This is a genomic window from Microbulbifer variabilis (assembly GCF_023716485.1).
Classification (GTDB): domain Bacteria; phylum Pseudomonadota; class Gammaproteobacteria; order Pseudomonadales; family Cellvibrionaceae; genus Microbulbifer; species Microbulbifer variabilis_B.
Window position 1 is genome coordinate 4740343 of the sequence record NZ_CP092418.1, and the last position, 57671, is coordinate 4798013.

The 57671-nt window shown below is 53.7% G+C and carries 59 protein-coding genes (2 of these 59 only partly in view); 27 read left to right on the top strand and 32 right to left on the bottom strand.

The genetic code is table 11. The features are described 5' to 3' along the window. Positions 1-427: the beginning of an outer membrane beta-barrel protein gene (locus MJO52_RS20735; RefSeq protein ID WP_252083862.1), read on the bottom strand. The gene continues 470 nt to the left of window position 1, outside the view; 427 of the gene's 897 nt are visible here — the first part of the coding sequence; its start codon is at positions 425-427; the stop codon falls past the left edge of the window. A gap of 202 nt (positions 428-629) precedes the next feature. Here MJO52_RS20735 and MJO52_RS20740 point away from each other — a divergent pair, with 202 nt between their 5' ends. Further along, on the top strand, positions 630-1634 hold the full coding sequence (locus tag MJO52_RS20740) for a hypothetical protein (RefSeq protein ID WP_252083863.1): 1005 nt from the start codon (positions 630-632) through the stop codon (positions 1632-1634). A 90-nt stretch (positions 1635-1724) separates the two neighbouring features. On the opposite strand, the gene trmB is transcribed toward MJO52_RS20740, so the two are convergent. The 6 genes from trmB to ftsY all read right to left on the bottom strand — a co-directional run bounded on the left by trmB (position 1725) and on the right by ftsY (position 7019). Continuing rightward, the gene (gene trmB, locus MJO52_RS20745) at positions 1725-2516 is read right to left on the bottom strand and encodes a tRNA (guanosine(46)-N7)-methyltransferase TrmB (protein ID WP_252083864.1); all 792 of its coding nucleotides are present in this window, start codon (positions 2514-2516) and stop codon (positions 1725-1727) included. Positions 2517-2579: 63 nt separating this feature from the next. Beyond that, positions 2580-2957: a DUF423 domain-containing protein gene (locus MJO52_RS20750; protein WP_252083865.1), complete on the bottom strand. Its 378-nt coding sequence runs from the start codon at positions 2955-2957 to the stop codon at positions 2580-2582. A gap of 103 nt (positions 2958-3060) precedes the next feature. Continuing rightward, a complete protein-coding gene (rpoH, locus tag MJO52_RS20755; RefSeq protein ID WP_252083866.1) occupies positions 3061-3915 on the bottom strand; it encodes an RNA polymerase sigma factor RpoH in 855 nt (284 codons plus the stop codon). 237 nt (positions 3916-4152) lie between these two features. Then, a complete protein-coding gene (ftsX, locus tag MJO52_RS20760) occupies positions 4153-5169 on the bottom strand; it encodes a permease-like cell division protein FtsX (RefSeq protein WP_252083867.1) in 1017 nt (338 codons plus the stop codon). Further along, positions 5150-5836, bottom strand: a complete 687-nt coding sequence (ftsE, locus tag MJO52_RS20765) for a cell division ATP-binding protein FtsE (RefSeq protein ID WP_252083868.1) — start codon at positions 5834-5836, stop codon at positions 5150-5152. Before ftsE ends, ftsX begins: the two co-directional genes overlap by 20 nt. Before the next feature lie 40 nt (positions 5837-5876). Then, a complete protein-coding gene (ftsY, locus tag MJO52_RS20770; RefSeq protein WP_252086043.1) occupies positions 5877-7019 on the bottom strand; it encodes a signal recognition particle-docking protein FtsY in 1143 nt (380 codons plus the stop codon). A gap of 268 nt (positions 7020-7287) precedes the next feature. On the opposite strand from ftsY, the gene rsmD reads away from it, so the two are divergent. The 4 genes from rsmD (at position 7288) to MJO52_RS20790 (ending at position 12035) form a co-directional block, all read left to right on the top strand. Continuing rightward, on the top strand, positions 7288-7887 hold the full coding sequence (gene rsmD, locus MJO52_RS20775) for a 16S rRNA (guanine(966)-N(2))-methyltransferase RsmD (protein ID WP_252083869.1): 600 nt from the start codon (positions 7288-7290) through the stop codon (positions 7885-7887). Between the two features lie 96 nt (positions 7888-7983). Further along, positions 7984-8460, top strand: coding sequence for a pantetheine-phosphate adenylyltransferase (gene coaD, locus MJO52_RS20780; RefSeq protein ID WP_252083870.1), 477 nt, complete (start codon positions 7984-7986; stop codon positions 8458-8460). A 62-nt stretch (positions 8461-8522) separates the two neighbouring features. Then, the gene (ggt, locus tag MJO52_RS20785; RefSeq protein ID WP_252083871.1) at positions 8523-10241 is read left to right on the top strand and encodes a gamma-glutamyltransferase; all 1719 of its coding nucleotides are present in this window, start codon (positions 8523-8525) and stop codon (positions 10239-10241) included. A 156-nt stretch (positions 10242-10397) separates the two neighbouring features. Then, positions 10398-12035, top strand: a complete 1638-nt coding sequence (locus MJO52_RS20790) for an NAD-dependent malic enzyme (protein WP_252083872.1) — start codon at positions 10398-10400, stop codon at positions 12033-12035. A 22-nt stretch (positions 12036-12057) separates the two neighbouring features. On the opposite strand, the gene MJO52_RS20795 is transcribed toward MJO52_RS20790, so the two are convergent. The 7 genes from MJO52_RS20795 to radC all read right to left on the bottom strand — a co-directional run bounded on the left by MJO52_RS20795 (position 12058) and on the right by radC (position 16837). Next, complete coding sequence (locus MJO52_RS20795; RefSeq protein WP_252083873.1) at positions 12058-13737, bottom strand: amidohydrolase; 1680 nt, start codon at positions 13735-13737, stop codon at positions 12058-12060. 81 nt (positions 13738-13818) lie between these two features. After that, positions 13819-14358: a disulfide bond formation protein B gene (locus MJO52_RS20800; protein WP_252083874.1), complete on the bottom strand. Its 540-nt coding sequence runs from the start codon at positions 14356-14358 to the stop codon at positions 13819-13821. Positions 14359-14371: 13 nt separating this feature from the next. Continuing rightward, the gene (locus tag MJO52_RS20805; protein WP_252083875.1) at positions 14372-14530 is read right to left on the bottom strand and encodes a DUF5993 family protein; all 159 of its coding nucleotides are present in this window, start codon (positions 14528-14530) and stop codon (positions 14372-14374) included. Positions 14531-14603: 73 nt separating this feature from the next. After that, positions 14604-15419 carry a bifunctional DNA-formamidopyrimidine glycosylase/DNA-(apurinic or apyrimidinic site) lyase gene (gene mutM, locus MJO52_RS20810; protein ID WP_252083876.1) on the bottom strand — a complete coding sequence of 272 codons (816 nt, stop codon included), beginning with the start codon at positions 15417-15419 and terminating at the stop codon, positions 14604-14606. 87 nt (positions 15420-15506) lie between these two features. Further along, positions 15507-15662 carry a 50S ribosomal protein L33 gene (gene rpmG / locus MJO52_RS20815; RefSeq protein ID WP_020413983.1) on the bottom strand — a complete coding sequence of 52 codons (156 nt, stop codon included), beginning with the start codon at positions 15660-15662 and terminating at the stop codon, positions 15507-15509. Between the two features lie 36 nt (positions 15663-15698). After that, positions 15699-15935 carry a 50S ribosomal protein L28 gene (rpmB, locus tag MJO52_RS20820; protein ID WP_020413982.1) on the bottom strand — a complete coding sequence of 79 codons (237 nt, stop codon included), beginning with the start codon at positions 15933-15935 and terminating at the stop codon, positions 15699-15701. 227 nt (positions 15936-16162) lie between these two features. After that, positions 16163-16837, bottom strand: a complete 675-nt coding sequence (gene radC, locus MJO52_RS20825; protein WP_252083877.1) for a RadC family protein — start codon at positions 16835-16837, stop codon at positions 16163-16165. Between the two features lie 150 nt (positions 16838-16987). On the opposite strand from radC, the gene coaBC reads away from it, so the two are divergent. The 4 genes from coaBC (at position 16988) to slmA (ending at position 22404) form a co-directional block, all read left to right on the top strand. After that, positions 16988-18196 (top strand): bifunctional phosphopantothenoylcysteine decarboxylase/phosphopantothenate--cysteine ligase CoaBC, encoded by a 1209-nt coding sequence (gene coaBC, locus MJO52_RS20830; protein WP_252083878.1) that lies wholly within the window; start codon positions 16988-16990, stop codon positions 18194-18196. A gap of 22 nt (positions 18197-18218) precedes the next feature. After that, positions 18219-20612: a phosphomannomutase/phosphoglucomutase gene (locus MJO52_RS20835; RefSeq protein ID WP_252083879.1), complete on the top strand. Its 2394-nt coding sequence runs from the start codon at positions 18219-18221 to the stop codon at positions 20610-20612. Positions 20613-20765: 153 nt separating this feature from the next. Further along, the gene (gene argB, locus MJO52_RS20840; RefSeq protein ID WP_252083880.1) at positions 20766-21668 is read left to right on the top strand and encodes an acetylglutamate kinase; all 903 of its coding nucleotides are present in this window, start codon (positions 20766-20768) and stop codon (positions 21666-21668) included. Between the two features lie 127 nt (positions 21669-21795). Further along, positions 21796-22404 carry a nucleoid occlusion factor SlmA gene (slmA, locus tag MJO52_RS20845; RefSeq protein ID WP_252083881.1) on the top strand — a complete coding sequence of 203 codons (609 nt, stop codon included), beginning with the start codon at positions 21796-21798 and terminating at the stop codon, positions 22402-22404. Positions 22405-22488: 84 nt separating this feature from the next. Here slmA and MJO52_RS20850 read toward each other — a convergent pair whose 3' ends face one another. Next, positions 22489-23088 (bottom strand): hypothetical protein, encoded by a 600-nt coding sequence (locus MJO52_RS20850; protein WP_252083882.1) that lies wholly within the window; start codon positions 23086-23088, stop codon positions 22489-22491. 51 nt (positions 23089-23139) lie between these two features. Further along, entirely contained in the window at positions 23140-23790 is a 651-nt protein-coding gene (gene pyrE, locus MJO52_RS20855; RefSeq protein WP_252083883.1) for an orotate phosphoribosyltransferase, read from the bottom strand. Between the two features lie 117 nt (positions 23791-23907). Between pyrE and MJO52_RS20860 the strand changes: the two genes are divergently transcribed. Next, positions 23908-24675: an exodeoxyribonuclease III gene (locus MJO52_RS20860; protein WP_252083884.1), complete on the top strand. Its 768-nt coding sequence runs from the start codon at positions 23908-23910 to the stop codon at positions 24673-24675. Positions 24676-24783: 108 nt separating this feature from the next. On the opposite strand, the gene rph is transcribed toward MJO52_RS20860, so the two are convergent. Beyond that, positions 24784-25503, bottom strand: coding sequence for a ribonuclease PH (rph, locus tag MJO52_RS20865; protein WP_252083885.1), 720 nt, complete (start codon positions 25501-25503; stop codon positions 24784-24786). Positions 25504-25612: 109 nt separating this feature from the next. Between rph and MJO52_RS20870 the strand changes: the two genes are divergently transcribed. The 4 genes from MJO52_RS20870 (at position 25613) to MJO52_RS20885 (ending at position 31334) form a co-directional block, all read left to right on the top strand. Then, positions 25613-26500 (top strand): YicC/YloC family endoribonuclease, encoded by an 888-nt coding sequence (locus tag MJO52_RS20870; protein ID WP_252083886.1) that lies wholly within the window; start codon positions 25613-25615, stop codon positions 26498-26500. A gap of 103 nt (positions 26501-26603) precedes the next feature. Continuing rightward, a complete protein-coding gene (locus MJO52_RS20875; RefSeq protein ID WP_252083887.1) occupies positions 26604-27179 on the top strand; it encodes a rhomboid family intramembrane serine protease in 576 nt (191 codons plus the stop codon). 649 nt (positions 27180-27828) lie between these two features. After that, a complete protein-coding gene (locus MJO52_RS20880) occupies positions 27829-29574 on the top strand; it encodes a S8 family peptidase (RefSeq protein ID WP_252083888.1) in 1746 nt (581 codons plus the stop codon). Between the two features lie 365 nt (positions 29575-29939). Then, positions 29940-31334, top strand: a complete 1395-nt coding sequence (locus MJO52_RS20885) for a S8 family peptidase (protein ID WP_252083889.1) — start codon at positions 29940-29942, stop codon at positions 31332-31334. Between the two features lie 84 nt (positions 31335-31418). Here the strand turns inward: MJO52_RS20885 and MJO52_RS20890 are convergent, their stop codons facing one another. Next, positions 31419-31961 carry a carboxymuconolactone decarboxylase family protein gene (locus MJO52_RS20890; RefSeq protein WP_252083890.1) on the bottom strand — a complete coding sequence of 181 codons (543 nt, stop codon included), beginning with the start codon at positions 31959-31961 and terminating at the stop codon, positions 31419-31421. Between the two features lie 156 nt (positions 31962-32117). Between MJO52_RS20890 and MJO52_RS20895 the strand changes: the two genes are divergently transcribed. The 6 genes from MJO52_RS20895 (at position 32118) to MJO52_RS20920 (ending at position 38038) form a co-directional block, all read left to right on the top strand. Beyond that, on the top strand, positions 32118-32714 hold the full coding sequence (locus MJO52_RS20895) for a TetR/AcrR family transcriptional regulator (protein WP_252083891.1): 597 nt from the start codon (positions 32118-32120) through the stop codon (positions 32712-32714). 138 nt (positions 32715-32852) lie between these two features. Next, complete coding sequence (locus MJO52_RS20900; protein ID WP_252083892.1) at positions 32853-34097, top strand: sterol desaturase family protein; 1245 nt, start codon at positions 32853-32855, stop codon at positions 34095-34097. A gap of 244 nt (positions 34098-34341) precedes the next feature. Beyond that, positions 34342-34962, top strand: a complete 621-nt coding sequence (gene gmk, locus MJO52_RS20905) for a guanylate kinase (protein ID WP_252083893.1) — start codon at positions 34342-34344, stop codon at positions 34960-34962. A gap of 100 nt (positions 34963-35062) precedes the next feature. Next, positions 35063-35326 carry a DNA-directed RNA polymerase subunit omega gene (rpoZ, locus tag MJO52_RS20910; RefSeq protein WP_252086044.1) on the top strand — a complete coding sequence of 88 codons (264 nt, stop codon included), beginning with the start codon at positions 35063-35065 and terminating at the stop codon, positions 35324-35326. 54 nt (positions 35327-35380) lie between these two features. After that, positions 35381-37498, top strand: coding sequence for a bifunctional GTP diphosphokinase/guanosine-3',5'-bis pyrophosphate 3'-pyrophosphohydrolase (spoT, locus tag MJO52_RS20915; protein ID WP_252083894.1), 2118 nt, complete (start codon positions 35381-35383; stop codon positions 37496-37498). 156 nt (positions 37499-37654) lie between these two features. Next, positions 37655-38038, top strand: coding sequence for a Rid family detoxifying hydrolase (locus tag MJO52_RS20920; RefSeq protein ID WP_252083895.1), 384 nt, complete (start codon positions 37655-37657; stop codon positions 38036-38038). Between the two features lie 81 nt (positions 38039-38119). On the opposite strand, the gene MJO52_RS20925 is transcribed toward MJO52_RS20920, so the two are convergent. Both MJO52_RS20925 and MJO52_RS20930 read right to left on the bottom strand, forming a co-directional pair. Further along, positions 38120-39004: an NAD-dependent epimerase/dehydratase family protein gene (locus tag MJO52_RS20925; RefSeq protein WP_252083896.1), complete on the bottom strand. Its 885-nt coding sequence runs from the start codon at positions 39002-39004 to the stop codon at positions 38120-38122. Positions 39005-39233: 229 nt separating this feature from the next. Continuing rightward, on the bottom strand, positions 39234-39494 hold the full coding sequence (locus MJO52_RS20930) for a GlsB/YeaQ/YmgE family stress response membrane protein (RefSeq protein ID WP_252083897.1): 261 nt from the start codon (positions 39492-39494) through the stop codon (positions 39234-39236). Positions 39495-39683: 189 nt separating this feature from the next. On the opposite strand from MJO52_RS20930, the gene MJO52_RS20935 reads away from it, so the two are divergent. Together MJO52_RS20935 and recG are read left to right on the top strand one after the other, a co-directional pair. Then, complete coding sequence (locus MJO52_RS20935; RefSeq protein WP_252083898.1) at positions 39684-40607, top strand: hydrogen peroxide-inducible genes activator; 924 nt, start codon at positions 39684-39686, stop codon at positions 40605-40607. After that, entirely contained in the window at positions 40586-42688 is a 2103-nt protein-coding gene (gene recG / locus MJO52_RS20940) for an ATP-dependent DNA helicase RecG (RefSeq protein WP_252083899.1), read from the top strand. The genes MJO52_RS20935 and recG overlap by 22 nt, the downstream gene beginning before the upstream one ends. 10 nt (positions 42689-42698) lie before the next feature. Here the strand turns inward: recG and MJO52_RS20945 are convergent, their stop codons facing one another. Further along, on the bottom strand, positions 42699-44015 hold the full coding sequence (locus MJO52_RS20945; protein ID WP_252083900.1) for a dicarboxylate/amino acid:cation symporter: 1317 nt from the start codon (positions 44013-44015) through the stop codon (positions 42699-42701). 115 nt (positions 44016-44130) lie between these two features. Between MJO52_RS20945 and MJO52_RS20950 the strand changes: the two genes are divergently transcribed. The 4 genes from MJO52_RS20950 (at position 44131) to phoR (ending at position 47928) form a co-directional block, all read left to right on the top strand. Beyond that, on the top strand, positions 44131-44742 hold the full coding sequence (locus MJO52_RS20950) for a chorismate--pyruvate lyase family protein (RefSeq protein ID WP_252083901.1): 612 nt from the start codon (positions 44131-44133) through the stop codon (positions 44740-44742). Positions 44743-44805: 63 nt separating this feature from the next. Continuing rightward, entirely contained in the window at positions 44806-45648 is an 843-nt protein-coding gene (gene ubiA / locus MJO52_RS20955; protein ID WP_252086045.1) for a 4-hydroxybenzoate octaprenyltransferase, read from the top strand. A 109-nt stretch (positions 45649-45757) separates the two neighbouring features. Then, a complete protein-coding gene (gene phoB / locus MJO52_RS20960; RefSeq protein WP_252083902.1) occupies positions 45758-46462 on the top strand; it encodes a phosphate regulon transcriptional regulator PhoB in 705 nt (234 codons plus the stop codon). Between the two features lie 134 nt (positions 46463-46596). Beyond that, positions 46597-47928, top strand: a complete 1332-nt coding sequence (gene phoR / locus MJO52_RS20965; RefSeq protein WP_252083903.1) for a phosphate regulon sensor histidine kinase PhoR — start codon at positions 46597-46599, stop codon at positions 47926-47928. A 21-nt stretch (positions 47929-47949) separates the two neighbouring features. On the opposite strand, the gene MJO52_RS20970 is transcribed toward phoR, so the two are convergent. The 4 genes from MJO52_RS20970 to MJO52_RS20985 form a co-directional block, all read right to left on the bottom strand. Beyond that, complete coding sequence (locus tag MJO52_RS20970; RefSeq protein ID WP_252083904.1) at positions 47950-48309, bottom strand: hypothetical protein; 360 nt, start codon at positions 48307-48309, stop codon at positions 47950-47952. Between the two features lie 2 nt (positions 48310-48311). Next, entirely contained in the window at positions 48312-48923 is a 612-nt protein-coding gene (locus MJO52_RS20975; protein ID WP_252083905.1) for a DUF938 domain-containing protein, read from the bottom strand. Next, on the bottom strand, positions 48920-49696 hold the full coding sequence (gene yaaA, locus MJO52_RS20980) for a peroxide stress protein YaaA (RefSeq protein ID WP_252083906.1): 777 nt from the start codon (positions 49694-49696) through the stop codon (positions 48920-48922). The genes MJO52_RS20975 and yaaA overlap by 4 nt, the downstream gene beginning before the upstream one ends. Before the next feature lie 65 nt (positions 49697-49761). Beyond that, positions 49762-50241, bottom strand: coding sequence for a DUF4265 domain-containing protein (locus tag MJO52_RS20985; protein ID WP_252083907.1), 480 nt, complete (start codon positions 50239-50241; stop codon positions 49762-49764). Positions 50242-50310: 69 nt separating this feature from the next. On the opposite strand from MJO52_RS20985, the gene MJO52_RS20990 reads away from it, so the two are divergent. Beyond that, positions 50311-51597, top strand: coding sequence for a M48 family metalloprotease (locus tag MJO52_RS20990; protein ID WP_252083908.1), 1287 nt, complete (start codon positions 50311-50313; stop codon positions 51595-51597). Between the two features lie 70 nt (positions 51598-51667). On the opposite strand, the gene MJO52_RS20995 is transcribed toward MJO52_RS20990, so the two are convergent. From MJO52_RS20995 to pstC, 7 genes are all read right to left on the bottom strand, one after another. Then, positions 51668-52633 (bottom strand): putative porin, encoded by a 966-nt coding sequence (locus MJO52_RS20995; protein WP_252083909.1) that lies wholly within the window; start codon positions 52631-52633, stop codon positions 51668-51670. A gap of 160 nt (positions 52634-52793) precedes the next feature. Then, entirely contained in the window at positions 52794-53588 is a 795-nt protein-coding gene (locus MJO52_RS21000) for a putative porin (RefSeq protein ID WP_252083910.1), read from the bottom strand. Between the two features lie 283 nt (positions 53589-53871). Beyond that, positions 53872-54201, bottom strand: a complete 330-nt coding sequence (locus tag MJO52_RS21005) for an antibiotic biosynthesis monooxygenase family protein (protein WP_252083911.1) — start codon at positions 54199-54201, stop codon at positions 53872-53874. 87 nt (positions 54202-54288) lie between these two features. Continuing rightward, a complete protein-coding gene (gene phoU / locus MJO52_RS21010; RefSeq protein ID WP_252083912.1) occupies positions 54289-54996 on the bottom strand; it encodes a phosphate signaling complex protein PhoU in 708 nt (235 codons plus the stop codon). A 25-nt stretch (positions 54997-55021) separates the two neighbouring features. Continuing rightward, entirely contained in the window at positions 55022-55900 is an 879-nt protein-coding gene (gene pstB / locus MJO52_RS21015; protein ID WP_252083913.1) for a phosphate ABC transporter ATP-binding protein PstB, read from the bottom strand. A 31-nt stretch (positions 55901-55931) separates the two neighbouring features. Then, positions 55932-57218: a phosphate ABC transporter permease PstA gene (gene pstA, locus MJO52_RS21020; RefSeq protein WP_252083914.1), complete on the bottom strand. Its 1287-nt coding sequence runs from the start codon at positions 57216-57218 to the stop codon at positions 55932-55934. Next, on the bottom strand, positions 57211-57671 hold the final stretch of the coding sequence (gene pstC / locus MJO52_RS21025) for a phosphate ABC transporter permease subunit PstC (RefSeq protein ID WP_252083915.1). The gene runs 919 nt beyond the window's last position; the window shows 461 of its 1380 coding nt (coding positions 920-1380); the start codon falls outside the window, past its right edge; the stop codon is at positions 57211-57213. Before pstC ends, pstA begins: the two co-directional genes overlap by 8 nt.

Sequence of the window (57671 nt, forward strand, 5' to 3'; positions counted from 1 at the left end):
TCCTGTAACGTTTTTTCGGCGCTTTATCATAATTAATGCGCATCTCGCCAACGCCAAAAGCCACATATGGCTGCCAACAAAAATCACCACAGAATTGCCCACCAAATTGGTAGAGGAGGTCCAGGTGGTAATTGTAAATCTCGAGTTTTTCGGGAAAATCATCCACTCCAACAATAAAGTAATCGACCACCCCCTCCATCGCCCAGTAGTTGGTCATATTAAATCCCAGGCCACCACCGCCACCGGTGGTATCCTGCAAAGTCAATCCGTGAAAAGGGGTTCCGTTTAAACGGTCACTGTTAAACCAGTATTTACCGCCATTGGCATAGAGATTGAGGGTACCGACAAAATCGGCCGAAACATTGCTGACAGAAAAAAGCAATACAGCACCGCAGAGGATTGAAATGGAAGTATGGCATTTACCCATTACTGACACCGAAATCTTTTTAAAACTATCCCCCTTTCAATTTTTATTAATTTGATTAACTACTTTAAGTTCAAATTAATTCGATTATCTTTGTGTTATTTGTTCTGCATTTTTAATAAAACTACTATTTAATGCCGCGCCCAATATGAAAATCATAGACGGGAAATAAAAAATATACTTATAAACAGCGGAGAGTTAACCGATGCTGGCGCCAAACATAGATAACTACGTAAGAAACCTGGTTCGCCCAGAGTTGATTCAAACTTCGTGCCGCCCACCAAAAACTATTCGAGAATACGCCACCGATTTTCAACAGAATTCTCGCTGCAGTTGGAAGTACAGCCGCAGTAAAGATGGACTAACCCGAATTGATCAGTTAGTGACTCAGGCTGCACTGATCCAGACTCTGGATTACACCCGCATATCCAACACATCCCAAAGCCTTATAGAGGCAATGTATACCTGGTTGACCGGCTTCAATCCCTCTAACCCGGTACAACAGCTCACCTCGGATGGAATACAGCGACGTCAAAACGCCATTACCACATTGCTGGGCGGCGCCTATTGCTGGTATCGCCAAGCTAGTGAAGCCGCACTGTCAGAACCTTTGGCTCTGGGCAATATTCAGAACCACAATGACATCCCTTTCAATCTGTATCGTTATCGTTTTAGCCGCTCGGGTTTTAACCTGCATATGACACCGGGGCGCCTGTACCGGGGGGATACCCGGCCGCCGCAAATGCTGTGGCAGTCAGGGGGATTTTTTCCAAAAATGGATAACAACAACCGCCACGACCCCCATCTCGGTAGCGGCGCTTCCTGCCAGGTGATATCCAGCACTGACGATCCCAACGTGGTAGCCCGCTTTGCCTGGCACAACAAAACTTACTGTCCGGTGCGTTACTACTACCTGCACCAAACCGACAGGGTGGATAAAGCCATCGCCGGATTTGTCTATGAGTTCGACAAAACTGGACATGAATGCGTTGAGGTCGCCAACGTCACCCCCGGTCGTGAGGTAGCCTTCCTGGCAATACCCAACCAATATATTCGCCGCTTCCGCATGCGCTACTATGCCGGCAGCCAAAACAATATCGTGTTATCGGATTGGATGTACTACAACGAAAACTCGGTAAGAAATATCCGTATCACCGCAGACAAACAGCGCTGGGAATCTTTCAAGAAGAACTGGCAGCTGTACGTTTAAAGAAAGGGTGGGGTACTGCCGTAGGTGGGGGAGAACGCCGACTTACAGTCGGCGCTTATTGCTAAAACTCTCCAAGTGAAAAATTGGATGTTATTCGACCTCCGGTGCTGGCTTGGAAGGCTTTTCAACTGTCTCTTCGCTCGACGCCAGGGCGGGAGCTTCTCCGGGCAGGCGGCGGTACACTAGATCCCAGACACCGTGCCCAAGGCGCTGGCCGCGGCGCTCAAACTTGGTTTCCGGGCGCCACTCTGGACGCTCGACATAGTCATCATTGGAGGAGGTATTTTCCAGCAGTGACTCTGCTTGCAACACTTCCAGCATATGCTCGGCATAATTCTGCCAATCCGTAGCCATATGCATAACACCGCCGGTTTTCAGCTTGCTGCAAATCAGGCGCACAAACTGCGGCTGCACGATGCGGCGCTTATGGTGCTTCTTCTTATGCCAGGGATCGGGAAAATACAATTGGAACCTGTCCAGAATGCCATCCCCAATGCAGTCATTCAAAACATCCACCGCATCGGCCATATAAATTTTGAGATTATCAATCCCGGCTTTACCGGCATTGTTAATCAGCCGACCCACACCGGGAGGATGCACCTCAATACCAATAAAATTCTTATCCGGTTCGGCCTGGGCCATGGCAAGCAGTGAGTCGCCCATACCAAAACCGATCTCCAACACAAGCGGAGCCTCACGGCCAAATGCCTCAACTGGATTCAGAGGGCCATCGAAGAGCGACAGACCATATTTTCCCCAGTAAGTATCAAAGGCGCGGCGCTGCCCCTCAGTCATCCGCCCCGCACGAATCACGTAGCTGCGGATAGATTTTTTCTTGTACTCGGTGCGGTAGGGAAACTCTTCCGCGGATTCGTCTTGCATTGTTCGCGACCTCTTATGCGAAACGGTTTTCTCTTATTCGGGTTTTGATAGGCGACAGCCCGGCTATTTGGGGGTATTCACGGCGGCAATAAACAGTGTCACCCAGCCGGCGATCATCAATAACCCACCAATCGGTGTAATCGGCCCCAGCCAACGCGGCCCACCCAGGGTAAGGGCGTAGAGACTACCGGAAAAAAACACCAAGCCAAATACAAAGAAAGCGCCGCTCAGAGTGAGTGACTGACGTTCTCCCCAATTCTGTATCAGCAGCGCCACAGCCAATAGCGCCAGGGCGTGGATCATCTGGTACTGCACACCGGTCTTGTAGGCTTCCAATAGCGGCTCGGCGACCTTGCCACGCAGGCCGTGTGCACCAAAGGCACCGAGAGCAACGCCACTGGCGCCAAATAATGTGGCGAGTAGAAGGTAAACTTTAGCCATGGCTTATCCCATTTTTTTGCGCCCGACGAAGCGGGTCCATGCATCGCAGAAATAAAAAAACCGCGCTGCTGCGCGGTTTTTTCCGAACTGCCAAAGTGCGCTATCAGGCCTCCATAGCCGCACGCACTTTTTTCATGGCGTTCTTCTCCAGCTGACGGATACGTTCGGCGGAGACTCCGTATTTATCTGCCAGCTCGTGCAGAGTGGATTTCTCCTCGCTCAGCCAGCGCGCCTGGATAATATCGCGGCTGCGCTCGTCGAGCTGCTCCATAGCATTGGCCAGGCTGTTGAAGCTGGTTTCCTGCCAGTTATCCCGCTCCAGCTGAGCTGCCGGGTCATAACTGCGGTCTTCCAGGTAGTGTGCCGGCGCTTGCCAGGCGGTGTCGTCATCGTCGTCCACCCCCGCATCAAATGCGGCATCATGAGCGGCAAGGCGGCCCTCCATCTCATGGACCTGGGCGACATCTACATTCAAATCTTTAGCCACCGCCTTGGCTTCATCGTTGCTCAGCCAGGCCAGTTTCTTCTTCTGACCACGCAGGTTGAAGAACAACTTGCGCTGTGCCTTGGTGGTAGCGATCTTCACGATGCGCCAGTTGCGCAGGATAAATTCGTGAATTTCCGCTTTGATCCAGTGCACCGCAAAGGAGACCAAACGTACCCCTTTCTCGGGGTTAAAGCGTTTAACCGCCTTCATCAGACCAACATTGCCTTCCTGCACCAGATCCGACTGGTTGAGTCCATAGCCAGAATAAGACTTGGCAATATGTACGACAAAGCGCAGGTGGGACATGACCAGTTGGCGGGCCGCGTTAATATCTTCGCGATAATAGAGGTCTTCTGCCAGGCGCTTTTCTTCCTCCGCGGACAGCACATCGAAGCTGCTGACGGTCTGGATGTAAGCTCCCAGGTTGGCGCCCGGAGACAGCGTATGCACTGGCTGTAGGCTGGTTCCCATTCAGGTTTCTCCTCTCATTATTAGTCGGCCGATTCCAGCGGCCGCTGTCGTCGGACACTTTATCCGGCAACAGGCTGGACTCAGTGTAGCACTTGCACGAGCGGTTAAGAAAGTCCGCCGCCAACTGCCGTATTCCCTTGTATTGCAGCCGTTTAGAGGGACCAAATCCCGACTAGGTTCCCCAATTCGCTACAGCTTTACGCTTCTTGGCTAAACCAAGGCGTGTAAACACTCGTCTCAGCTGGGTTCGATCTCGCGCAAGTGACGACCCGCCGCCAGCCAGGCCCCCAGCAGCCCAAGCAAAGCAGCGCCACCGATAAGGCCAACAAAATAGCTGAAACCGGGCCCCACTAGGCTGTAATTACTGCCGTAGCTAGAGGAGAGGCCTGAGATCGGCCCGGACAATAGCAACACCGCCCCCAGTAACAGAGCCCATGCCAGCAGTCCGCCAAAAGCCCCATAACAGAGACCACTGTAGAGGAAAGGTCTGCGCACAAAAGCGTTTGTGCCACCCACAAGCTTTACCACCAGGATTTCCTCTCGGCGGCTCTCAATGTGCAGGCGAATCGTATTGACCACCACCAGGATAACCCCCAGCGCCAACAGCAGCGCGAGCCCTGCGGACATCCGTTGCCCCAGCTCCGTCAGCTGGGTTAGGCGCTGCACCCAGGCCAGATCGAGCACCACCGAATCACTCAGGGCGTGCTCCTGTAGGTTATCCACAATGCGCTGCAATTTTTCGCTGTTATGGGTATCTCGCGGGCGCAGCAGCAATACTGCCGGCAGAGGGTTGGCATCGAGCCCCACCAGGAGGTCGCCGAGCCCGGAAGCCTGCTCGAATTCCGCCAGCGCCGCTTCCGGAGAAATATAAGTCACCTCTGCGATGGCCGGGTCGCTGCGCAGTTTGGCGGCGAAGGAGTCTACTGCCGTTTTCTGCGCTCTCTTATTGAGAAATACTGAAATCTGCGGCTGGCCATCCCAGCCGGCCACAGCGCGCTGAAAATTTGCCAACCCAAGTTGCAAAGCGGCGGGCAGAGCCAGGGCGATAGCGATCACCAGGGCGGTCATAGCACTAGCCATGGGCGTAGCGAAAAAACGACGCAGGGATTCCCGCGCTACCTGGCGATGGTGGTCGAGCCAGGACTGCCAGCGATCCGAAATACCGGTGCGAGCAGCCACTGCGCCACTGCTACGCGGGCGCTTTTCAATGCCACTGCTCGCCGGGCGCTGGGCTCTAGACTGGGTGTGCTTCACGGCTCGGGACTCCGTCGTAGATCAACTGACCGGCTTGCAGGGTCAATACCCGCCGGCGCATGCGCGCTATCAATTCCAGGTCGTGGCTTGCCACCAGTACAGTGACGCCCACAGCATTAAAGTCGGAAAACAGTTGCATGATCTCCTGTGACAGCTGAGGGTCCAGATTACCTGTAGGCTCATCCGCTACCAGGATCGCCGGCTTGTTCACTACTGCGCGGGCGATACCCACCCGCTGCTGCTCCCCTCCAGACAGGGTAATGGGATTGTGTTTCTCCTTGTCCAGGAGGCCTACCTTGTCTAGAGCGGCGCGCACCCGGCGGCCCACTTCGCGTTTGCTGCAGCCGGCCACTGCCAGTGGCAGAGCGATATTGTCGAACACACTGCGATCAAACAGCAGCTGGTGGTTTTGAAAAACGATACCCAGGTTGCGGCGGTAATAGGGGATCTGGCTATTTCGCAGGCGGTTGAGATTCTGCCCTGCGACCAAAATCGAGCCTTTAGTGGGGCGCTCGATGGCGGTCAACAGCCGCAAAAGTGTGCTCTTACCCGCACCTGAATGACCGGTGAGAAACACCATATCCCCGCGGGGGACTTCCAAGCTGATACGCACCAGGGCGTCCTGCCCCGATGCATAGCGCTTATTCACATTGTCAAAGGTGATCACGATTTTGTTCTTGTTATTCCCTAAGAGGGTTTAGTGGCGATCAAGCGGTATCGCGGCCAAACAGCGCCGAGACAAATTCGCGCGCGCGGAACGGCTGCAGATCCTCAGCCTGTTCACCCACACCGATAAAGCGCACAGGAATACCGAAACGCCGCGCCAGGGCAAAGATCACGCCACCCTTGGCGGTGCCGTCAAGCTTAGTGAGTACCAGGCCGGTGACACCGGCCGCCTCACGGAATTGCGCAGCCTGGTTAATTGCATTCTGGCCGGTGCCGGCATCCAGCACCAATAGCACCTCGTGGGGAGCGCTGGGATCCAGCTTGCCCATTACGCGGCGCACCTTGGTCAACTCTTCCATCAGGTTGGACTTGGTGTGCAGGCGGCCGGCTGTATCGGCGATCACCACATCAATACCACGGGCCTGGGCCGACTGGACAGCATCAAAAATTACCGAGGCGCTGTCCGCACCGGTATGCTGAGCCACCACCGGCACATCGTGGCGCTGCCCCCAAACCTGTAACTGCTCTACCGCAGCGGCGCGGAAAGTGTCGCCGGCGGCGAGCATCACCGATTTGCCTTCGCCGAGGAAACGGTGCGCCAGCTTGCCGATAGTGGTGGTCTTACCAACGCCGTTAACGCCGACTACCAAAATCACATAGGGCTTTTTACTGGTATCCAACACTAAAGGCGCGTCGACACTGTCGAGCAGCTCTGCCAACTCCTGCTGCAGCGCTTTATAGAGCGCATCCCCATCGGCCAGCTCGCGGCGCGAGACGCGCTCAGTGAGGCGCTCAACAATTTCACTGGTGGCCTCGACACCCACATCTGCCATCAGCAGCTGGGTTTCCAGCTCTTCCAACAGATCTTCATCGATTTCTTTGGCTCCGAGGAACAGGTTGCCCATGCCCTCGACAAACTGATTGCTGGTGCGGCTGAGCCCGCGGCGAATACGTGCAAAGAAACCCTCTTTCTTTTTCGCTACGGGTTTTTCCTGCACGGGGGTGGGCTTGGGCGCTGGCTCCTGAACCCGAGGAGCCGGTTCTGACGCTGCTGCTTTAGTATCGGCTGGCAACTCAGATTCAGGGCTAGACTGAATTTCGGGCTGCGCATTGGCTGTACTAGCGGGCGACGGCTCAACAGCTTTTGTGGAAGGTTCCTGCACATCAGCAGTCGCTTGTTCCATCTCTGGAGCGGGCGCCTCTGCTGACTCGGCAGCGGCCTCCTGGGGTGCAGCGGGCTCTTTATCGGTGACAGATGGCTCCTGCCACTCTTCCGCCGGGGCCTCCTCTGGTGAGCCAACCGCTTCGGCCTGCTCCCCTTGGGGCTCGCTTTGTTCGGGCTTGCGCTTTTTCTTTTTGCGCAGGAAATCAAAGATCATTCGTTTATCCGGGTGTACCGCTTGCAGAAAGACGCTAATCTTAGCATCGCTAAGCCCCCAGTAGAGAGTTACCTTGGCCAGAAGTTCATCGCGCAAGCAAAGCACACAGCCCCTTTCCCAATTGCGCATCATCGGAGGGCAGTGGCGCGGGCGCAAATTACAATTTGCGCCGGTTGAGGGATTGAGACCTACCGGCGATCGCCTGCGCGAAACCCTGTTCAACTGGTTGCAGTTTCACCTACCTGGCGCACAATGCCTCGACCTCTTCGCCGGCTCCGGCGCCCTGGGTCTGGAATCTCTATCCCGTGGCGCGGCCTCAGTGGATTTCGTCGAACTGAATCCCCAGGCTGCACGCACCCTAAACCAGCAACTCCAGCTACTCGAAGCCACAGATGGCGAGGTGCATAACTGCCGGGCAGCAGATTTTTTGGTCGGTGGCGGCAAGCCTTACGATATTGTCTTTATCGATCCGCCCTTTGCAGACGATTTGTGGCAGGAGAGTCTCGGCGCTCTCACTGGCAGGCTCTCAGAAGGCGCTCTGATTTATATCGAGACACCCCGAGACACTGTTATTTCTGCTGCGAACGACTGGTCGTTAATCAAGGAAAAGCGCGCTGGTCAGGTCTGTATGCGACTGTTTCGTAATAACTCCGATACAACCACAGAACACTGACCGGTCAGCGGGTCAGGTTAACGCATTCGGTTTTGAGCCTTAGCCGTAAATTGTTTACCATTCGCATCCCTTTCAGCCCGCATTTATCCTTGGCGTATGAAAAAAGTTGTCTACCCCGGAACTTTCGACCCAATCACCAATGGTCATCTCGATTTGGTGGAGCGGGCCTGTCGCCTGTTTGACCACGTCATCGTGGCCGTAGCCGCCAGTAATCGAAAGAATCCTTTATTTACACTGGATGAGCGGGTGGAGCTCTCCCAGCGCGTACTCGGCCACCTGCCCAATGTGGAAGTCATCGGCTTCGATATCCTGCTGGCTGACCTGGTGCGCCAGGTGGATGCCTACGGGGTTCTACGCGGCCTGCGCGCAGTATCCGACTTCGAATACGAGTTTCAGCTGGCTAATATGAACCGCCAACTGGCGCCGAATATGGAAAGCCTGTTCCTGACCCCAGCAGAACATTTGTCCTATATTTCTTCCTCTTTGGTTAGAGAAATTGCCTCTCTCGGTGGAGATGTCACAAAATTTGTTCCAAGTGCTGTACAAGCGGCACTGGAAGAGAAATTCCGCTAACTCCCGAATTGGTTATTTCTGATACACTCGAGCGGATTTTTCCACAATCCGCGGAGTGTTTCGTGCGTCACATTCTCCTCGCTCTCGCCCTTGTTCTATCTCCGGCCATAGCCGATGAGCCGCAACCGGAAGTCGATACCGGCCGCAGTGCAATCAAGTCTGCCACGGCCAAATCCTATATGGCGGTGACCGCCAACCCCCATGCGAGTCGCGCCGCCGAACAAATCCTCGCGCAGGGCGGTAGTGCCGCGGATGCAGCTATCACCGCTCAGTTGGTGCTCGGGCTGGTGGAGCCCCAGTCATCAGGTATTGGTGGTGGCGCCTTTATGCTGAGCTACGACGCCAAAGATAAACAGCTGCGCTATTACGATGGCCGGGAAACCGCTCCGGCAGAGGTGGATGAAAACTACTTTATGCACGACGGTAGACCGCGTTCATTTATGCAGGCGGTTATTGGCGGCTACTCAGTGGGCGTCCCTGGCGTCATCCGCATGTTGGAAATGGCGCACCAGCGCGATGGCAAACTGCCATGGGAAGTTTTATTCCAGCCAGCCATCCAGCTAGCCGAAAGCGGCTTTGAAGTCTCTCCACGTCTGCACAAATTGTTGAGCAGGCTACCCCATGTAGATGCAAGACCGGCGATCGCCAGTTATTTCTTTGACAGCAACGGCAGGCCCCTGCCGGTGGGCCACCGGCTGAGGAATCCGGAATATGCCCGCACCCTGCGCATGATTGCCAGTGATGGTGCGAACGCTTTTTATAAAGGAGAGATCGCCGAGGCGGTCGTCAAGGCCGTTCGCGGCGACATTGAAAACCCCGGTCTGCTCAGCCTTGAGGATATGGCCAATTATCGGGCCAAACTGCGCCAGCCTCTCTGTTCCGCTTTTCTCGAATACCAGATCTGTGGTGCGGATGCCCCCTCATCCGGCGGCACCACCGTGGGCGGCATTTTGGGTATGCTGCAAGCTTTTCCCATCGCTGAAATGGAAGCCGGGGACGACCTGCTCACCCATTTGTTTATCGAAGCCTCAGAACTGGCCTTTGCCGATCGCAACACCTATTCGGCCGACTCAGATTTTATCAAAGTTCCCAGTAAGGCTTTGGTATCCCCCACTTACTTGAGCGAACGTGCGACACTCATTGACCCTGACAGCGCCAGCATAGCCAAGCCCGGCAATCCGAACACTGGGGCGACCAAGCGCCTCACAGCCCAATCACCTGAGATGCCCAACACCAGCCATTTGGTCGTTGTGGATCGCTACGGCAATGGCGTCAGCATGACCAGCAGCATCGAAACGGGCTTTGGCTCTCGCCTGCTGGTAAAGGGTTTTCTGCTGAATAACCAGTTGACCGATTTTTCCTTTACCCCAAAAACAGCCGAAGGGCAGTTGGTGGCGAATCGTATCCAGGCCGGCAAGCGACCTCGCTCTTCCATGTCGCCAACGGTGGTATTTAATAAAGATGGCAGCCTGCGCCTACTGGTGGGCTCACCCGGGGGGTCACGTATTATCGACTACACCGCCCGCACCATTCTCTACCACCTGGGGCTGAATATGCCCATTGCCGATGCCATTGCAGCCGGCAATATTGGCGCTATCGGGCGGCGTGTCGAACTTGAACCCGGTTTCTTTAGCCAGGACACCATAAATAAACTCAGGGCACGCGGGCACGAGGTCGTCGAGCGCGATCTCAACAGCGGCATTCATGCAATCGCGGTAAAAAACAATACACTCCACGGCGGTGCCGACCCCCGCCGGGAAGGTAGTGCGCTGGGGCACTGATTTTCTGGAGGAGGCATATTGCATGCCTCCTCAAAACCCTCCCTCCTAGAAAGCTGCCATTCATAAACCAGCTTTCCGGATAGCGTGCCCCTTCTTTAGAGTGGTCCATACTTCCTCCTAACTAGCGTAAGCCAAAACGCAACTGGAGGGCCCCTCTTGGACCACCGCAAAGTAGATGCTACTGGCATCGAACTCCTGCACGACCCCAGCACCAATAAGGGCACTGCTTTTACAGAAGCGGAACGCAACAAGTTTGGCCTTAACGGCCTGATTCCCTACGCTCTGGAAACCATCGAAACCCAGGTAGAGCGGGTGATGATGCAGCTGAGCCACAAACATTCGGATATCGATCGATTTGTCTACCTGACCGGTCTACTGGATACCAACGAGACGCTCTTTTACCGAGTGGTGATGTCCGATCCGGTGCGCTTCCTTCCGATCATTTACGACCCCACAATCGGTGAAGCCTGCACCAAGTTCAGCCATATCATGCGCAGGGTCAGGGGTGTCTATCTGTCTATTGCACAGAAGGGCAGTATCGCCGACTCCCTATCTCACTGGCCGGACCGGGACATTCGATTTATTTGTGTCACCAATGGCGGACGAATTCTGGGGCTCGGGGATATCGGCGCGAATGGCATGGGTATCCCCATTGGTAAACTGCAGCTTTACACCGCCGCCGGGGGCGTACCGCCAGAGCATTTACTGCCACTCTTTTTAGATGCCGGCACCGATAATGAACAAGTACTCACAGACCCTCTCTATGTAGGCCTGCGTCGTAAACGCCCGGATACTGAGACGCTTTACCGTTTTGTGGATGAATTTGTGGACACTGTTCAGCAGCGCTATCCACACTGCTGTCTGCACTTTGAGGACTGGACCGGTAGTGACGCCGTCCACCTGCTGCAACGATATCGAGACAGGGCCTGCTGCTATAACGATGATATCCAAGGCACTGCGGGCATTGCCCTGGCCGGCATGATCAACGCCCTGAAAATCAAACAGGGCTCGTTAAAGGATGAAAAAATCTTCTTCGCCGGTGCCGGCTCTGCCGGCATAGGGCTTGCGGATTTATTTGTGAGTGAACTGGTCAATGAGGGGCTCAGTAGGGAAGAGGCCCAAGCCCGCATTATTATGTTCGATGAAAAGGGACTACTGGTAAAAAGTCGCGAAGACCTTTTCGACTTCCAGCGCCCCTACGCACACGACCAATCCCCAACTTCACAATTATTGGAGGCCATAAAAACTCACAAGCCAACCACCTTGATTGGCGTCAGTACTGTTGGCCAATTATTTACCCAGGAAGTCGTGGAAACTATGGCCGCACACAACCCGCGACCCATTATTTTTGCTTTGTCCAACCCAACCGAACATGCCGAATGCAGTGCGGAGCAGGCCTACAGTTGGAGCCAGGGCCGAGCCATCTATGCCGCCGGCGTACAATTCCCCAAGGTCACACTGCATGGAAAAACCTATTTGCCAGGCCAAGCGAATAATTTATATATCTTCCCCGCGGTAGCAATGGCAATTAATGCAACAAGTGCTAAACGTGTGCCCGACTCACTATTTATTGAGGCCGCCCGTGGAGTTGCTGAGCAAGTCGGTCAAGATCTGCTGCAGCAGGGCTGTCTGTTTCCGCCACAATCAAAAATTTTAGAAATATCCCAAAATACAGCCGCAAAAGTCAGCAAGAAAATCTTTGAACTTGGGCTCAGCACACTGGAGCCGCCAAAAGATTTTTTAGAATTTATAGAAAAACATACTTATAAAGCTGAATATCTTTCTTATATTTGAATTTAACCCAATGCAACAAAGGTCAGAAGGTGTCTAGTTGTATTGATCTTGGTTCATTGTCTGAATTTCTTAAAGATTTCCGGTCAAACACCAGGCGTCCCTTATAAAAAGTCTTTATCACTTTGGCTTCATCAACCTGACTTTTAGAAACATTAAACATATTTCTATCTAAAACAATAAAATCAGCCCACTTACCCTTTTCGATACTGCCCGTTTCCTTTTCCAAGCCTCCAGAATAGGCAGCATTAATTGTAAAAGCCTCAACCAGGTCATCAATAGAAATTCCTAGATTTAATCCCCGATAAATAACCGCCATTGGATCCACCATGCCACGAATCTGAGAGGGGTCAGAAGATAATAAAGAGACACTCATGGGAATATATTTTTCTCCACCCTCTAAAACTCCACCCCCAGTTGAACCTTCTCGGCCGCTATACAAGAGGAAAATATTTTTTGGCTGTACAAATACGGCACTATGCATCTGGGAAAGCTGATCCAGAGTGGACTCTTTATCTAAAGAAGCATTAACAATTGCATTGCGCATTTTGGTGTCACCCCCCTCCAACTTTTCCAGTATATTTAAAGCTTTATCAGTTTCCTCTTCTCCAGAGACTAAAATCTGCATGGGAAATTGGTGAGCATTAGCCCTTTGCGCCAAGCTAAAAACCTCTTTAATCGAACCAGAAGTTCTTGAGATTGGTTCTGTAGTGATCCACACCCTTAAATTTTCTGGCAACCATCCAATATAACTTATCGAAGTCAGCCTAAAGTCATCGATTGTTATTTGACTAACCTTTTGCTGCAGCGAACTAAAATCTCTGTCGGCAAAATCTGTACTAACCGCCATTGAGGCCAGCACGCGAAAACCCATGGGTTCAATTTCGGATATTTGATCAAAATAACGCTTTTGACCTTCCTCATCTTTTAATACAACAACGGAATCATAGAGACTTGTCACACCATTACTAACCGCTAAATCTTGCATACTGAGCAAGTCTTTTCGGTAATCTCCGTTTATGTCCTGCGGGATCAATTTCTCTATTAGTGCGACAGCGCCAGGACCCCGCAACCAACCAGTAGCAATGCCGTGTTCGTTTTTTTCTATGAATCCATTAGGAGGATTCACACTATCGTTATTAATTCCTGCGGCAGCCAGACCTTCTGAATTTGTCCAGATATTGTTTCGGTCTGAAGAAAATAAAATAATCGGGATCAGGTCATTAATTTGATCGAGAATCCCTTTGTGCGGAGGCTCAACAGAAAATGCCTGCAAATTCCAACCATCACCCACAATCACTTGCTGTTGCGGATTCTCTCGAATATAACGCGCTACCGCAAAACGGTAATCTTCAATGGAGCCTCCAGAAAATAAGTTGATTCTGGATGCCGCCCCCCGAATTTTTGCCCTTTGGAAAAAGCCAGGTAAAACCAGCTTACCATTCAGATCTACAATTTCAGTATCCCCGCCAATATAAGCCTCAACACCTGCCTCAGTGCCGACAAAGACAATTCGCCCATCCCTGATTGCCACCGCCGCAGCAATAGATCGGGCTTTATCCGCGGTATAAATAATGGCGTTGCGGATAATTAACTGAGCGGGCTTGCTTGGGGTGGGATTGGCGGTGGGAATGGAGCCTACGCTCTTTTCTAGAGGATCACAGGAGAGGAGCAAAAGAACCGATAGCAAACTGAATAAACGCATATAGCTTCCCACGGATTTGCCCTATCCCCTCAATTTTCCACTGTGAAAAAATTCAGCGAGACTAGTAATTCAACGATTCTCTCAAGGCCACAGCCAGTGATAGCCGAAAGAGCCTCTCGTACAGGGGCCTAGCCCGCACTCCAATAGGGTGCTGGCCAGGTTCGCCATGGCAATGGTGAGAAACAGCACCGCGATAAATTTCTCGGGAAAGGTGAATCGACGCGGTGACAGGTTGCGCCGCAAGAAGCCCAACATCATTGCGACCCCGCAATAAGTAAGCAGCCCAAAAAAAGCCACGGCCGCCCAGGTATAGAGATGCAAGCCGAGAAAGGGCTCTCCAAATCCGGGGTTATTGGGCAGAATATGCAACAACACTTGGCGCCCGGCAGCAGCCAGCCCGGCAATACTCGAGAGGATAACAATTCCGTAGTGAGCGGGACGTACACCAAATCGCAGGTTCATCAGCAAGCCCAAGCCAGCCATGGTAAAGGCTACACGCTGAAGCAGGCATATGGGGCAGGGCAGTTGGTGCTCGTAAAGCTCGATGATAAAAGCCGCCCAGAGAACCGCAGAGAGGCCGAGAAGAGCCAGGGCATCGAGCCTTCGGACCATATACACCATAGCGGCACCCCGGCTAGAAGGAGAGGTCCAGCGTTGTGTTCGAGTGATAAATCAACCAGATGATGTAAATCACCATAGTCAACAACCACCACAGGGTGGCCGCGCGCTGGCGGCGCTTCCATATATACCAGGCTGCAATCAGAACGGTGAGAAAAGGCAGTACCAATACCACGGGCCATCTCCACAGACAGCAATACTCTGATATTAGTAGTAAATTCCCGCCAATGCCCTAGCGCAAAGTAAGCTCAACGCTGGCAACGAGTGCAAAAGAAGGTACTGCGCTGGCCCAGAACCATATCCCGCACCGGGCTCCCACAACTGGGGCAAGGTGCTCCCGCGCGGCCGTAGACATTGAGTTCCTGGGCGAAATATCCCGGCTTGCCATCACCACCGATAAAGTCCCGCAGGGTAGTGCCACCTTGGGCAATGGCACGACTCAATACCTTTTTGATCGCCTCTGCAAGGCGCAGATAGCGGGCTTTTGAAATAGAGCCCGCTTCACGATCCGGGCGGATACCTGCCAGGAATAGCGATTCACTGGCATAAATATTCCCCACCCCCACCACGATACGCCCATCCATTATGAACGTTTTCACCGACTGTTTACGCTTGCGGGAAGCGGCGAACAGGTAGTCACCACTAAAACTCTCCGACAGCGGCTCCGGCCCTAAATGACTGAGGAGATCGTGGACCAGGGGGTCTGCTGCGGTCCACAGAAGAGCGCCAAACCGGCGTGGATCCCTGTAGCGCAGGGTCAGGCCACTATCGAGTCGCCAGTCGATATGGTCGTGCTTCTCAGGGGACTCTTCCTGCTCGACCAGGCGCAGGCTTCCAGACATCCCCAAATGCCAGATGGCACACCCCTTATCTGTATGCACCAGTAAGTATTTGGCGCGACGCTCCAGCTTCAGAATACGGGCATTTTTAATGTGCTTGGCGAAGTCCGGGTCTACAGGCCAGCGCAGTCGCGCCTGTCGCACCACAACCGATCGCACCCACTGTCCCTCTAGATAGGGAGCAAGGCCACGGCAGGTGGTTTCTACTTCTGGGAGTTCAGGCATTTCTCATCTCACGATGGCTGTAGCCGAGGAGCGGACACAAAAAAGCCCGGCAAGAACCGGGCTCTTCTGCGAGTACTCGAAAGGCAATTACTTGATTTTGCCTTCTTTGTACATAACGTGCTTGCGAACAACGGGATCGTACTTTTTGATCTCCATTTTCTCAGGCATGTTGCGCTTGTTCTTGGTAGTGGTGTAGAAGTGGCCAGTACCGGCGCTGGAATTCAGACGAATCTTCTCACGCATTGCTCAATCTCCAATCAGTTAGCTGAATACAGCTAATTATACTTTTTCGCCGCGGGCGCGCAGCTCAGTCAGGACAGCGTCGATACCTTTCTTATCGATAACGCGCATGCCTTTTGCGGAAACACGCAGTTTCACAAAACGCTTCTCGGACTCAACCCAGAAACGGTGGCTGTGCAGGTTCGGCACGAAGCGACGCTTGGTGCGGTTCTTAGCGTGGGATACATTGTTTCCGGTTACCGGACGCTTACCGGTTACCTGACATACCTTGGACATCTGTTGGCCTCTTCAAAACGCTTGTGCCCGCATGGCGCCAATCCTGAAGAGGAAAAGGGTGTGCGGGAACATAAAAATCGGGATTCTAATCCGGTTCCTGGATGGCGGCGGAACCTGTGCAGAATCTGGCCCGGCCGCAAAGAGCGGCGTTTTATACCAAAAGAGCCCGTAGGGAGCAAGTTTTGTACAGTACTTCTGCGCCAATCGCAGCTTCTCAATTGCAGTGCCTACAGCAGCCCTTGCTCCGCAAAGGATAGGGCCTGGCCCTCGCCCACTATCAGGTGATCCAGCACCTTGATATCCACAAGCTCCAGGGCCTGTACCAAACGCTCGGTAATCCAGATGTCCGCCTGGCTAGGCTCGCAAATGCCCGATGGGTGATTATGCGCCAGAATCACTGCCGCCGCACCCCGCTGTAAAGCAGCCTGCACCACCTCACGAGGATAAACACTGGCGGCATTCAGAGTGCCCTCGAACAATTCCTCAAAACTGATAACATGGTGCTGGGTATCCAGGAAAAGGCAGCAAAAGACCTCGCGGCGGCGATGGCGCAACTGCATAGCCAGGTAGTCTCGCACTGCCGCCGGACTGCACAAAGCACTGCCCTTCCGCACCGTTTCTGCCAAGTGTCGTCGCGCTATCTCCAGCGCCGCTTGCAGCTGTACAAACTTGGCATCCCCCAATCCGCGGGCGCGACAAAACTGCTCCCTACCTGCCTCCAACAGGGCACGCAAGCCGCCAAACTCACTGAGTAGACCCCGCGCCAAATCCACTGCGGAAACGCCCGGCAGCCCCACCCGCAAAAATATCGCCAACAACTCTGCATCCGACAGCGCCGCGGCACCCTGCGCCAATAGCTTCTCCCTGGGCCTCTCCGCCGCCGGCCAATCCTTGATCTTCATAATCGTTTCTCGCCTTCCCTGACTGTCTTTTTTTGTGAACTCTCTCCCCAACTCACCACAAGCACGATTTTCGCGTCTATTCTGCGCCTTATAAGTCCAGACGCAGAAATGCTAATCTAACCCGCTCGCATATATTCGGAAACTGTATCTATGTCCTCACTGGCCGATAAACGCATACTTTTGGGAATCAGTGGCGGTATTGCCGCTTACAAGAGCGCCGACCTGGTACGCCGCCTAAAAGAACGCGGTGCCCAGGTGAGAGTGGTAATGAGCGCCGGCGCGCGCGAGTTTGTGCAGCCGCTGACTTTCCAAGCCCTATCCGGCAACCCTGTACACACCGATCTGCTGGACCCAGCCGCTGAAGCCGCCATGGGGCATATCGAGCTGGCCAAGTGGGCCAACCTGATCCTGATTGCCCCCGCCAGTGCCCAGATGATGGCAAAACTGGCCTGTGGCATGGCCGACGACCTGCTCACCACCTTGTGTCTCGCCAGCGAAGCACCAGTGGCCCTGGCCCCCGCCATGAATCAGGCCATGTGGCGCCACCCAGCCACCGCTGCTAATGCCAAAACCCTGCGTGACCGCGGGGTACAGCTGTGGGGACCGGCGGCTGGCAGCCAGGCCTGTGGTGACGTGGGACCCGGCCGCATGCTGGAGCCCGCTGACTTGGCTCTGCAGACCGAGTCACAGTTCGGCTCTAGCGACTGTCTGCGCGGCAAGCGTGTGGCGATTACCGCCGGCCCAACCCGCGAGGCCCTGGACCCGGTACGCTACCTGAGCAACCACAGCTCCGGCAAGATGGGGTTCGCCCTGGCCGAGGCCGCCCGGAAGGCCGGCGCCGAGGTCACATTGATCGCCGGGCCGGTAAATTTGGCCACTCCCGCACATGTGAAGCGCGTCGATGTCATCGATGCGCGGGATATGCGCGATGCCGCCGAGCGTGCGGCCGACCTCTGCGATATTTTTATCAGCGCTGCCGCTGTTGCCGATTTTCGCCCCGCCTCGGTGGCGGAACAAAAAATCAAGAAACGCGAGGGCTGCGACGAGAGCGCTATTACCCTGGTTAAAAACCCGGATATCGTCGCCGGCATCGCCACGCGCAGCGAGCGACGCCCCTTTACCGTGGGCTTTGCCGCTGAGACACAGCAAGTCGAACAGTATGCGCAAAGCAAACTGCAACGGAAAAACCTCGATATGATTATCGCCAACGACGTTAGTGGCAGTGAAACCGGCTTCAATAGTGACCGCAATGCCGTCACGGTGATAGATCGCCACGGCAATACACAACTGCCCGAGGCTTTAAAGGCCGACCTAGCGCGACAGTTAATAGAAATTATTGCCGTCAAAGCGCAGAAATAAAGATTAACAGGCAGGAAAATCAGTGGTTTTCAACAAGAAAAATCAGAGCCAAGGACTATTGCACAAGGGGTTGCTGCTGCCTTCGTTGCTGGCGACCGTCGCCTGGCTTTGCGGGGCCTATCTAATCGTTGAGCATATAGTCACCCCCCACAATCAAGCGCAAGTACAACAGGCAGCCCGGGCGCAGGGAAAAATCTTCGCGCAAGATGTAGAGTCTCTGTTAGCCGAACGCACGCGGCAGCTGCAACAAATTGAACGCAGTGAACAACCCCTTGAAGAACAGCTAAAAACAGCACAACTACCGAAACAATCGCGAATTCAGGTCTTTTCAGAGGCACAAATCCGCGTGGGCGCAGGTGAAAAGCCAACCCTGAACTTCGCGCTAGTAGATCTGCTTAAGCGTACCCGACAAGACAGTCAACAGCCCCTAGAGATACTGCGTACAGGCCCCGACAACAGCTGGCAGCTTCACAATGCTGTTAACCTGGCTGGGCAACAACTTCTGGTCAGCCAGCCCTTCGCTGTTTTGCAAACATCCCTGGAAACGCTCGATAAAAACCAGGGACAGATTCAGCTGCTTCAAAAATTTTCCGATTCGATTGCACAGCCCCTTTGGCGCGGCGGGCAGGGCAGTGGCTTCAGCCATTCTGAAGCAATTCCGGATAGTTACTTGCAGGTGCAGTTCAGCCCCTCCCCTGCATTTATCCAGCAACACAGCTTGCCACTTGTGTGGATCTATCTCACAGCCGGCGCCGGCCTGCTGCTCTCCTTACTGGTACTTCTACGCTTCCTGCCCCGAGACAACCGTGCTCCTTGGGAGCGCAGTCAAAAAGGCGGAAGAAGCGAAAGTGAAAAATTCCCTGCGCCCGAGTCGCAGCAGGATGCTCTGCTGGCGGATGAAGCTTTACCCCAAGGGCTCGCATCGGCACCCAGCATCGCTCCCGAAGCTTTACAACAGAATATGACAAATCGCGCTGAGGCAAAGTCTGCGACCAAATCAGGTAAGCCCCAACATCCGCTAACTACCGAGTTTCCCCCTCATGTGTTTCGCGCATACGATATCCGCGGCATCGCCGGTGAGGAAATTGATGAGCCCTTTGCCTACCAGCTGGGAAAGGCCCTCGGTACCCTGGCACAGCACGCCGGAGAGCAAATCCTGCTAGTGGGGCGCGATGGCCGCAACAGTAGTGCACTGCTCAGCAACTGCCTGATGGAGGGGATTCTCGATAGCGGCTGTAACAGTATCGATCTGGGCCTGATCCCATCACCACTGCTTTACTACGCCTGCGCCAAGGGCAAGAACACCAGCAGCGGTGTTATGGTGACCGCGAGCCACAATCCGGCGGAATACAATGGCTTCAAGATTGTGCTCAAGGGCCGCCCCCTCTCTGAAGAAAAGCTACAGGGCCTGCACCAGCTTATGCAGCAGGGGCCCTTCAAAAGCGGGGAAGGCAGTAACCGCGAGCAGGATATTAAAGACAAATATATTGACGAGATCTTTAACAACGTCGCCCTCGCCGGACAACCGCACCTGGTAGTGGATGCGGGCAATGGAGCCACTTCCGTTTTGGCACCCCGGTTGTTTGAGCAGCTGGGCTGCGCAGTCACTCCGCTGTTTTGTGAAGTGGATGGGGACTTCCCCAACCATCCACCCGATCCCACGCGCCCGGAAAACCTGCAAGCATTGATCGACAAAGTGGCGGAAACCGGCGCAGACCTGGGCATAGCTCTGGATGGCGATGGTGATCGTGTCACTCTGATTTCCAGCAGCGGGCGCATCGCCTGGGCCGATCAGCTAGTTATGCTACTGGCGAGAGACATCCTGGCACGCAACCCGGGGGAGACGATCGTCTTCGATGTGAAAAGCAGCCGTAGCCTTGCTCAATTAATAAACCAGTACGGCGGCCGCCCGGTGATGTGGAAGACCGGCCACGCGCCGATGAAAAACAAAATGCTAGAAACCAAGGCAATTCTTGGCGGTGAGTTATCCGGCCATATTTTTATTCGGGATCGCTGGTTTGGTTTCGACGATGGTATCTACGCAGCGGCGCGGCTCCTGGAGATTATGGCCCTGCGGGAACAGAGCCTGGATGAACTCCTCGACTCACTGCCGCAAATGGAGAGCACCCCGGAAATATTGTTACCCGTAGAGGAGCAGGAGAAATTCTCCCTGATAGAGCAGTTGCGCGAACAAGGCAATTTTGACAATGCCGATATCAATACTACCGACGGTCTGCGCATAGAATTTTCTGATGGCTGGGGGCTGGTGCGCGCCTCCAATACCACCAGCGCGTTGACCCTGCGCTTCGAGGCCGAAAATAAAGAGGCTCTGGAGCGTATTCGCAAAGTAGTCATGGCGCAGATCAAGAAAATTGCTCCCACAGTTGTCGTTCCCAATTGGGAACTGCTCAACTAGCGCACCAATTTTAAACCTGTGCGGCACAGGCAGGTGCCGCAACCGACTAGCGCTCCGTGCTTTAATCAAAAAAATCTCGACCGCGCAGTATCTACAGCAGCGGCTGGACAGCGGGAAAGCTATCCAACCGCATCCCACCATAAAGGAATTGCCATGTCCCTCGATAAGAAGTCCGCTCTGCGTATTGCTCAGGTTTTGAATGAGGCCTTGCCCTATATCCAGCAATTCACCAATAAAACCGTGGTGGTAAAGTTTGGCGGTAATGCCATGGTCGATCACGAACTGCAAAACGACTTTGCCCGCGACATTATCCTGATGAAGCTCGTGGGCATGAACCCGGTAGTGGTACACGGCGGCGGCCCGCAAATAGGCCTGCTGTTGAACAAACTCAATATCGAATCTCACTTTGTCGACGGTATGCGCGTAACCGATAGCGAGACCATGGATGTGGTGGAAATGGTATTGGGGGGCACGGTCAACAAGCAAATTGTCAACCTGATCAATCAGAACGGTGGTCGCGCAGTGGGCGTTACCGGCAAGGATGGCTTGTTAATCGAAGCGCGCAAACTGAGCCGCAAAAATGAGAGCGCCGGCCTGCACGCCTCAGAAATTATTGATATCGGCCAGGTAGGCGAGGTGGAAAAGGTCAATACCGATGTCATCAATATGCTGATCCAGGGCGGCTTTATTCCGGTAATCGCCCCTATCGGCGTCGACAAAGAGGGGGTTTCTTACAATATCAATGCCGATCTGGTGGCCGGTAAGGTCGCCGAGTGCTTGCAGGCAGAAAAGCTGATGCTGCTCACCAATGTTGCAGGCCTGCAAGATAAGCAGGGCGAGGTACTCACCGGCCTGACGACGCCCCAGGTGGAAGGGTTGATTGAAGATGGCACCATTCATGGCGGCATGCTACCGAAAATCAGTTGTGCGCTCGACGCGGTAAAAGACGGGGTCACTTCTGCCCATATTATCGACGGCCGGGTACCTCACGCGGTCCTGCTGGAAATATTTACCGACACCGGCGTCGGCACCTTGATTACCAATAGTGAGACATAAAGCCATCGCACAGTAGCGCTTGGCAATTGAAGACAGACGTCCGAATCGGTAGGATTCCGCCGCCGAAATATTAAGGCGACAAGAGCAAAAATCACCGTCCACCCCCCAAGTGGACTAAAGGCAATCAATGAGCAGCGAAAAAATCAATCGGCGCCAGCAAATTCTGGAATCTCTGGCACATATGCTGGAAGCCAGTCCTGGCGCACGTATTACAACTGCAGCCCTGGCCAAGGAAGTTGGCTTTTCTGAAGCGGCGCTATACCGCCACTTCCCCAGTAAGTCAAAAATGTTCGAAGGCCTGATCGAGTTTATCGAGGAGACTATTTTCAGTCGCATAGCGCTGATCCTTCAGGAAGAACCCTCTGCTTTGGAGCGATGCCAGAGAATCCTGCACCTTCTGCTGGCTTTTTGTGAGCGCAATCCGGGTATTACCCGACTTCTCACTGGCGATGCGTTGACCGGCGAAACCGAGCGTTTGCACGGGCGTATCCTGCAGTTGTTCGATCGCCTGGAAACCCAAATCCGTCAGATTTTGCGTGAAGCGGAACTGCGTGAACACCTGCGTCCAACCCTGCCCCTGGGCGGTGCCGCCAACTTGTTATTGGCCAGTGCCGAGGGCCGTATCGTGCAATATGTACGCAGCGGCTTTAAGCGTAAGCCCACCGAGTACTGGGCCGAGCAATGGCCGGTTTTGACCTCCGGCTTTTTCCGCGAGACCGTCGCCGCAGCCAGGTAACTGGCTGTGCGGTATGGAAAGTGAAAGATAACTGGAAGGACGCACGTGTAACGAAGCCAGAAAGGCGCTAATGGTCCTGCACTATTAGGATCTGTTAGTAATTTCTGCGTAGCGCGCGGCGGCTTTATCAAATTCCTCACCGATAGAACTGGCCTCGTCGGCGCGCCGTTTAAGGCGCTCGCGCAGTACTGCCACTTCTTTTTGCAAATCGGCAATACGCTGCAGGAGCTCCGGAGCCACTTCGCGCCCACCGCGCTGGGTACGCGCCGCCTGTGTCTCTTCCTGGGTAATTTGACGAGTGAGACTGGTGATATTCGAGTGCATGATCGCCATATCCTGCTCGACAATTGCCAGCTTGCGTTTGCGAGCACTTTCGATATCGGCGAGGCTGTTATAGCGTTTGAGCAGCTTGCGGTCCGCTTCTTCGCGTGCTTCCTGTCGGCGCTGCGCTTCGAACTCCTCGGGGCTCAGCTGCGGTGGAACCACTTCTATAACACGGCCAGAAAGGTTGAGAATTTCGTAGCCCTTAGCCACGTACTCCGGCGGCACCATTTCATTGAGTACCATGATGCCCTGCTCATCGGTATAGCGATAGAGCAACTGCTCACCGCTGGCGGCACTCGCCAGGGTACAAAACAACGAAATGGCAGGAACCAGGAAACATTTTATGGGGGCGATTGCCATCGCTCTTCTCACTAAATTGATGCGGCCCGCTATAACGAGCGGGCCTCTCACTTAACCCGTTACGCCGTAACGCTGCCGGTAATCGACAATTTTTTGCAGGGTTTCACTATCCTGAGACTCCTGCTCGAGGAAACTGACTATATCATCCAGCTGTACAATGCTAATGACTGGGATATTAAACTGCTGTTCGACCTGCTGAATAGCGGAGAATTCACAATCTTCGCTGGCCTTTTCCTGGCGATTTAAACCGATGACTACACCGGCCGCTTCGGCACCGTGAGATTCGATGATTTGCATCACCTCACGCACCGCAGTACCGGCCGTAATCACATCATCAATGATCAAAACCTTGCCATTAAGCGGCGCACCCACTAAGGTTCCGCCTTCGCCGTGATCCTTGGCCTCTTTGCGGTTGTAGCAGAAAGGCTTATCGATACCTTTCTGAGCCAGTGCCACGGCAGTCACCGCACCCAGCGGGATACCCTTGTAAGCCGGTCCGAAAATGACATCAAACTCCACTCCCGAAGCGATAATCGCCTCGGCGTAAGCCTGTCCCAGTGCGGCTAGTGCCGCACCGGTGTGGAAGCGGCCAGCATTGAAAAAATAGGGGCTTTGACGGCCTGACTTCAGAGTGAAGTCACCAAAACACAACACCTGATGATCCAGGGCCAATTGGATAAAATTGCGCTGATATTGCTGCATGGAAAATTGTTAACTATTAGCTAAGGTGAAGGGAGACCTCCCCGTAGCATTTCTTCCGGGGATAGGCATGCAAATAATGTTTCTAATGATACACAGTCCGCTGGTAAGGGGCTAATAATGCGAATAGTAAGCTTGTCTGTAGACGGCGTTCATCAGGCCGCACAGCGCGGTCTCTACGATTGGTTAGCTGAGCAGGATGCAGACATTATCTGCCTTCAAGACCTGCGCTCTCTGGAGCCGGAGCTAGACCACCCCATATTCCACCCCGATGGCTATTACAGCTACTTCTTCGATTCGGGAACGCCCCATGAAAACGGCGTGGCGATCTATACACGCAACCAGCCCAAGGCCATTATTTTCGGTATGGGTTTCGCCAACGGCGAGGATATGTATGGGCGCTATTTACAGGCAGATTTTGAACGCCTGAGTGTGGGTTCGCTGCTAGCGCCAATAGCCACTGACGAAGCTTCACTGGAAAAAAAGGTCCAGTTTTTCGACGACATGCAAGCGCACCTGCACAAAATCAGCCGCAAGCGCCGCGATTTTATTTTCTGCGGTAACTGGGGCATGGCACACCGCCGTGCCGATGTGCAGAACTGGCAGGACCACCAGGATAACCCTGGTTTCATGCGTCACGAACAGCGCTGGTTGGACCAGCTGTTCAATGAAATTGGCTATGTCGATGCCTTTCGCCGCGTGGTCAAAGACACCGATGAATTTACCTGGTGGCCGAGTGGCACCGTAGGCGAAGGTGATGGCTGGCGTACCGACATGCAGATCGTTTCACACGGGTTGAAAAATCGTATTGAGTACGGTGCGATTAACAAGAATGTGAATTTCTCCAGCCACCTACCACTAATGATGGATTACGACCTGGAAGTATAAACCGTTGAGGACTCGGCCCATTTCGGCTGAGAGTAGGGGAGCCGAGTCCTGTCGCGAACCGACCCGCTTTACAGCGGGAGCGGTCCTAACTCAGCAAAATACAAAGCTTCACTCATCCAAGGCTTTTTGCTGTATCTCGATCAGTTCATCGATTCCCGCTTTACCCAAACCCAGCATCTGCGCGAACTCTTTCTCGGAAAAAGGCTTACCTTCAGCGGTACCCTGTACTTCGATCATACCTCCGTCTGCCGCCATCACCAGATTCATATCCGTATCCGCCGCACTGTCCTCTGGATAGTCCAGATCCAAAACCGGCTCGCCGTCATAAATTCCGACAGAGACCGCCGCGACAAGGTTGAGCAACGGATCCTCAGCGAGAATTTTTTCCCGCTGCATATGGCGCAGCGCATCCACCAAGGCTACACAAGCGCCGGTAATAGCCGCTGTGCGTGTGCCGCCATCGGCCTGGATAACATCGCAATCCAGGGTGATCTGATTCTCTCCAAGCTTTTCCAGATCCACCGCTGCGCGCAGGGAGCGGCCAATCAGACGCTGGATCTCTACAGTGCGGCCGCTCTGTTTACCCTTGGCTGCCTCACGCGGCATGCGGGAACCTGTAGAGCGCGGCAGCATGCCATACTCCGCGGTGATCCAACCGCTGCCCTGACCGCGCAGGAAGCGCGGTACTTCACTCGACACTGAGGCATTACACAGAACTTTTGTGTCGCCAAACTCTACCAACACAGAGCCCTCGGCGTGGCGGGTGTAGTTTCGGGTAATTTTTATCTGGCGCATCTGCGCCGCCGCGCGGCCACTGGGACGCTGCATAGCTCACCTCGGTCAATGAATGAAAGCCCTGCATTATATACCCCCACATGGATATCCGAACGCTGTGCTATGATGCCGAGCCGATAAATACGCCTGCAGGGGATGAGCAATGGCCAATAACCGGGAACAGAACAAAGTGCGAAGCATGACAGCCTTCGGTCGCGCCGAAGCCGCTTATGCCACAGGAAACGCCATTTGGGAGCTGCGCTCGGTCAATCATCGCTACCTGGAGCCGCACTTCCGTCTGCCCGAGGTCGCCCGCCCTCTGGAAGCGCAGTTACGAGATATTTTGCGGAAAAGTTTATCCCGTGGAAAAGTGGAACTCACGCTTACAGTAAAACCCAACAGTGTGGAAACGAGTGGGCTTGAAATTAATCAGCCGCTGGCACAAGCATTGATTAACGCCGCCAAACAAGTGACAGGCGGTGAAGGCGCCCAACCACTCAACCCCCTGCAGATTCTCCAATGGCCCGGTATTATTAGCGAACCGGAAGCCGATACTGAGCAGCAATCCGCCACTATTTTGCAGGCGTTTCGCGAAGCGCTAGAACAACTGCGCGCGAATCGTGAGCGTGAGGGTGCGGAGTTAGCCAAATTTATTGAAGCCCGCTTAAAAGGCATTGAAGAACAAGTCGCCCTAGTGCGGGAACTGCTACCACAGATTCTAGAGGCACAGCGGGAAAAACTGCGCAACCGCCTGGAAGAGCTCTCTATAGAATTGGATAAGGAGCGCTTGGAACAGGAAATTGTACTGCTCGCTCAAAAAGCCGACGTCGATGAAGAACTCGATCGCCTAAATGCCCACACTGTAGAAACCCGCCGGGTACTCGCTGGAGGCGGCGCTATAGGTCGGCGCTTGGATTTTCTTATGCAGGAATTTAACCGCGAGGCCAACACTCTATCCTCCAAGTCCGTGGTAACCGACACCACCCAGGCTGCAGTAGAGCTGAAGGTCTTGATCGAACAAATGCGTGAGCAAGTACAAAATATTGAGTAAGCATATTGTGGGGCTTTTTAAAACCAAAATAAGAGCCCCGTATTCACGTTCTGCTAAAAAACTATCTGCTGCTTTACCCAGCTAACATTAAAATACATTTTATATGCGAAATAATATTAAATGGGTTGGGGCTATATTCTTAGCTGTAACCATTATTGAAATTATTAATATATTATCCGGCCGCTCATTGAATTACTTCGGCCTAGTTCCTAGATCCATCGACCATCTGCCCCATATTTTTACCGCTCCATTGCTACACGGAAGCATCTGGCATTTTCTATCCAATATAGTAACCCTGTGCGTTTTCAGTTTTTTGCTGTTGCAATATGGAGTGAAAACCTACCTAAAAGTCACTCTGACGATTATTGTCACCACTGGCTTTGCCGTTTGGCTATTTGCTAGAGGCGGGAATCATCTAGGCGCAAGTTCAGTAATTTATGGCTATTTTGGATTCTTATTGCTGGCCGGCTTTATCAGCAAGCAGTTTGTTCGACTAATGATATCCATTTTTGTCGGATTGGTTTATGGCGGGCTTATTTTTGGTGTGCTCCCACAAGGAATGTATATTTCCTGGGAATCGCATCTATTCGGTTTTCTCTTTGGCATAATGGCTGCAAAAATATGGGCCCACACACCCAACCCTATTACGGACCGACAAGCTGTATCTAAAAATTCATAGTTTTTCTCTAGCAAATTCACAGCAGGCACACAGGGAGCCGGATGACCGCTCTCTGTGTGCACTCAAAAAAATAAAAACAAGTTTCCGGCCATAGTTCGTACAGACGGCTGAATGCTGTTTTGAAGTCATTGTGATGTCAGAAAAGTTACCAGTCAGTATTCAGCGCGAACTCTGAAAGAAGCTACCACTGGCGATTAATGCATGCGCTGTGACAAAAATACTTAAAATTACCTCGCACCATAAAGGCATAAAATCATTTGCTGCCAAACAGTGATTTACTGTTTTTTTCTGCAAAACCGATAACCACCCCTCGCCAACTGAGCTCGTGAACTAAGACACACCTTCTCACTGACCAAGTTCTCATTACCTGACTTTTTTCTAAAAAATTATAAATTTGTCGTCATAAGCCACACAATTTCAGGTTCCTCAGCTGAGGACAATAATCTCAAAGTCGTTATATATCTGTGCCAATGTGAAACTTTGGTACTAATTTTGGTCTTTTTAACCGCCAAATGCCTATTCTGGCGGCTATTCGGGACTTTCTATTGGCAGATATATTTCTGTCAGTGAAAGGTCTTTTCAGGAGTGACCGATAGACCAGCTGATTGGCTGGCTGTCGGATAACAATAATTTCGAAGAGCAAATAATAATGACTTCACCACTCAAGAACCTTCGGCAGAAGACGGCTCTAGCGAGCGTTTTTACACTGCTATGCACTGCGCCCTTCACTGCCCAGGCACAACAAGCGGACAACGCTCTGCTGACAGACCGCATCATCGTTAAATACAAGGAAAGCGCCAAGGTTGGCCGGGCTGCCAGCATGGCCAGGGAAACGGTGGAAAAGGCCTCCCGTCGCGCCGGCCACAAAATGCGTCACCTGCGCCGTATGGCCACTGGTGCTCAGGTAATGCGCCTGGAAGGTCGCAAAAACAGAACGGAAATGAACGCAATTATCAACCGTCTGAAACAGGATCCGGATGTGGAGTACGCTGAGCCGGATCTGATGATGCGCTCAATGGCTGTGCCCAATGACTCTAGCTATCTCAACCAGTGGCACTACTTTGAGTCCACCGGCGGCCTGAACCTGCCATCGGCCTGGGATGTCACTCAGGGTGAGGGAGCGGTTGTCGCGGTGCTCGACACCGGTTACCGCCCACACCCTGATCTGGTGGGCAATATTCTGCCGGGCTACGACATGATTTCTGACACTTTCGTGTCTGTAGACGGCGATGGCCGTGATAGCGATGCCACAGACCCAGGCGACTGGTATACGGACAAAGCCTGTGGCGATGATCCTCGCATCCCCTCGGAAAGCGACAGTAGCTGGCACGGCACCCATGTCGCCGGCACCATCGCAGGCGTCACCAATAACAATATGGGTATCGCCGGTGTCGCCTACAAAGCCAAGATCGTACCGATACGCGTGCTCGGCCGCTGTGGTGGCTATACCTCAGATATCGCCGATGGCATCATCTGGGGCGCCGGCGGCTCTGTCAGCGGCCTGCCATCCAACCCCAACCCCGCACAAGTACTCAACCTGAGTCTTGGTGGTGGTGGCAGCTGTGCCACGACAACTCAGAATGCTATCAACACCGCACGCAGCCTAGGCGCCACTATCGTAGTCGCTGCCGGTAATGAATCCGATAACGCCAGCCAATACACTCCCGCCAGCTGCGATGGCGTAATAACTACTGCCTCAACGAACCGCGATGGCGGCCGCTCTTACTTCTCCAACTACGGCAGCGTAGTGGATGTTGCAGCACCGGGGGGAGCGCAGAGTTTTGCTAACGACCCGAACGGCATTCTCTCCACCCACAATAGTGGCAGTACCGTCGCGGGCAGCGATAGCTACGTCTATATGCAAGGCACCAGTATGGCTGCCCCACATGTTGCCGGTGCTGCCGCACTACTGTATTCGGTAAACCCTGACCTGGGCCCGGACGACATCGAATCGATACTCACCACCACCGCACGCAGTTTCCCATCTTCATGCAGCGGCTGCGGTGCCGGTATTGTCGATGCTACAGCAGCAGTGGCCATGGCGAGCGGCGGTAGCGATGGAGACAACGGTGGCGATAACGGAAATGGCGGTGGTGTCAGCTGGACCGAATCCAACCTTTCCGGCAGCTCCGGCAGTTGGAACGACTTCACCATCGAAGTCGCTGCGGGTACCACAAGCTTGAATATAGAGATGTCTGGCGGTAGTGGCGAGGTCGACCTCTATGTCCGCCATGCCAACTACCCCACTCTGCGTCGGTACGATTGCCGCCCCTACCTCTGGGGAAATGAAGAGAGCTGCACTATTAGCAACCCTGACTCGGGTACCTGGTATGTCAGTGTTTACGGTTACGACTCCTACAGCGGCGTCACCCTAAAGGCTGAAACTACTCCCTAATTGACGACATAGGCCGGCGCCAAAAGCTCCGGCCACGAAAGAGGTATTTTGGTGCGGATTAGCAATAAAGAACCAAAGTACCTCACCCAATTGGTGCGGGGGAAAGGGAAATAATGAGCTGTGCGTTACGCGGCTAAGTAAGAGGCCATGCCTCTGCACCCCTGCACCCCTGCACCAACCCCGAACTTTGCCAGCTGTATCGACAAAATTCCTTAATGCACTTTTTTCGGGCACATATTTTGCCTGTGTTCTAACGGTGCCACGCTTTTTTGCAGTTCTACCGAAAGCCAAGCACCCGGATTTCCCCTCTTGTCAGCTAAATATTGACCAGGGTGATAACCATCCATCACGGAGAGATAACAATAATGAAAACACCACTGAAAAATCTATTGCATAAGTCCGCACTGGCCGGCGTATTTTCACTGCTGTGTGCAAGCCCCTTCGCCGCCCAGGTCGAAGATACCAGCAACGCTCAAATCACCGACCGCATTATCGTCAAATACAAGCAGGGCGCTAAAATAGGGCAGGCGGCCAGACTAGCTCCAGAAACCGTAGATAAAGCCTCCCGCCGCGCCGGCCATAAAATGCGCCACCTGCGCCGTATGGCCACAGGTGCTCAGGTGATGCGCCTGGAGGGACGCAAAAACAAAGCAGAGCTTGAGGCTATTATCAGCCGCCTTAAACAGGACCCCGATGTCGAGTATGCAGAGCCCGACCTGATGATGAAGGCCATGGCCGTACCCAATGACCCCAGCTATTACGATCAGTGGCACTATTTTGAGTCCACCGGTGGCCTTAATCTGCCGGCAGCCTGGGATACCACTCAGGGCGAGGGTGTGGTCGTTGCAGTTATCGATACCGGCTTCCTGCCCCACGCAGATCTGACCGCTAACCTGCTGCCCGGTTACGACATGATTTCCGATACCGATGTCTCTGTGGATGGCGACGGCCGCGACAGCGACGCCACCGACCCCGGCGACTGGTATACCAATACCTACTGTGGTGACCCACGATATCCGGAAGCGGACAGCAGCTGGCACGGTACCCATGTCGCCGGCACCATAGCGGCAGTGACCAACAATAATATGGGCGTAGCCGGTGTGGCCTCCAAAGCGAAGATCGTACCCGTGCGAGTACTCGGCCGCTGTGGCGGTTACACTTCAGATATTGCCGACGGCATCATCTGGAGCGCCGGCGGTTCTGTCAGCGGTGTCCCAACCAACGCCAACCCCGCCCAGGTACTGAACTTGAGCCTGGGTGGTAGCGGCAGCTGCGCTACCACAACGCAGAATGCCATCAATACCGCACGCAGCCTCGGTGCCACCGTCGTGGTTGCCGCCGGCAACTCCGCTCGCAACGCTCGCCGTTACACGCCAGCAAGCTGCTCGGGGGTTATTACTGTTGCCGCCACAGATCGCTCCGGTGGTCGCGCCTACTACTCTAATTACGGTAATGTGGTCGACGTAGCCGCACCGGGTGGTGAGACCAATGTGGTAAGCAGTGATGGTGTGCTATCCACTCTCAACAGCGGCAACACTGTAGCCGGTACGGATTCCTATGCTTACTATCCCGGTACCAGCATGGCCACCCCCCATGTAGCCGGTGCCGCAGCTCTGATCTATTCGGTGAATCCCAATGTGACACCCGATCAGGTAGAGTCTATTCTCACCAGCACCGCGCGCAGTTTCCCGTCCTCTTGCTCGCGCTGTGGCTCTGGCATTGTCGACGCTGCTGCAGCAGTGGCAGCGGCCAGTAACTGATTCCCCCATAGCCACCGCTTGTGGATCTTATGGAAAGGCCGGCAAATGCCGGCCTTTTAGCTTTCCCGTGCCGGCCCACGCAATCTAGCGAACAAACGCGGCAAATTGGGGGTCAACCGGCGTATCTGCAAGATGATTGATGTAATTGCTCATCACTTTCTGCGCAACCCCAACAATAATCTCCAGCAGGTTTTGGCGGTTATAGCCCACTGCGTAAAACCGCTCTGATATCTCATCTGAAATCACACCGCGTTCACGCACAATTGCCAGGGTGGTATCCCGCAGTACTTCAAGTTTTTCAGTAGGTAGGGGCGTCTTATTGCGAAGGGCCTCATTCACTTCGTCCGCTACTTTCATCGCCTTGGCAATAGCGCTGTGTGCCGGTACACAGTAGTGACAGTTATGCTCCACATTGATGCTCTGCCAGACCACAGTCATTTCTTCGGCATTGAATGAGGTGTCCAGGAAGTACTGATGTAAATCCTGGTAAGCCGCCAGAGCTTGGGGCGACTCTGCCATAACCCCGTGCAAGTTGGGGATAGAGCCAAAGGCCTTGATAGATTTCTGGAGGAGGGGCTTGCTGTCTTGCGGTGCACTTTCAAGATCGTAAATCCGGGACTCTTTCATCGCTGAACTCACCTTTAATGTTTGGGTTTAATACTTGAGCGATCGATCAAGTATTGTGAGGCTAACCAATATTGAGCGATCGTTCAATAGCAAAGAGTAATTGGCGTATATCTCTTGAAAGAGTAAAATTTGAGCAATTGCTCAAGTGGAGGCAACATGGCGAATACCGCGAAATTTGACCGCCAGGAAGTATTACAGCGGGCAACCTGGCTTTTCTGGCAAAAAGGGTTTCACGCCACATCGACTCGTGACCTGCAACAGGCCACCAATCTTCGTCCTGGTAGTATTTATGCCGCTTTTGGTAGTAAATCTGGACTTTTCAAAGAGGTTCTAAGCTATTACGCGCAAAATCGTGACCAATTACTCCTTCAATGCATAAATGACGAAGGCAGCAACCTTGGAGGCTTGCGTGCCTATTTCCATTACATATTGCTAGGTGACGATGTTGATGCCCCAAACGAGCTCTGCCTATTAGCTAAAGCCATCTCAGAGCTGGATGAAGGAGAAGAAGCACTATTGGCCGAGGCCCGCGCTTTACTGGCTGCACATGGGGCAAAGTTCCGTCAGTATCTGGAGAGTGCGGTGAATGCTGGAGAGCTTTCCAAACAGACAGATTCGGCGCTGCTCGCTCGCCAGTTGCAGGTTCAAATGATTGGACTGCGAACTTATCTCCGCGCCACCTCGGACCGCGCTGCGGTTGAGCAAATGATCGAACAGTTGTTTGACCCAGTCTGCGTGCAGACCACAAGTTGAGAAAAAGGCGATTATAAGCGGCCTCTTATACAAACGCTGACGGATTTCGGAATCCAGCCCCTGCGGTTATTTGATCAGCGCAGCCCCTATGGCACATTCAGGAGAAACGGTATCGAGTAATAACAATAAGAGGTCACCGTGGATCTGATTACCTTCGCCATCCCTTTTTTCCTGATCGCCGTACTCACAGAACTCGCACTGGACCGCTGGAAAGGTTGGGGGCTTTACCGCCTCAACGATGCCCTGGGAAACCTGAGTACGGGTATCCTAAGCCGCATACTTGGGCTTACTTACAAAAGCCTATTTCTAGTCATTTACATCCCGCTATACCAGCTGCTACAGCCTTACTACCAAGCAACCGGCTTCGACTGGTCCATGAGTAATGGCTGGCACCTGGCGCTAGCTGTACTCGCCTACGATTTTTGTTACTACTGGAAGCACCGCATCTGCCATGAGGTCAACGTGTTCTGGGCGGAACACCTGGTGCATCACCAGAGCGAGGACTACAACCTCACCACTGCCTTGCGCCAGTCTAGCGGTGGGCTGCAGTTGGATTGGGTATTCTATTTACCCCTGCTGCTAATTGGCTTGCCAGCGGAAATGGTGATCGTGGCCGGAGCCATAGATCTGATTTACCAATTCTGGGTACACACGCAAAAAATTCCCAAAATCCGCTGGATGGAATGGCTGCTGATTACCCCCTCTAACCACCGAGTACACCATGCGCAGAACAAGGTGTACGTAGATAAAAACTACGGCGGAATCCTGATCTTATGGGACCGCCTGTTTGGTACCTATCAAGAGGAGCTGGAGGGGGAGCCCTGTATTTACGGTGTGCGCAAACCCCTTAATACCTTCGACCCTCTGGCGGCAAACCTGCAACATCTGAAACGCATGGCGCAAGACGCCTGGTATACAAAAAACTGGTGGGACAAATTTACCCTTTGGTTCCGCCCCACCGGCTATCGTCCCCCAGATGCCGAAGCGGCAATGCCAGTCCCCTCCACCAACCTGAAATCTTTCCAGCGTTACAACCCACAGATTCATCGGGCCCGGCGCAACTACGCGCTGGGCCAGCACCTGTGCTATTCCGCCGCCACCCTGGCACTCCTGTGGTACTACCAGAGCCTGGAAATTCCCTCACTGCTGGGGGCAGTAGCACTGTTGGTTTTTGGCCTGGTAGTCAATGGGCGAATTCTCGATAACCATCCACTGACCAAATATCTGGAACCCTTACGCCTGGCCCTCTACTGCGGGGTGCTGCCGCTGTTAAACACACAATTTGTCCCAATTTTCAGCGCTTATATTGCGATCAGTGCTCTGGTCTGGGGGTGGTTGGCAATCACTTGCAAAGAGGATACAGTCGCTGTCGTTTGCGATTAGCAACAAGGAGTGAACCTCGATTGCAGGATGTTGGTGGTGATCGAGTGATCTCCCGCTGGGCGATCCCGGCCGGGCTCAGAAGGCAGTTTATAGCGCCTCCTGAAACTCCCAACACTTACCCCCCAATTCCGGCCGGGGTTTAGCCTTTTCCTCCTCCTTTTTCCTGGAATTGCGCAACTGCCAGTCACCGCTCAGGTAACGGCTTCGGTTATAATGCGCGCTTTGCCCCCGAACAGGATCAGTTGTGCAAACAGGAACCCTCTATACCGTATCCGCCCCCTCCGGCGCTGGGAAAACCAGTCTCGTCAAAGCACTGGTGGATAGCGACAGTCAGGTCACCGTTTCTATCTCCCATACCACCCGTTCAATGCGTCCGGGCGAGGTCAACGGTGTCGATTACCACTTCGTGTCGCGCGAGGAGTTTCTGGCAATGCTTGAGCAAGATGCCTTCTTCGAGCACGCTCAGGTATACGGTGATAATTACTACGGTACTTCCAAGGGCAGTATCGAGGAAATTCTCGCTGGTGGCCGCGATGTAATCCTGGAAATTGACTGGCAGGGTGCCGCTCAGGTGCGCCGTCTGCACCCAGAGACCGTCGGTATTTTTATTTTGCCACCCTCTCAGGAGGCCCTGCGCGAACGCCTCACAGGTCGAGGCCAGGACGACGAAAGTGTGATCGAGCGTCGTATGGATCAGGCCATTGATGAAATGACCCACTACGTGGAAGCCGACTATCTGGTGATTAACGACGATTTTGCGCAGGCCCTAATAGAGCTTGGCTCCATCTTCACCGCCCAGCGCCAACGTCTGGAAAAGCAACAGAAACGCCACGGTGAACTGTTGCAGGCACTGTTGCGCCATTGAGCCGGTTGATCGAATTGCGTACACTCCCCGGTCCGGTAAAATAACCGGTCCCCCGAACAGAATTCGCCCACCCGGGCACAGTGAATGGAACCGAAAGTTTATGGCACGTATCACCGTTGAAGATTGCCTGGAGCACGTCGACAACCGCTTCGAACTCGTTATCGTGGGTAGTAAGCGCGCCCGCCAGATTGCCACCGGCGGACAGGATCCGATGGTTCCAGAAGAGAACGACAAACCCACGGTTATCGCCCTGCGTGAAATCGAAGAGGGCCTGGTTGATGCGAGCATTCTCGACCAGCCAGATCGTGAAGAGGCCCCGGCACCCATGGCGGCCCCGGCCTATCTGTCCGACCAGGAAATCTGATTTCGATCTGTTCTGACCTAGAGTTTATGAGTTTTACGAGAGGCGCGCGCGGCATTGCACACCATCGATAGTCTGGCCCACCGCCTCTCCTCATACCTGCCTCCCGAGCAAATCCAAATAGTCCGTCGCGCCTATTTCTACGCGGAACAAGCCCACGACGGTCAGCAGCGACGTTCCGGTGAACCCTATGTGACCCACCCTCTGGCGGTGGCCACTATTCTCGCAGGCATGCATATGGATCACGAGAGCCTGGCTGCAGCCATGCTCCACGATGTGATTGAAGACACCGGAATCCCCAAAGCCGCACTGGAGGAGCAGTTTGGTGGCGAGGTTGCCGATATTGTCGACGGTGTATCCAAACTGACCCAGTTTGAGACAGACAGCGCCGCGGAAAAACAGGCGGAAAACTTCCAGAAAATGGCTCTGGCCATGGCGCGCGATATCCGCGTGATTTTGGTCAAGCTGGCCGACCGCTTGCACAACATGCGCACCCTCGGCGCACTCAAGCCACAAAAACGCCAGCGCATCGCTCGCGAAACCCTGGAAATCTACGCACCCATTGCCCACCGCCTGGGTATGAACGATGTGCGTATCGAGTTTGAGGACCGATCCTTCTTTGCGATCCACCCACTGCGCGCCAGCCGACTGCGTGCCGCTCTGGTAGCCGCGCGCGGCAATCGCAAGGAACTGCTGGAGCAGATCCAGAACGCCATTGAGCTGCGCCTGCAGCGTGAAGGAATCAGTTCCCTGGTGATTGGTCGCGAGAAACACCTATTCAGCATCTACCAAAAGATGCGCGCCAAGAAGAAATCCTTTAAAGAGATCATGGATGTCTACGCTTTCCGCATCATCGTGGACAGCGTGGACACCTGCTACCGGGTGTTGGGCGTAATGCACAGCCTCTATAAACCCGTCATCTCCGAATTCAAGGATTATGTTGCCATCCCCAAATCCAATGGGTACCAGTCACTACACACAGTGCTGCTGGGAATGCACGGGGTGCCTATCGAGGTGCAGATCCGCACCAAGGAAATGGATGAAATGGCCAATAGCGGCATCGCCGCCCATTGGCTGTACAAAGCTTCCGGCGATGAGGTAATTAACACTGGTGGTACTAGCCAGGTGCGTGCACGCCGCTGGGTGCAGGGCCTGCTGGAGATGCAGCAGCGTGCCGGCGACTCCCTGGAGTTTATTGAGAACGTTAAAATCGACCTCTTCCCCGACGAGGTCTATGTATTCACCCCCAAAGGGCAGATTGTCGACCTGCCCGCCGGTGCCACCGCCGTGGATTTCGCCTACTCAGTGCATACTGATATCGGCAACTCCTGTGTGGCCGTGCGGATCAACCAGCGCTTGGCGCCCCTGTCGCAGCCGCTGGCCAGCGGGCAAAAGGTGGAAATTCTCACCCGTAAAAATGCTCAGCCAAACCCAAACTGGCTCAACTTTGTTGTAACCGCCAAAGCCCGTAGCGCCATTCGACACTTCCTCAAACATCAGCGCCACCACGACTCCATTACTCTGGGGCGGCGCCTGCTCGAAAAGGCCCTGGGTAAATTTAATACCCGCCTGGAAGAACTGACACCGGAGCAACTGGAAAAAGGTCTGCAGGAAGCCAAGTGTGCGACTCTGGAGAAATTGCTGGAGGAGATAGGCCTCGGCAACAAAGTCGCCTTCTCGGCGGCCAAACTGTTGGCTCCCGCACACAGTGAAGAGGCGGAAGCGAGCAATATCTCCTCGCCACTGACCATTGATGCCCAGGAGGGCATGATGATCAGTTTCGCCCGGTGCTGCCGCCCCATTCCGGGGGATACCATCATCGGCCATATCAGCTCCGGCAAAGGCGTAGTGGTACATCGGGATACCTGCCGCAATACCAACGAATTCCGCGAACACCCGGAAAACCTGATGCTGGTGAACTGGTCCCCAGACGTACGCGGAGAGTTCCTCGGGGATGTGCGGGTGGAAGTGGAGTCCGAGCGCGGCATTATCGCGCGCCTGGCCACCCGTATTACCGAAGAGGGGGCCAGTATCGAGCAGATTAATGTGGATGAAAAAGACGCCCATAACAGCGTAATTTCCCTCACATTAGAGGTTAGTGGCCGTATTCATCTGGCGAGAGTCATGAAAAGGCTGCGCAACCTGCCGTCGGTGATCCGTATCTCGCGCCCGTAAGATACTTGGATATCGTACTGGCGAGCTAATTATCGACTCACTGAGAGCGAGCTTTTACTCCGCTTTTTGGCCTATGGCTTCGCTGCCATTCACTACAAAAGCGCGCTATATTTACTGGCTTTCCGCAACAAATAGCAATAAGTAATGGAGTGCCCAATGCCCAACCGCGCAATTATCAAAACAGACAAGGCTCCGGCAGCAGCCGGTACCTACTCCCAGGCGGTAAAGGTCAACGATACGGTATACCTGTCCGGGCAAATAGGACTGGATCCCGAGACTCAGCAGATGGTTTCCGGTGGTTTTGTCGATGAGGCCCACCAAGTTTTCCGCAACCTTGCAGCCGTTTGTGAGGCCTCGGATGGATCGCTCCAGCATATTGTGAAGCTCAATCTCTACATCACCGACAGCAACAACTTTGTCGCAGTGAATGAGGTGATGGCGGAGTTTTTTCAGGAGCCCTACCCAGCGCGTGCCACGGTGGTCGTTAAGGAGCTGCCGCTTGGTGCCCAGTTTGAAGCCGAGGGGGTGATGGTGCCTTAACCCAGCAGAGCACCAGCCTGCAGTGCCGGACCTCCGCCCGGCACTGCATTTCTAGATTTCTCTCTCGTAGATTTGCCGCTGTCAGCCTTCCGCTTCCAATAGCGCACTGTAGCCCACTTTGTAATCGGGATACTTGAGCTGGTAACCACTAGCGAGCAAGCGCTGATTACTGAGTTTTTTCGAGCGGCGTTCGCTGGTCTGCACAATCTCACGCAAATGAGCGCTGGTATAGCCCATAGCCTTCACCAGCCACTGCTGTAGTTCATACATGGGGACCGGCTTACTATCGGCGCCGATATACAGTGGCTCTGGTATCCAACCCTGCTTGTGCTTTTCAACCAGGTGCAACAAAAAGCCAATGCAATCGTCCACATGAATACGGTTACTGAACTGGGGGGGCTGGGGCGGGGCACAGCGACCGGCGCGTACCTGAGAGAGCAAGCGGTCACGCCCCGGACCGTAAATTCCGGCAAATCGTACAATACAGACCCCGGGAATCGCCGAGCGTATGATCTCCTCCGCCGCGAGCAGCGCCTCTCCCTGAAAACCACTAGGTGCAGGAGGCGTCTGCTCATCGAGAAAATCATCACCGCTCTGGCCATAAACACGGGTTGAAGACGCCCATATCACTAAGCGCGGCGGTTTTGGCAGGCGCGAAATGGCCTCGCCCAAAGCCCGCGCGGTTTCCACGTAAGCGCGCTGATAACCGCCGGGGGTATGTTCATCCGGAGTAAATGTGGCGAGGACGATATCGGCACCATCCGTCAGCAAGCGCTCGATATCCCCCACCTTGGTGGCATCCCCCCGACGCCAATTAACCGCATCCGCTCTGCGCTTACTCGCCAGAGCCACCAGAGGGTTGCGTCGCATGCCGTAAACACTGTACTGCTTGCGATCTATATTTAGAGCGAGGCGCGCCCCCAGATCACCACACCCAAGGATCCAAAGCTTCTCTTTCTGTGTCATATAGTTCCCGACAATCTTGCGCCTGGGACAGCGTCGACTGCCATATTCCCTTGATATTGTGCTGTTGCGTCCCGCGGAACTCCTCAGATGAGAAGTCCCTAGTCTTATTCATTAACTATTAAACGGTGCGCCAAAAAAAATCCGCAAACGATTGCGGTTTTGCCATCCATGAATAACGATGCGAGGCACTTTCACGCCTCACCATTCCATCTGCCGCTCTGGTATTGAACTAATTACCGCGCCCTTTGAGTAGGCGGTAGACAGCGAGAAAGATAATCGCACCAATGGTGGCTGTTATTATGTCGCCAAATCCGAAACCGGTCACGGGGCCACCGAATCCAATCAGGGCACCAAGCCAACCACCGATGAAGGCACCGATAATGCCAATCACCATTGTGACTATCCAACCACCTGGGTCTTTACCTGGCATGATCCATTTGGCTAAGGCGCCGGCAATCAGTCCGAGAATAATCCAGGATAAAACTCCCATGGCGTTTCTCCATTCTGTTGGCCCTCATAAGATATAGCAAAATTTTGCGCCTCAATTCCATAAAGGCGTCCACAATTGGTAATTTTTCCCAACTTTGTGCCTGAGGTGACAGCTTAGCGCTGGGGAGTGGCCAGCAGCTATTATTTATGAATAATAGCTATCAAATACTATCGCTTAATTGTCTTTACCATGACTCTCAATGAACTGCGCTACATCGTCACTCTCGCTCAGGAACAGCATTTCGGCCGCGCCGCCGAGCGCTGCTTCGTCAGCCAACCGACCCTGTCTATCGCAGTAAAAAAGCTGGAGAAAGAGCTGGGCGTCGCCCTTTTCGAGCGTTCCAAAACCCGGGTACAAGCCACGCCATTGGGGGAACGTATCGTCGCCCAGGCCCAACTGGTACTGGAACAGTCTGCCGCTATTAAAGACATCGCCAGCGCCGGTAAGGACCAACTGGCGAGCCCCCTCTCGGTCGGGGCGATTTTTACTATCGGCCCCTATTTGTTTCCGCACTTTATTCCGCAGCTACAGCACCTGGCCCCAGATATGCCTCTCTACGTAGAAGAAGGCTACACCGCCACTCTGCGCCAACGCCTGCGCAAGGGCGAGCTGGATGCGATCATTATCGCGTTGCCATTCACCGAGCCCGATGTGGTCACCCAACCACTTTATGACGAACCTTTCGTGGTATTAATGCCGGCTGGGCACCCCCTTGCCCAGCAGGAATTCATAGATCCCGAGCAGCTCACCAAAGATAATGTGCTGTTGCTGGGGGAGGGCCACTGCTTCCGCGACCAAGTGCTGGAGGCCTGCCCACACTTGCAGGTCACTATGGAGAAGGAGAGCGGTGGTGGAGGCATTCGTACAGCCGCCGATGGCAGTTCACTGGAAACCCTGAGACACATGGTGGCCTCGGGTCTCGGTATCACCGTATTGCCATTCTCCGCAGCCACCGCTTCGCAATATGCCAGCGGGCTGTTGGAAACACGCCCCTTCAAGGCGCCGGGGCCCCGGCGCACCGTCGCATTGGCTTGGCGTGCCAGCTTTCCACGCCACCGAGCTATCGATATATTGCGTGAGGCCATCAGCCAGTGTCATCTGATCGAGCCATAAACAACCTTGCAGATCAGCCGGTTACCAACCTCAAAGGGGTAGGAGACAAGTTTGCCCAGGTCCTGGCCAAACTGCATATCCACTCTCTGCAAGACCTGCTGTTCCACTTGCCGTTGCGCTATCAGGACCGCACCCGGGTGGTGCCGGTGGCCGGGCTCACTGCCGGGATGGATGCGGTTATTGAGGGCGAGGTAACTGCCGCCGATGTAGTTTTCGGCCGCCGACGCAGTCTGGTAGTCAAGCTTCAGGATATGAGCGGCAGTATCACTCTGCGTTTTTTCCACTTTTCTGCCGCGCAAAAAAACCGCTTTGCCCGCGGTGTACGCCTGCGTTGCTTCGGCGAGGCGCGGCGTGGCGCCGCCGGCCTGGAGCTCTACCATCCCGAAACTGAAATTGTCGGCAGCGAAAACGCCACTACCGAGGAAACCCTGACACCGGTTTACCCCCTGACCGAGGGCGTCAGCCAGGGGCGTATGCGCGGTCTGATGCAGCAAGCCGTGGAGCTCCTGCGCAGTGGAGCCGTGACCGAACTGCTCCCTGCAAATTTACTTCCAAAGCCATTGCGTTACCCACTGAGTGACGCCCTGGTTTATTTGCACTCGCCACCTGCCGGCACCCAGCTGGAAAAACTCGCCGCCGGCACACACCCCGCACAACAGCGCCTGGCCCTGGAAGAGCTGCTCGCGCACCATTTGAGCCTGCTGGAATTGCGGCGCAACAGCGCAAGGGTTGCGGCACCGCCACTGCCCAAAAACAAATCTCTGGAGAGAGATTTCCTCTCGCGACTGCCATTTTCGCTCACCGGCGCACAGCAAAGAGTCTGTGAGGAGATCGCCGAAGACCTCGCCCAGGACCTCCCCATGATGCGCCTGCTACAGGGAGATGTCGGCGCCGGTAAAACCCTGGTAGCGGCCATGGCTGCCCTCAAAGGCATCGGCGCTGGTGCTCAGGTGGTGGTGATGGCGCCGACAGAGATTCTCGCCGAGCAGCATAGAATCAATTTCTGTAACTGGCTTGAGCCTCTCGGCGTACAGGTAGCGCAACTTACCGGCAGCTTAAAAGCCGCCGAGCGCCGCGAGCAGTTGGGCAAAATTGCCAGTGGCGAGGCGCAGCTTGTGGTTGGCACCCACGCACTCTTCCAGGAGGGTGTGGTGTTCCACAATCTGGTGTTGGTGATTATCGACGAGCAACACCGTTTCGGGGTGCGCCAGCGTTTGGAGCTGCGTGAGAAGGGCGCCGCCAGCGGTGCCACCGGCAGATTGCAACCGCACCAGTTGATTATGACCGCCACCCCGATCCCTCGTACCCTGGCTATGTCTGCATTTGCTGATCTGGACTGCTCCATCATTGATGAGCTGCCTCCCGGTCGCCAGCCTATTAACACCGTGGCGATCTCTAACGACCGTCGCGACCAGGTGATGGAAAGAGTGCACAGTGCCATCGCCGAGGGGCGCCAGGCCTATTGGGTCTGCACCCTGATTGAGGAATCCGAGAGCCTGCAGGCTCAGGCCGCAGAGTCCACCGCCGAGGAATTAGTGGAGATGCTCGACGGTGCGCGTGTGGCCCTGGTACACGGGCGCCTTAAGCCGGAGCAGAAAGAGCAGGTGATGGGCGCCTTCAAAGCTGGTGAGGTAGACCTGCTGGTGGCAACCACGGTGATCGAGGTGGGGGTAGATGTGCCCAACGCCAGTCTAATGATTATCGAAAACCCAGAGCGCCTGGGCCTCGCCCAGCTGCACCAGCTGCGCGGTCGGGTTGGGCGCGGCTCCATAGCCAGTCACTGTGTGCTGCTCTACGGTACACCACTGTCACAAAATGGACGGGCGCGCCTACAGGCGCTGCGTCAGCATAGCGACGGCTTCGCCATCGCTGAGGAAGACCTGCGTCTGCGCGGACCAGGGGAAATTCTCGGCACCCGCCAGACTGGAGAGATCCAACACCGTATCGCAGATCTGCAGCGGGATGCGGAACTGCTGCCACAAGTGCAAAAAATAGCCATATCCCCACATTTGACGGAAGGGATACGACAGCAGTTAATTAAGCGCTGGTTACAAAACAAGCCCCGTTTCGCCGAGGCTTAAGGAGAGCGCCCTAGTGGGCGCCTACTGTACTGTTGTCGTTGATGCTGACACTCTTGTAATTGGCGTCGTAGTAAGTCTCCTCGTCCAAGGCGCCTTCACTCTTCGCCACCACACTGCTCACTACCGCATCCCCGGTGATATTCACTGCGGTGCGCACCATATCCAGCAGGCGGTCAACGCCGATCACAATGGCAATCCCCTCCAGCGGCAGTCCCACCTGCTGCAGCACCATACCGAGCATAATCAGGCCGACGCCGGGCACCCCGGCAGTACCAATAGAAGCCAAGGTTGCTGTCAGGATCACTGTCAGGAAGCCAGTCAAGCCGATCTCAATACCAAAGAACTGAGCGATAAAGACCGTAGCCACACCCTGCATAATCGCGGTGCCATCCATATTGATGGTTGCACCCAAGGGGACGGTGAAAGCAGCCACCTTGTTGTCCACACCTAAGCGCTTCTCAACTGTCGCCAGGGTTACCGGTATGGTTGCTGCAGAGGAAGCTGTACTAAAGGCAAAAATCATCGTCGGACGCATCTTTTTCAGCAGCTCAAGGGGCTTTAGGCCACTCAACAGCTTCAGCAGAATCGAATAGACGCCCAGTGCATGAATAATCAAGGCTGCCAGTACCACCAGGAAGTATTTACCCAGTTGCAGTAAGCCTTCTAAGCCCAATCCTGCAAAAGTTTTCGCCAACAGGGCAAAAACTCCGTAGGGAGCAAACACCATCAACACCCCCACCATGCGCAGCACAACGCTATTGAGATCGTTGAAGAAAGCTGCAACGCGCTTCCCTGGCTCACCACAGCGGGAGATCGCATAGCCCATCAATAGGGCAAACACGATAATTTGCAGCATATTGCCCTCGGCCATGGCTGCGACTGGATTGGTGGGAAAAATATTTACCAGCACTTCAGAAAGTGGGGGGGATTCTTTTGGTTGGAAAGAAGACGTTGCCGCAGCAGCAGCCTCACTCACACCGACCCCAGGCTGGAAGATCAGTGCCATGCACAGGGCCAGGGTAATAGCGATAGCCGTTGTCAGCATATAGAGCAGCACGGTTTTACCCGCCAACGGACCGATCCGGCTTCCTTCAGACAGGGCACAGGCACCACTGATCAGAGAAACCAACACCAACGGCACCACCATCAGCTTCAGAGAGGCGATAAAAATTCGCCCGATAATGTCGAACAGGCCACCCGTCAGGTAGAGGTTGATTGCGTTGGTAACACCCTCACCGAGCAACTGGCTCATATTCAGGATATTGATCAGGATTCCCAGCCCAATACCCGCGATCATCCCCAGCAGAATTTTGGTCGTAAGCCCCATAACAAGCTTCTCTTTATAAATTCATTGTTTTCATTAAAGGGAGCACTATATCCATTGCCGCCCCGGTGAGCAAAAATCCAACGGAGTGGCGCCAGCCGCCAGTGGGCAGGGTACAATGCCCTTTTTACCGACTGCGGAGTTATCGTTGCACCAGTCTCCATTTGTACCTGCGGGCGATTGGCGGGGGCGGCCATTTGAATCGGCACAGTTCCAACCACCAGAAAACCTGATGCCGTGGCTGGCATACACCGGTTCGCTCACCGCTGCACTGAAGCAACTGAGTGGAGGGGATTTCAGTGTGCAGGTACTTGGTCAGAGCTGGCAGCTACCCCGCGCGGAGGAATGCCGCGCGCTCAATTTAAATCGCCACAGCCGCGCCCTGGTACGGGAGGTACTACTGATAGGGTGTGGCCAACCCTGGGTTTACGCGCGCAGTGTACTTCCCCTGCGCAGTTTGCAGGGCAAGTCCCGCAACTTACGCAGTCTCGACGACCGCCCTCTGGGGGAGCTGCTGTTCAGCGAACCAGGGATTCGCCGAGGCGAAATAGAGTTCAACCAATTGCGGCGCAACCCCGACTTGCAGGCTCAAGGACTCTGCGACGGCGGCGACAGTGCCTGGGGGCGCCGCTCAATTTTTTGGCTGCGGGGCAAACCCCTTTTGGTCGCAGAGGCCTTTCTATCGCAGTTCTGCCCCGATGACCCACCTGCAGTCCCCGCAAACCAATAACCAAATACAGGGAGATTAGCCACCGTGATTAGCCAACAAATCGCCGCGCGCTGGCCCGCCGCAATGCCCTACTGGCAATTGGCGCGTATGGATAGGCCCATTGGCTCCCTATTACTTTTGTGGCCCACTTGGGTCGCACTGTGGCTTGCGGCGGGGGGCTGGCCAGGGCTGCATCTATTTGCAGTGTTCACTTTGGGCGTCATCCTGATGCGTGCGGCCGGCTGCGCGATAAATGACTTCGCCGACCGCGAGATTGACGGCCATGTTAAGCGCACCGCCACGCGCCCCCTGGCCACCGGTAACGTTACTCCCAAGGCGGCTCTTGGCCTATTCGCCGGGCTCAGCTTCGCGGCTTTTTTGCTGGTGCTCACCACCAATCAGCTAACGATTTTATTGTCATTGCCAGCACTGGCATTGGCCTTCTGCTACCCCTTTGCCAAGCGGCACACTCACCTGCCTCAAGTCGTATTGGGCGCGGCCTTCAGTATGGGGATCCCCATGGCCTTCGCCGCAGTGACCGGCGAAGTGCCTCCCCAGGCCTGGCTTCTCTATGTCGCCAACCTGTTGTGGACCCTGTGTTATGACACTTTTTACGCCATGGTGGATCGGGATGACGACCTAAAAATCGGAGTTAAATCCACGGCAATTCTGTTCGGGGAAATGGACAGAGCCATGACTGCCACTCTGCAGCTTTTGGTTCTAATGGCACTGGTGTTGATCGGCCAGCGCTTCGGCCTCGGCGCCATTTACTACTTGGCAGTTACGGCTATAGCGGCGCTTTTCGCTTACCAGCAATGGCTGATTCGCAACCGCGATAGAGAGGCCTGCTTCAAGGCATTTCTCCACAACAACTGGGTAGGGTTGGTGTTTTTTGCCGGAATATTCCTGCATTACCTCTTCAATTGATCCAGGTCTGGGAGTTCAGGCATAACCGTCATATATTTGTCATATAAATCCCGTTTAATCCTCGGCCATAACCGGGAACTTCTGACAACAGAGCGGGTATGGCAGCCAAATGCACAGTAAAACGATCCTGATTGTCGACGACGAAGCCCCTGTACGCGATATGCTGCGGGTGGCTTTAGAAATGGCAGACTACCGTTGCCTGGAGGCGGAAAACGCCCAAGAGGCCCACGCCTTAGTCATCGATGAAAAGCCAGACCTTATTCTTCTCGATTGGATGCTACCCGATGTATCCGGAGTAGAGCTGGCCCGCCGACTTAAGCGCGATGAGCTGACCACCGCGGTGCCCATCATCATGCTCACCGCCAAAGGCGAAGAAGACAATAAAATCAAAGGGTTAGAGACGGGCGCCGACGACTATATCACCAAGCCCTTCTCCCCCCGCGAGCTGGTGGCGCGCCTCAAGGCGGTACTGCGCCGCGCCGGCCCGGCCACCCCCGAAGACCCCCTCAGCGCCGGCGATCTGGTACTGGACCCTCTAAGCCACAGGGTCACCATCAAGGGACAGCCGGTGGATATGGGGCCTACTGAATTTCGCCTGCTGACTTTCTTTCTCTCTCACCAGGAGCGCGCCTACACACGCACCCAGCTGCTGGATCACGTCTGGGGTGGCAATGTCTATGTGGAGGAGCGCACCGTCGACGTACACATCCGCCGCCTGCGCAAAGCTCTGGCACTTGACGGTCACGACCGTTATATCCAGACAGTGCGCGGCACCGGCTATCGATTTTCTGTGCAAACTGCCGAAAAAGTGTGACAATCTGCAAAGATCGGCACTGACTCCCGCGGTAACCATTGGTCACTCCCACAGAGGACCGGGTTTCTAAGATGTATTAAGTGCGGGGGTGGACATCAGCCCTCCCGACAACTGCCAGGTAACACGGCAAGGCTATGTTGGATCGCAGTATTGGCGAATTTTCGCGCTTCTTAATTATTGCTCTGGGCTGCTTGACCCTCGGCTTCACCACGTCCGAGTGGTCGCTCACCCTGATTTTAGGGCTGGCAGCCTACCTGCTCTCAGTGCTGTGGCAGCAGCACCGCTTCAATCGTTGGCTTGCCAATGGCCGCCGCGGCCCCGCTCCCACTGCTTTTGGTATCTGGGGTGAAATCTATGACGACTTCTACCGTATGCAACGCCGTCACCGCCGTGAGAAGCAAAAGCTGCATGTCATGTTACGCCGTGTTCAGGACAGCACCAGCGCCCTGCGCGAAGGCATTGTAGCCCTGGAAAATGGCGACCACCTGGCCTGGTGGAACCCCGCCGCCGGCGAGCTGCTCGGCCTGCAGTCCAGTGATCAGGGGCAGTCCCTGGTGAACTTTGTGCGTGACCCTGGCTTTGTCAGCTATATGCACAGCGAGGACAACAGCCCTCGCGAACCGCTGACCCTGCCAGCGCCGGGTAATGAAGCCCTGCATCTGCAACTGGAAGTGACCCGCTACGGCAAGGATGAAGCCCTGGTTATCGTTCGCGATATCACCCGCCTGCACAATCTCGAGCAGATGCGCCGCGATTTTGTCGCCAACGTTTCCCACGAGTTGCGCACTCCTCTTACCGTAATTGCCGGCTACCTGGAAACCCTACAGAACAGCGATATGGCCCCCCCTGCCTGGCGGCGCCCGCTGGTTCAGATGGAGGAGCAGGCGGCACGTATGACCACCTTGGTCAACGACTTGCTTCTTCTGGCACGCCTGGAAACGTCAGAGCGAAAAACGGGTGACGTCTCTGTAGATGTGCGCGAGTTGATGGAGCGAGTTGCCCGCGAAGCGCGCAGCTTTAGCGGCGACCGTCACCAGGTCAGCGTAGCGTGCGAAGGGGATTGCAGTATCCGCGGCGATGCCAGTGAGCTGCACAGTGCTTTCGCCAACCTGGCGCTCAATGCGGTGAAATACAGCCCGGGGAACGGGGAGATACAACTGCGCTGGTGGCAGGATAACGATGGCGGCCACTTCAGTGTGCGGGACCAGGGTATCGGTATAGACTCGCTGCATATCCCGCGCCTTACCGAACGTTTTTACCGGGTAGACCCCGGCCGCTCCCGCGACAGCGGCGGCACGGGATTGGGCCTGGCTATCGTCAAGCATGTACTGTTGCGCCACGGTGCGGAAATGAGCGTGCACAGTGTCCCAGCCCAGGGCAGTACTTTCACCCTGCATTTCCCCTCCACCAAGCTGGAAGAGAGCCCCTCACGGGAACTAATGGAGACCGAGGGCGCGGATTCTTGATCCACCCCCTCAATGATAAAACTATTCAAATTCTGGCAGCTTTACCGGCTCACCATTTTTGATATAGGTAGCCTCTTCTTCATCGTGCACCGGGGTGCTCTCCCGGCGCAGGATCAGGTGGTGCAACTTTAAATCCCCATCTCTTAACAACAGATGCTCATTGCCATTGTCATCCACAGGCAGAGGCTTGTTTCCCACCAAAGCATCGCGCAGAGCGCGCAGCCGCGGCACATCTTTATAGCGATTCAGGTCATTGGAGAGACGCGTTTTCATGCGCTCACTTTCATGCAGGGCTGCAGCAGTTTCACGATATTTGGCGAAAAAAAACACAGCTGCAATGGCAAACGCCACAACAACGGAAACTTCAAACCATACGGGCATAATCACTCCTTGTTATCGTATTTACGCCAAACGACCAGCTGGTTGTTCGCTGGCAGGTAATTTAGCTCTTCCCGACGCATGCCGACATCACTGGCCAATTGATCCAACCACTCCAGATCACGGATACCGCTATCGGGGTTGCGCTCTTTGAGGTAGGTATCGAAATCCGCATTGCTGGGCCCGATAAAACTGCCATCAATCTTGAAGGGTCCATATACAACCAGCAAGCCATTGGGTTCTAACAGAGTGTGCAGTTTGTGAAAGAATCGCTGTACTGACTCCCTCGACATAATATGCAGGGTATTCGAGGTAAACACCGCATCGAAATTCAGCGCAGGCCAGGGCGCATCGACATCCAGAGTCAGAGGTTCGCGCAAGTTCTGTGCGGGCGCACTCGCCAACCAAGCTCGCACACCGGGCAGCATTTCCGCCCGCTCCGAGGTCTGCCAAATTAAGTGGGGCAGGCGCGGTGCAAAAAAGACCGCGTGCTGACCTGTGCCGCTCCCCACCTCCAATACCTTATGGCTACCATCCAGCAGGCGGCACAGATGAGTAAGAATTGGATCGCGATTACGCGCACAAGCCGGTGCATCCGGCAGGCTGGTATCGCTCATTGCTGTTCATCCCGAGTGAAAACCCAGTCGCGCTCATTGGACATGCCCGAGTTATAGGTATAGCCAGCCACATCAAAGCCCTTAAGCTCCTCCGCTTTCTTCACCCGCTGCTCAATCGCCCAGCGGCTCATCATGCCCCGCGCTTTCTTGGCAAAGAAGCTGATCATCTTATACTGACCATTTTTTAGATCTTTAAAATGGGGGGTAATGACCTCTGCATCAAGCGCCTTGGGCTTTACCGCCTTGAAGTACTCATTAGAGGCAAGGTTGACCAATTCCCGGCTCTTCAGCGCATGCAACTGGGCATTGATCGTCTCAGTAATTTGCTCTCCCCAAAATTCATACAGATTTTTACCGCGGCTGTTTTCAAATCTGGTGCCCATTTCCAGGCGGTAGGGTTGCATCAGGTCCAGCGGGCGCAACAGGCCATAGAGACCGGAGAGCATTCGCAAATGCTTTTGCGCATAACTGAAATCGCGCTTGCCCATAGTTTCAGCGGCCAGGCCGGTATAAACATCCCCCTTAAAGGCGAGTAGGGCCGGGCGCGCATTTTTATCTGTGAAAGGGCGTTTCCAGTCTTGAAAGCGGTCGTAATTCAACACACCGAGCTTGTCGGAAATCTTCATCAAGCTGGAGATCTGCTGTGGGCTCAGATCACGCAGTTCGCCAATTAATGCCGCTGACTCCTTGAGAAAGTCTGGCTGTGTAGTTTCCAGTGTGGGTATTTCACTCTCGTAATCCAGCGTCTTGGCTGGAGAAATCACTATTAACATCGGGTGCCTTACTTATGCTGCTTCGCTTTCTATTTGAGCCCAACCGCTAGGACCGGGGCACTGCTCTATTCGGGCTTCAATATATCCTGCCACCAGTTGAGGGGTGTTTGGCCATCCTTCGGATCGTAGACATTGCCGTAGTACCAGGCACTGTTGGCACCATCACAGATACTATTGAGAATTTCCTCAATCTTATCGAAACCACAGCTGACATGGATGCTGTAAACCAGCATGCGTGGAACTTCCAGATCCAGCTCCCCTCCAAGTTTCTCCAGCTGCGGGCTCAAGCGGTCGGAGAGTTCGGCGCTGTCGCCGCGACAGAAAACACGGATCGCCAGATTACCGGAGCGCTTAACCAGCTCAAATTGCTGGGTATCTTTATCCACTTTAATGCAATCGCCACTGGCGATGCCTTTAATAAATGCGGGAGAACGTACCAGCTGGCAACTGTCGTCCTCATTGACTCGTACCTGTAAGCGCTCTACCACCGGCTCGCCATCGGGGTTGGTGCCCGCAAATAACTCTATTACCTGAAGTGCCGTCATAACCTCTATTCCCCGACTGTGTACAATGGGTGATCGTTGAATAATCGGCATTATACAGGGAGGCAAGCAATGATCTCGCGTAACCAGGCTTTCTTCGCCGCAGTGGCGTTGACGGCAACCTCTATTATCAGTGGCTGTGTCACCAATCCAGTGACCGGAGAGCAACAGTTCTCTCTGGTATCGGCCCAGCAGGAATTGAACTTAGGACAGCAGCAATACCCAATCAACCAACAACAACAGGGCGGTCAGTACACCATAGATCCCAGCTTGCAGGAATATGTGAATCGGGTCGGGCAAAAGTTGGCTCGGGTCTCGGACCAGCCGCAGCTGCCCTACGAATTTGTAGTATTGAATAACTCCGTTCCCAACGCCTGGGCACTTCCCGCTGGCAAAATCGCCATTAACAGAGGCCTGCTGGTCCAGCTTGAGGATGAGGCGGAATTGGCCGCTGTACTCGGCCACGAAATTGTCCATGCCGCCGCACGCCACTCCGCCACCGCCATGTCACAACAACAGGTGCTCGGGGCCGGCCTGGCTGTACTCGGTGCGGCCACCAAAGATTCCGCCTATGCGGACCTTATCTCCACCGGCAGCCAGCTGGGAGGTTCCGCCTATATCGCCCGCTACGGTCGCGGCAACGAACTGGAATCCGACGAATACGGCATGAAATATATGGCTGCCGCCGGCTATGACCCCCAGGGCGCCGTGCGACTGCAGCGCAAATTCGTCGAACTCTCCAAAGGGCAGCAGAGCAACGGCCTGGAAGCCCTCTTCGCCAGCCACCCCCCATCACAGTCCCGCGTCAGCGCCAATATCGAGCACAGTAAATCACTGCCCAAGAACGGGGTCACCAACCGCGATGCCTATCAAAAGGCCATAGCACAACTAAAACGCGATGCGGATGCCTATGAAAATTATGATGATGCTCTAAAAGCAGCCAATAAAAAGCAGTTTGATACGGCACTGAATCTGGTACGAAAGGCACAAAAGCAACAACCAAAAGAAGCCTCTTTCTTCGCACTGGAAGGAGATTTACTCGCCCAGAAAAAACAATTTGATAAAGCCCATCAGGCCTACGACCGTGCCGTACAGAAAAACCCTGCACTGTTTTCCCACTGGTTAAAACGCGGCATGGCTAGTGCGCAACTTAAAAATTACACTGCTGCGGAGAGGGACTTAAACCGTTCTCTACGTTATTTGGAAACAGCTTATGCACACTTCTATTTGGGCGAGGTGTATGAAAAGCAGGGGAATAAGCAAAGCGCTTTCAAGCACTACGAGACAGCAGCCGGGGCAGGGGGAGAGATTGGCTCTAAAGCTCAGGCCCGGATACAGGCCTTAACTGGGAAGGGCTAAATTTATAGTTTAGAAATTTTGATTTAAAAATTTAAAAGGGCTAGTGGATAGCCCTTATATTTTCATAAAATTATAACTGAACTCTTAAGCCCAGCCGGTACTCATCATACCGATAAGCATCGCAATCATCACACTCCAAATATCCAAATTCTGCATAATACCCATTGTATTTATTTGTTGCTGCGGCTAAGTAAGCTACGTCAACGGCAATATTCTGATTAAAGAAGTGGGAAAACCCTAATTTATAACGATGATTTTCATCATAAGCTATATTGACGGAGGTCTCTTTATTAAAATAAAATTCTGCGCTCAACTCCGAGGCATCCCCCCATATTCTTCCGTTTCCGTGATAATAACTCGCTTCAACACTTAGATACTTATCATTTCCGAAATCTACGAAATATTTAGAAGATAAAATGTGATTGTCAGTTTCCTCAGCGACATTCATTGTAAAACCAAGATAACCAGTATCACTTAATTGGTGGCTATACTGGGCGGTTAATGAAAACTCTTCTTCTTCATCAAAATACTTAAAATCAGTATTACTATAGTTTAATTTCACTAAAACATTCGGGGTGAAAAAATAACCAATCGATTGATCATAAATGTTGGCATATTTTTGATCCTCTATAGTAGCACTCAGCACCACACCATTTTCTACAAAATACTCACCTTTTGTAGAAATTGAATTTTGATGATGATCATTCCGCAAATAATCATTCCGAATTTCATATCGGGAGAATTGTGCTGATATATTGCTAACCTTATTGATGTACTCAAACTCCTTTAGAGGCCCAAGAGTTTCTTTCCCTCCAAAATAGTAAGTAGTACCAACGGTTGAGGTTTTATTTTTTACTTCTTTAGCATTATAACCGGACGTTGGAAAATATGGCCACCCCATTGGGCTATTGTAATGGTCATGAAATGAGTACTCTAAATCTGAATAACTCAAAGTAGTTATCGACTTATACTCCTCCGCCGTTACGCCAGTAGCAAGCACCATCAGGGGAACAACTGATACTTTAAAACCCTTCATAAAATCCTTTTCCAACTATAGATTTGATTTGTAAGATTTTAATAGGATTTATTTTTTATTTCTAGAGACAATAACAATACGACAAGAAATAAACGTTTAGGTAACATCCAATAATTAACTAAGAAAATAAAAGGACTATCTAAGATAGCCCTTTTCTTACTTACAGCTGTACGGTCATACCAATTTGGTAGATATCGTAATCGATATCACTATCAGTATTGGAAACATAAGCAGCTTCAACAGCGAAGTTGCGGTTGAAGAAATGGTTCATACCCAGCTTAAACTCTTCTTTTTCATCGAAAGTAAAGCCGACGGAGGTGCGCTGAGTAAAGAAGTACTCTGTGCCCAACTTCCAATAGTCATCGTCCTCATCGTAGCTGATATAATCCAGATCAATCGTTAAGTACTGTTCACCACCCAGGTGAGTAAAGTACTTAGAAGACAGGCTGCGAGTATCAAACTCTTCATCAACTGAAAAGTCGAAACCGATATAATCGGTTCCATTCAGCTGGTGGTTATAACGAGCATTAACAGACAGCTCATTATCACTGTCGTTATCTTCATGTTCCAGGCTAACCAGGAAGTTAGGTGTGAAGAGATAACCTACTGATAAAGTATCAATATTTTCTTCACCCCAATCGGCTAACTGAGCACCTAAAACCAGACCATTGGATGCAAAATACTCTCCACCGATGGTCAGAATATCGGAATCTTCACTGCCTTCGTTTAAATGAGAGAAGCCACCGTAAACATTGCTAACTTTGTTTATATATTCAAATTCTTTCAGTGGGCCTAGAGTTTCTTTTCCGCTGAAGAAGTAGCGACTATCAAGAGTAAAACTATCATCACCTTTTTCTAAATTGCTGTAGTTAGCTTTAGTAAAAGAATTGTACTCCTCGGCAGTTGTAGTAGCCGCAAGAAGCATCAGGGGGAGAGCTGCGAGCTTGAATCTCATTTCAAAATCCTTCGTTAACGTAGGGATCCAAATTGGGCTGCGGATTGTAACAAAAGAATTTTTGTCTGCAACAACAGTTAATTACACAAAGTCAGTTTGAGAAGACTTTGCGACGAAGGGAATGAGAACAGGGGGCAGACAGAATTAAAGCTTCTTGCTTAGATGTAATTATCCGTAATCAAGTATTTTAAATACTCATTCAGAGACCGATTAAAATTTACAGTTTTTTAATTTTTGAAAAATTTAATTTATTCAGCTTCTGTTCAGTTTTGACGAGGCAAGCTTAAGAAAGTTCATCATCATCAGCATAAGAAGCTACTACCTCTCTAAATTCTTTAAACTCTCCTAAAGGTCGTATACCCACAAAAGGAGCCACGCTTTGAATAATTTTATCAATCGCAAACGTATGTTCAGCCTGCATAGCATCGCGTTCTATTTTACTGTGCCAAGTGGCTATCGCTATGAGGCTATTTTCGTCACCGATCTTTTGCAAAAGTTCCGTGCCCATAGCCCCAGGTGCCCGCTGAATTAACTGAGACGCACGTACCCAGGCATCGGCATATTCTTCCGCTGTGAAACCTTCCTTAATTTGAACCTCAAAAATATATTTCATCGCCAAGCCCCTAAATATTTCAAGTTCTTAAAATCTGCCTGCAATAAAAAAGGCCGCTATGAGCGACCTTTCTTTGGCTGAGGAAACTTAGGATTTCCTTAAATTCAAATTCCTCTCGTGGCCGTGGCGAATATCCGCCCCCTCCACCAAGTAGACTACCTGCTCACAAATATTCTTGGCGTGGTCACCGATACGCTCCAGTGAGCGCAGTGTCCACAGCACATTAATGACGCGGGAAATACTGCGCGGATCTTCCATCATATAAGTCACCAGCTCACGGACGGCGGTGCGATAATCCATGTCCACCTGTTCATCCTCGGCGAGGGTGCGCAATGCGGACTCCACATCGAAACGAGTGTAGGCATCCAGGGCGTCGTTGAGCATTTTGCGTACAGCATTTGCCAGATGGCGTATCTCGGTATAGCCGCGCGGTGAGGTGCCTTCATCGGTCAGGGCAATCGCCATTTTCGCGATTTTGCTGGCCTCATCACCGATACGTTCCAGGTCGCGGGCGATTCGGGTTACCGACATCACCATACGCAGATCCGAAGCGGCGGGCTGGCGCTTGGCGATGATTAAAGTCGCGTGCTCGTCCAGGGCCATCTCGCACTTGTCGATTTCCTCTTCGACGCGCAGGACTTCCTCGGCGAGCTGGCTATCGGCATTCGACAGAGCATCGACGGCATCGGCTACTTGGCGGGCGACCATGCCGCCCATTTCCAACATCTCGGTCTTGATTCCCTCCAGGTCCTCATTGAACTGGCGGGAGATATGCTGATCGAAGTGCATTTCCATAGTTATCCCTCGGAGCAAGATTGGCTTAGCCGAAGCGGCCGGTAATGTAGGCTTCGGTTAGTTCGTGCTCCGGATTGGTGAACACGGTCTCTGTATCGTTGACTTCAACCAGGTGCCCCAGATGGAAGTAAGCCGTGCGCTGACTAACGCGGGCCGCCTGTTGCATGGAATGGGTCACGATGGCAATAGTGTAGTTCTCGCGCAGCTCATCGATCAGCTCCTCAATACGCGCAGTGGCAATAGGGTCCAGGGCGGAGCAGGGCTCATCCATCAGGATAACCTCAGGGCTCACGGCAATGGCTCGGGCGATACACAAACGCTGCTGCTGACCGCCAGAGAGGCCGGTGCCCGGCTTGTCCAAACGGTCCTTAACTTCATCCCAGAGGCCGGCGCGGCGCAGGCTGTTTTCCACAATTTCATCCAGGTCGGCGCGGCGGCTGGCGATCCCGTGGATTTTGGGGCCATAGGCCACATTTTCATAGATAGACTTGGGGAAGGGATTGGGCTTCTGGAACACCATCCCCACCCGAGCGCGTAGTGGCACAACATCTACCTTGGGACCATAAATGGGGTCGCCATCCAGGCTCAGTTCGCCTTCCACCCGACAGCCTTCGATGGTGTCATTCATGCGGTTGAGGCAGCGCAGGAAAGTGGACTTACCACAACCGGATGGGCCGATCATCGCCACAACTTCATTGCGGCCGATATCCAGGCCCACATTGTGAATAGCCTGGGTTTCACCGTAGAACACATTCACATTGCGCATGCGTAACTTGGCGGTATCAGTGAAGGGCTGGCCCACTGTTTTCCGCACCTCGGCTTGGCTCACTGCCATTTTTTCACCGGTCAGTTCGGGTTGCGCCGCTTCAGAATGTCCGGCGGCATCCAGGGTCATGGTACTCATAAATAATCCTGTTTTCCGATTATCCGCGCTGTTACCAGCGGCGCTCAAGTTTCTTGCGCAGCATTACTGCACTGGTATTCATAAGAATCAATACACTCAGCAGCACCATAATGGCTGCAGAGGTACGCTCCACAAAGGCGCGCTCTGGGCTGTCGGCCCAGAGGAAAATCTGTACCGGCAATACCGTGGCCGGATCGGTAACTCCGCCGGGTACATCCACAATAAAGGCAACCATACCGATCATCAGAAGGGGCGCGGTCTCACCCAAGGCCTGGGCCATACCAATAATCGCACCGGTGAGCATACCGGGCATGGCCAGCGGCAATACATGGTGGAAAACCACCTGCATACGCGAGGCACCCATACCCATCGCCGCTTCGCGAATCGAAGGCGGCACCGCCTTCAACGCCGCACGGCTGGAAATAATAATTGTCGGCAACGTCATCAGGGTAAGTACCAGACCACCAACCAGAGGCGCAGAGCGCGGCAACTCAAAAAAGTTGATAAAGATCGCCAGCCCCAGCAAGCCGAATACGATGGACGGCACCGCCGCGAGGTTATTGATATTCACCTCAATCAGATCGGTCCAACGATTCTTCGGCGCGTATTCTTCCAAATAGATAGCGGCAGCCACCCCGATTGGGAAAGACAGCGCCAAAGTCACCAGCAATGTAAACAGCGAGCCCATCAAAGCGGCGCGGATACCTGCCTGTTCCGGCTCGCGCGAATCGCCGTTGGTAAAGAAGGTGGTGTTAAAACGCTTCTTCAGTTCGCCACTTTGTAGCAACTGCTCGATCCAGCCGGCTTTCTGTTCGGATGTGCGGCCGCGGAAGCCCTCTTTGGAATCCTTCAGACTTTTAACAAAAGTATCCACATCGTCGTCAGCGGCAAACCATACCTTCTCGCTCGTACCGAGTAGCTCTGGGTTTGCAGCCAGGCGATCACGCAGGTTAAAGGGTGCCCCCGAGGAGACCAGGCTATAGAGCTCACGCTTGTCACTGCGGCCAGTCACCGAGGGAAAACGCTCGCGCAACGCCGCGCGGATCACCCCGGTGAAATTGGCCCAGGCAAGGCTCTCGTCATCGACCTTCTCAATACCGAGTACCTGCGCATCGTAGTGCACTTCCAGCTCAATGGCGGTCTGCACAAAGGCGCCGCTACCCTTGCTGATAATATCGCTGAATAGAATAACAACCGCGAGTATGCCGAAAGCGATACTGGCAATGCCCAGCCCACGAAACAATTTTTCCTTGCGATGGCGGCTGGCGAGGCGCTTCTCGATGCGCTCACGAACCTGCGTCTGGGTGAGGTTAGTCATACTGCTCCCGGTATTTTTTCACTACGTGCAAGGCGATAAAGTTCAGCACCAGAGTGGAGATAAATAGCATCAGGCCAAGCGCAAATGCGGCCAGGGTCTTGGGACTGTCAAACTCCTGGTCGCCGACCAGTAGCGTCACGATTTGCACGGTAACAGTGGTGACCGAATCCAGAGGGTTCGCAGTCAGGTTGGCGGCGAGGCCCGCGGCCATCACTACGATCATCGTTTCACCAATTGCGCGAGATACCGCCAAGAGTACACCGCCGACAATTCCCGGCAAGGCGGCGGGAATCACCACCTTGCGCACGGTTTCCGATTGGGTTGAACCCAACCCCAGAGCGCCATCGCGCAGGGATTGCGGAACTGCATTAATAACATCGTCAGATAATGAAGAGACAAATGGGATAATCATAATCCCCATTACCAGGCCAGCGGCCAGGGCGCTCTCACTGG

Bases quoted from the DNA above. Each gene is read 5' to 3' on its own strand.
- MJO52_RS20860 (WP_252083884.1), top strand. From the start codon at position 23,908: ATGCGAATAGTAAGCTTGTCTGTAGACGGCGTTCATCAGGCCGCACAG.
- rpmB (WP_020413982.1), bottom strand. From the start codon at position 15,935: ATGTCCAAGGTATGTCAGGTAACCGGTAAGCGTCCGGTAACCGGAAAC.
- MJO52_RS20795 (WP_252083873.1), bottom strand. From the start codon at position 13,737: ATGCGTTTATTCAGTTTGCTATCGGTTCTTTTGCTCCTCTCCTGTGAT.
- MJO52_RS20800 (WP_252083874.1), bottom strand. From the start codon at position 14,358: ATGGTGTATATGGTCCGAAGGCTCGATGCCCTGGCTCTTCTCGGCCTC.
- pyrE (WP_252083883.1), bottom strand. From the start codon at position 23,790: ATGCAGCAATATCAGCGCAATTTTATCCAATTGGCCCTGGATCATCAG.
- ubiA (WP_252086045.1), top strand. From the start codon at position 44,806: ATGCCCTACTGGCAATTGGCGCGTATGGATAGGCCCATTGGCTCCCTA.
- MJO52_RS20935 (WP_252083898.1), top strand. From the start codon at position 39,684: ATGACTCTCAATGAACTGCGCTACATCGTCACTCTCGCTCAGGAACAG.
- MJO52_RS20870 (WP_252083886.1), top strand. From the start codon at position 25,613: ATGGCCAATAACCGGGAACAGAACAAAGTGCGAAGCATGACAGCCTTC.
- pstA (WP_252083914.1), bottom strand. From the start codon at position 57,218: ATGACTAACCTCACCCAGACGCAGGTTCGTGAGCGCATCGAGAAGCGC.
- phoB (WP_252083902.1), top strand. From the start codon at position 45,758: ATGCACAGTAAAACGATCCTGATTGTCGACGACGAAGCCCCTGTACGC.
- MJO52_RS20890 (WP_252083890.1), bottom strand. From the start codon at position 31,961: ATGAAAGAGTCCCGGATTTACGATCTTGAAAGTGCACCGCAAGACAGC.
- rpoZ (WP_252086044.1), top strand. From the start codon at position 35,063: ATGGCACGTATCACCGTTGAAGATTGCCTGGAGCACGTCGACAACCGC.
- MJO52_RS20875 (WP_252083887.1), top strand. From the start codon at position 26,604: ATGCGAAATAATATTAAATGGGTTGGGGCTATATTCTTAGCTGTAACC.
- MJO52_RS20920 (WP_252083895.1), top strand. From the start codon at position 37,655: ATGCCCAACCGCGCAATTATCAAAACAGACAAGGCTCCGGCAGCAGCC.
- rph (WP_252083885.1), bottom strand. From the start codon at position 25,503: ATGCAGCGTCCCAGTGGCCGCGCGGCGGCGCAGATGCGCCAGATAAAA.
- MJO52_RS20885 (WP_252083889.1), top strand. From the start codon at position 29,940: ATGAAAACACCACTGAAAAATCTATTGCATAAGTCCGCACTGGCCGGC.
- rpmG (WP_020413983.1), bottom strand. From the start codon at position 15,662: ATGCGTGAGAAGATTCGTCTGAATTCCAGCGCCGGTACTGGCCACTTC.
- trmB (WP_252083864.1), bottom strand. From the start codon at position 2,516: ATGCAAGACGAATCCGCGGAAGAGTTTCCCTACCGCACCGAGTACAAG.
- MJO52_RS20995 (WP_252083909.1), bottom strand. From the start codon at position 52,633: ATGAAGGGTTTTAAAGTATCAGTTGTTCCCCTGATGGTGCTTGCTACT.
- MJO52_RS21005 (WP_252083911.1), bottom strand. From the start codon at position 54,201: ATGAAATATATTTTTGAGGTTCAAATTAAGGAAGGTTTCACAGCGGAA.
- MJO52_RS20925 (WP_252083896.1), bottom strand. From the start codon at position 39,004: ATGACACAGAAAGAGAAGCTTTGGATCCTTGGGTGTGGTGATCTGGGG.
- MJO52_RS20950 (WP_252083901.1), top strand. From the start codon at position 44,131: ATGCCCTTTTTACCGACTGCGGAGTTATCGTTGCACCAGTCTCCATTT.
- ftsY (WP_252086043.1), bottom strand. From the start codon at position 7,019: ATGGAACAAGCGACTGCTGATGTGCAGGAACCTTCCACAAAAGCTGTT.
- MJO52_RS20975 (WP_252083905.1), bottom strand. From the start codon at position 48,923: ATGAGCGATACCAGCCTGCCGGATGCACCGGCTTGTGCGCGTAATCGC.
- MJO52_RS20750 (WP_252083865.1), bottom strand. From the start codon at position 2,957: ATGGCTAAAGTTTACCTTCTACTCGCCACATTATTTGGCGCCAGTGGC.
- MJO52_RS20970 (WP_252083904.1), bottom strand. From the start codon at position 48,309: ATGCCCGTATGGTTTGAAGTTTCCGTTGTTGTGGCGTTTGCCATTGCA.
- MJO52_RS20895 (WP_252083891.1), top strand. From the start codon at position 32,118: ATGGCGAATACCGCGAAATTTGACCGCCAGGAAGTATTACAGCGGGCA.
- MJO52_RS20945 (WP_252083900.1), bottom strand. From the start codon at position 44,015: ATGGGGCTTACGACCAAAATTCTGCTGGGGATGATCGCGGGTATTGGG.
- MJO52_RS20850 (WP_252083882.1), bottom strand. From the start codon at position 23,088: ATGGCAATCGCCCCCATAAAATGTTTCCTGGTTCCTGCCATTTCGTTG.
- MJO52_RS20985 (WP_252083907.1), bottom strand. From the start codon at position 50,241: ATGACGGCACTTCAGGTAATAGAGTTATTTGCGGGCACCAACCCCGAT.
- MJO52_RS21000 (WP_252083910.1), bottom strand. From the start codon at position 53,588: ATGAGATTCAAGCTCGCAGCTCTCCCCCTGATGCTTCTTGCGGCTACT.
- phoR (WP_252083903.1), top strand. From the start codon at position 46,597: ATGTTGGATCGCAGTATTGGCGAATTTTCGCGCTTCTTAATTATTGCT.
- MJO52_RS20880 (WP_252083888.1), top strand. From the start codon at position 27,829: ATGACTTCACCACTCAAGAACCTTCGGCAGAAGACGGCTCTAGCGAGC.
- phoU (WP_252083912.1), bottom strand. From the start codon at position 54,996: ATGGAAATGCACTTCGATCAGCATATCTCCCGCCAGTTCAATGAGGAC.
- coaBC (WP_252083878.1), top strand. From the start codon at position 16,988: ATGTCCTCACTGGCCGATAAACGCATACTTTTGGGAATCAGTGGCGGT.
- mutM (WP_252083876.1), bottom strand. From the start codon at position 15,419: ATGCCTGAACTCCCAGAAGTAGAAACCACCTGCCGTGGCCTTGCTCCC.
- radC (WP_252083877.1), bottom strand. From the start codon at position 16,837: ATGAAGATCAAGGATTGGCCGGCGGCGGAGAGGCCCAGGGAGAAGCTA.
- rpoH (WP_252083866.1), bottom strand. From the start codon at position 3,915: ATGGGAACCAGCCTACAGCCAGTGCATACGCTGTCTCCGGGCGCCAAC.
- MJO52_RS20930 (WP_252083897.1), bottom strand. From the start codon at position 39,494: ATGGGAGTTTTATCCTGGATTATTCTCGGACTGATTGCCGGCGCCTTA.
- pstB (WP_252083913.1), bottom strand. From the start codon at position 55,900: ATGAGTACCATGACCCTGGATGCCGCCGGACATTCTGAAGCGGCGCAA.
- yaaA (WP_252083906.1), bottom strand. From the start codon at position 49,696: ATGTTAATAGTGATTTCTCCAGCCAAGACGCTGGATTACGAGAGTGAA.
- MJO52_RS20740 (WP_252083863.1), top strand. From the start codon at position 630: ATGCTGGCGCCAAACATAGATAACTACGTAAGAAACCTGGTTCGCCCA.
- coaD (WP_252083870.1), top strand. From the start codon at position 7,984: ATGAAAAAAGTTGTCTACCCCGGAACTTTCGACCCAATCACCAATGGT.
- MJO52_RS20990 (WP_252083908.1), top strand. From the start codon at position 50,311: ATGATCTCGCGTAACCAGGCTTTCTTCGCCGCAGTGGCGTTGACGGCA.
- argB (WP_252083880.1), top strand. From the start codon at position 20,766: ATGTCCCTCGATAAGAAGTCCGCTCTGCGTATTGCTCAGGTTTTGAAT.
- slmA (WP_252083881.1), top strand. From the start codon at position 21,796: ATGAGCAGCGAAAAAATCAATCGGCGCCAGCAAATTCTGGAATCTCTG.